We start from the raw sequence: 54,548 nt of genomic DNA, 5'->3' as shown, positions 1-54,548 counted from the left end.
GCCTTCGCGGTCGACCAGACACGCATGCTCGGGGGTGTGGCCGCCGCCGGTCATCACTGTCCAGGTGCGCGCGCCGATGGCGACATCCGCGCCATCGTCGAGCCTTGTGTGGCTGACCGGCACTTCCGAGACCATCCGCGCGAAATTGCCCCAGCCCTTCTGACGCATCTGTTCGACGCGGGCATCGTCCCAGCCCGCCATGCGCATCTGGTCGAGCGCTTCTTCGGGCGGTTCGGCTCGGACATCGGATGTCAGCATCCTCGCCATCAGCCATTCGGTGCGGTTCATCCACAGCCCGATACCGAAACGGCGGCACAGCCAGCCGGCGGCGCCGACATGATCGGGGTGGAAATGGGTGACGAACACGCGGGTGATCCGCCGGCCCTGCAGGCCGCTTGCGAACAGCGATTTCCACGCGTCGGTCGATTCGGGCATGTACAGGCCGGTATCGACGATCGCGACGCCATCACCCTGCTCGTCGCAATCGTCGAGCAGCCAGATGTTGATATGGTCGAGCGGCCCGGGGACGGGGAGGCGGGTCCAGCCCAGCCCCGGCGCAATGGCGAAATATTCGCCATAGCCGGGCGCATGATCGCCCAGCGGATAGGTCAGCCCGCGGAATTCCTTCGCCTCCAGACCATGATCGGCGAGCGAGGCATCGTAGGCGGGCGGCCCGGCGCGCGTAGCGAGGGCGTCCGGGGTCAATGCGTCCGGTACCAGTGCGTCCGGCGCCAGGCCCTCCATCAGGCGTGGTCGCCTTCGGGCCGGCTTTCCGTTCCGGCGAGCAGCGCCGATTCGATCTCCGCTTCGCGCGCCGCATCCTCGGCGGCCTTGTTGGCGGCGCTGCGTTCGGCGCGCAGCTCCTCGATCAGCGCCTCGCGGTCACCTCCCAGACGGGTGTCGGTCTGCACCTCTTCGGTGATCCCGGCCTTCTTGGCGGCCTTGGCGACGATCGCATCGAGCTCGCGCTGCGAGCACAGGCCCAGCGTCACCGGGTCCTTGGGCTGGATGTTCGAGATGTTCCAGTGGCTGCGGTCGCGGATCGCGGCGATGGTGTTGCGCGTGGTGCCGATCAGCTTGCCTACCTGTGCGTCCGAAATCTCGGGGTGGTTGCGCAGGATCCAGGCGATGCCATCGGGCTTGTCCTGGCGCTTGGAAACGGGCGTATAGCGCGGACCCTTGGTGCGGCGGACCTGCGCCGGGCCGACCTGGATCTTCAGGCGATACTCGGGATCGGCCTGGCCCTTTTCGATTTCGCTGAGCAGCAGTTCGCCCGCGCGCACCGGATCGCGACCGGTGTACTTCGAACTGGCGAGGTCATCGGCCATCGCCTGGACTTCCAGGATGTGCAGGCCGCAGAAATCGGCAATCTGTTCGAAGCTGAGGCCGGTATTGTCGACCATCCAGGATGCGGTGGCGTGCGGCATCAGCGGCTGGGGGTTGGCAGACATGCGCGTTTCTCCAAAAAATATGGCCACCCCTTGCGGGGTGGCCGTGTAACAGGCAGCGTATATGACAAAGCGCGGCGTGGAGCAAGCTGTACGCGCATGCGCAGGGCTGTTCCTGTCCCGTACCGACATAGGCGCTCGCTTCGTGCGCATAGAAATCGAAGGTTACCTGATCGTGCTGCCCGGCAGGATTGCGGGTTGTGGTCATGGCGCAAGACTAGCCGGTTCGATCGCGCCGTGCATCAGCCAAGCGCATCCCGCGCCGTGCGCTGCTTCACGCCAGCGGGTTCAGCGCCCGCGCGCGGCGGCGCTGTTCTGCGGCCTTTTCGGCCATGCCGCTGGCTTGGTAGATGTCGGCAGCGGCGGCGTGCAGATCGGGCGTGCGCCAGCGCGAGGCGAGCACCTGCTCGATCAGCGTGCGCGCCTGCACCACCTGTCCGTTGCCGAGCAATGCGCGGGCGAGCGCGATCTTGGCCTCGCCATACGGGCGCGCTTCATGGTTGCGCTGCGCCAATGTCAATGCACAGGCCCAGTCCTGCCGCGCGATGCAATGGTCGATCGCATGGCCATAGGTCGCCTGCGGGAACTGCTGCAGCCTTTTGGTCCAGATCGCCCAGGACCGGGCGTAGAGGCGTTTCGCCTCGGCGGTGTCGCCGCGCGCCTCGGCTATACCCGCCAGAGCGTCGATGAATTCGGGGTGGCCGGTGCGACGGACGATGTCGCGGTACAAGGCCTCGGATTTCGCCGTCTTGCCCTGCAGGTTCAGCACCTCGGCGATATGCTCCTCGATCAGCCAGCGGCCCGGAAACAGCGCGTCGGCCTTTCTGAAATGGCTCATCGCCTCGTTGAGCCGCCCGCGATCGAGATCGAGAATGCCGCGCTGCAATTCCATATAGGACCGCGTCTGCGGGGTGGGCGAGCGATACGCACGCTCGGCCTCGACCAGATAGGCATCGGCCTGATCGACATCGCCGGTCCGCGCAGCGAAGATCGCGCGGCGGAAGCTCGCCGAGCCGGGGACCAATGCGTCGGCCTGATCGTAAAGCGCGAGCGCAGCCTGATAGTCGCCGCTGTAAAAGGCGATGTCGCCGCGCATCGCGGCAATCTCGGCGCGATCGCCCGATTCGGGCGGGACGGCATAGCCATCGATCGCAGCGAGCTGGGCCTGCGCCTGTGGCAGCCGGTGCATGCTGAAATCGAGCGAGGCCTGCATCAGATGCGGCCCGCTGCCCTGCACCGCCACTTTGAACGCGGCCTCGAGCGCCTGACGCGCGGCGGCGTAATCGTCATAGGATCCCGACAGCTGCGCCCGCGCCAGCACCTCGCTCGCGTGGATCTCGTGCATCAGCCACTGGTCGGGAGCCGCCTGTGCAGCCGCGCGCGCATGGATGATGGCCCGGTCCGATCGCTCGATGGCATTGCGATAGGTGCGTGGCGGGCCCTCGCCCGAAAAGGGCGATTCCCCCCAGGCGATGGCCTCGGGGGTCGCATCGTCGGCGGTGAAGCGCTCGGTGGCCCACAGCGCACCGATCACCACCGCCGCCAAGATCCACCATTTCAGCGCGGCCAGCACCGGGACGATGCCCGGGCCATTCAAGCGTGCTGTCTGCATCTCAACTGGGTCTGGCGCACAGGCTCAGCCCCAGCCGGGTGAAATCATCGGCCAGCGCATTGGTCAGGATGGTGAGCGTGCCCGACAGTTCGGGCACCCATTTGCCGGTCGCGTCGATCGTCGGGGTGTCGTCGTTATAGCTGTTCTTGTTGGGGTTGCCCGATATCAGCGCGGTCGACACCGCCGGCATGCCCGCGCGGTCAACCCGCGTGTACGCCGATGGCAGGTCGGTGCGGAAGGTAAAGTTGGTGCCCGCGCCGCCCGACGTCGGCGGAGCGCCCAGCGGCGCTGCCAGGAACGGGAAGGTAGTGAGCAGCGGCTGGTCGGCCCGGTTCGGGTTGACCGGAATCGCTGCGAAAGTGGTGGCCGGATGCCGTGCAAGATCGAGGAAGATCACCGCGAGCGTCACATCGACCACCGGATCGAGAAACCGGCGTCCGTTGGGAAAGCCCGCAGGCTGGTTGAGATCCATCTGCAACACGTCTGGTACCACCAGATTGGCCACCGTGCGGCCAGGAACGACAGTCTGGTTGAGGCAGGGGGTGACGTTGAAGCTGGTGGGAACCGGGGTGGGCGTCGGTGTAGGGGTTGGGGTCGGCGTCGGTGCCACGGCAACCGGCGGTACGACAACGGCGTTTTCGACCGGGTCATTGCTGCCGCAACCGGCGAGCAGGGCGGATGCTGCGAGGACTCCGGCGAGCGCGAGCGAGGATGGGATACGTGCCATGGCGATCAGCTCCTGATCCGTGCGGACGACGTCCAGATGTCGAGCGGCTGGCCGCGGTCGATCAGTCCGCGCGGAATCGCGATGACGACGAAGGTCGTGTTGAGATTGGCGAACCGGTTGCGCGTGTTGCTGAACGACAGGTTGCCGGTAGCGCGCGAGTCGCGCAGCCCCTGAGGATCGAAATTGAACGGATCGTCAAACACGCCTGCGCGCACAGTGATGCCGTTGTTGGTCATCAGGTTGCGCTCGACCGGACCGCGCAATGGACCGGCCCCGGGCAGATTGCGCACCTCGATGCCCGGGTTCACACCGTCGCGGCCGAACCGGATTTCGATCGGGATCTCGATGTCGGTGCGCGTGCCGGTGTTCGATACATTGATCGTGTAGAGAACGTCGGGATCGTAAAAGCCCGGCAGATTGGTGGCGGAGGGGCCGCCAAATCCGATTGCCACATAAACGTTGGTCACGTCGTGAAAGGCAAACAGGTCGGAGATATCAGCAGCGACATCAAACCCGACGGTGTTGGTGTCCGATCCGGTGCGCGCAGGCGGATCGAAGTGATCGGCCGCCTCAAGCGCCTGATGGCCTGCAACGGTGATCGCGCCCACCATGAGCGCGCACGGCAGTGCGGTCTGCAAAATCCATCTGATGGTCATACTCGCCCCTGTTTTTGGTGAAAAAACCTAACGGGCGACCCGAATCGAACGTACGACAAACAGCGACGGTTGCCAAATGCTATCTCCAGCCAGGCGCTTTTGACGTCGCGGTCACCTTTATGCCGCCAGCGCGACCGGTGCTGTGATCGGGACCAGCGCGTTCAGGAACTGGCGGGTGCTCGCTTCCCAGGTGAAGCTGCGCCCGGCGCGGGCACAGGTCTGGCGGTCGAGCCGCAGCGCGCCTGCGATCGCCTGGGTGAGGTCCTCATCCATCACCCCCGATGCCGACGCCAGCACATCGAGCGGGCCCGAGACGGGATAAGCGGCGACCGGGGTGCCGCAGGCCATAGCCTCGATCATCACCAGCCCGAAGGTATCGGTGCGGCTGGGGAAGACGAACACATCGGCGCCCGCATAAAAGCCCGCCAGCGCGGCGCCCGTTTGCGCGCCGACGAAGTGCGCGTGCGGATAGGCGCGGGCCAAAGCCTCTCGCGCCGGGCCATCGCCCACCACCACCCTCGATCCGGGGTGCTCGCTGGCGAGGAACGCCTCGATGTTCTTCTCCACCGCAACGCGGCCGACATAGAGCTGGATCGGCCGGGGGAGGTCGGCATAGAGCGCAGGCACGGGCGCGGACGGGGTGAAGCAGGCGAGGTCCACGCCGCGACCCCAGTGCACCAGCTGGTGCAGCCCCTGCGCGCGCAACTGTGCGCGCACCGTCTCGGTCGACACCAGGATTGCGGTGGCCGGCGCGTGGAACCAGCGGATGAACGGCCAGAAGACGCTGGCGGGAAGCCCCGTGCGCCGCGCGAGATAATCGGGAAACTGGGTGTGATAGGCGGTGGTAAAGGGATAGCCATGGTTCAGGCAGAAACGCCGCGCGGCGATGCCCAGCGGCCCTTCGGTGGCGATGTGCACCGCATCGGGGGCAAAATCGGTGAGCCGCGTGCCCACGCCGTGCCGCGTCGCCAGCGCCAGCCGGATTTCCGGGTAGGAGGGGCATGGGATTGAGGCATATTGATCGGGCGAGATGACCAGCACGTCATGGCCCAGCGCGCGCAACCGGTCGGTGACCGAGGTCAGCGTGCGCACCACGCCATTGACCTGCGGCGACCAGGCATCGGTGACGATCGCGATCTTCACGCCAGCGCTTCTGGCGAGGCTGCCCATGCTCACGCGGCCTGGGGCTGCAAGGCGCCGCGCGCCTGCTGGTCGGTCTCGGCGGCCTGGCGCTCGGCCATGATGTCGGCCCAGTGCAGCACCTCCATCCGCCCGTCGAAATGCTCGACCAAGGCGGTACAGCCCTCCACCCAGTCGCCGTCGTTATAGTATTCGACCCCGCCGATGGTGCGGATGTCGGCAGTGTGGATATGCCCGCACACCACCCCGTCCACGCCGCGCTCGGATGCGGCGCGCGCGACCAGTTCCTCGAAGCGCGAGATGAACTCGACCGCATTCTTGACCTTGTGCTTGGCCATCTTGGACAGCGACCAATACGACAGGCCCAGCCGCTGGCGGACCCAGTTGACCCACAGGTTCATCCCCATCAGCGCGTGGTAGAGCGTGTCGCCGACGAACGCGAGCCAGCGGTGCGCGAGCATGATGGTGTCGAACTCGTCGCCGTGCAGCACCATCAGCCGCCTGCCATCGGCGGTCTCGTGGAACGCGGCGCGGCGGATCTCGACCCCGCCGAAGTTCAGCCCGGAAAACTGTCGGAACATCTCGTCATGGTTTCCGGGGATGTAGACGATCCGCGTGCCGCGCTTGGCGCGCTTCAGGATGCGCCAGACGATATCGTTGTGCGCCGGCGGCCAGTAGAACTTCTTCTTCAGCCGCCAGCCATCGATGATGTCGCCCACCAGATACATGGTGTCGCTGTCGACATGGTCGAGGAAATCGATCAGCAGGCTGGCGTTGCAGCCCTTGGTGCCCAGGTGCACGTCCGAAATCCAGATGGTCCGATAGCGGCGGCGCGCCTCGAGCGGTGGTTCGGGGGTGTAGGGCTGGCCATCGGGGAAGCCTGCGACATTGTCGAAACCCCCTCCGACCCCGCTGCTGCCGTGACCATCGATCAACGCGCTGATCTGATTGCTGAAGTCGTCCAGTGCCATGCCGGTTGATGCTCCCGTGCGGAAAAGTTTTTCCCTCGGGACCACGCCAATGGGCGTTTAATGTGACATCTGGAATCGCATAGCGATGACGGCTTTGTGACAAGAAGGGCAAATGTTCCGGTCCGGCACAGCCTATGTCGGCGGATGCGATCACCATTTCTTTACGCGTCTGAATTATCCCCGGCGAGCAAATAGCAGGCAGGGGAGTTGTCCATGCGGCCATTGACCATCATGTTCGGGCTGATCGTCGGCGCAGGCGGATTGGCGGGGGGCCTGTCCGGTGTCAACGGAGGGACCGAGGACTTTTCGGTCACCGTCAACGATAGCCCGCAGCTGGTCTATTCCGCCTTCAACACCGCAACCGGCTATGGCTCGGCGCTGCGGGATTCCGAACTGATGTCGCTCGACAAGGATGTCGTCATCACCCGCGAGGATGGCAAGGCGATCACCTGGCATGTCCCTTCCAGTGCCGATTCCGACGGCTCGACGATCACGCTGAGCTTCGTGCCGGGGGATGATCCGGGCAAGACGGTGATCCGCGCAACGGTCGATGTCGCTCCGGTGAAGGACGTCCGCAACACCCGGCTGGTCGTGTCGGAAGACAGGGTCGCCGGGATCCTCGAAGAGGCGGTGCGCGATGTGGCGACAGACCTCGACCGCGACATGAGCTATCGCGAGTCCGGGCGAACCTTCAACGGCGTGCTCGATCTGGTGGCGATCGCCACCAACCCCGGCATGACGCAATCGCTCAACCGCGCGATGCTGGACGCGTTCGGTGGCAATGGCGGACCGTCGAAACCGAAAGGCTATGGCGAACGCGACTATGGCAAGCCCGATGAATATGGCGAGCCGACCGATAACTTCGGCGCGCCGATGATCGATCCGGGCGATACCACCGCCGGTTATTGAGCGGTAAGGGGCCCCGGCGGACGCGGTCAGCTGATCTCGAGCACGATCTTGCCGACCAGGTCACCCGATTCCATCTGCGCATGCGCCTTGGCGGCGTCGCGCAGCGGATAGCGGCTGTGGATGATCGGGCTGAGCTCGCCGGTGGCGACGAGCGGCCACACCTCGCGTGAAATCTCGTCGGCGAGCAGCGCCTTGAAGCTGTTCGAGCGCGGGCGCAGAGTCGATCCGGTCAGCGTCAGGCGGCGGCGCATGATCTCCAGCACCGAAATCTCGGCCTTCATGCCGCCCTGCACCGCGATGGTGACGTTGCGGCCATCATCGGCCAGGCACGCCATGTTGCGCGGCAAATAGCTGCCGCCGACCATGTCGAGCACGATCTCGACGCCCTTGCCGCCGGTGAGCGTCTTCACCTCCTCGACGAAATCATGCGTCGTGTAGTTGATCGCATGCGCCGCGCCGATCTTCAGCGCTGCGGCGCATTTTTCGTCGCTGCCGCAGGTGACGATGACCTTGAGATCGAAAAGCTTGCCCAGCATGATCGCCATCGATCCGATGCCGCTGGTGCCGCCATGCACCAACACGGTCTCGCCATCGCGGGCATAGCCGCGCTGGAACAGGTTGTGCCACACGGTAAACAGTGTTTCGGGGAGCGCCGCAGCCTCTGCCATCGAGATGCCCGACGGAACGGTCAGGCAATGGTCGGCGCGCGCGACGCAATATTCGGCATAGCCGCCGCCTGCGACCAGGGCGCAGACCGGCTGGCCGATCATCGCATCGTCCGTATCGGGTCCGACCGCGACCACGGTGCCTGCGATTTCCAGCCCGGGAACATGCGGAGCGCCCGGCGGGGGCGGATAGAAGCCCTGGCGCTGGATGACATCGGGGCGGTTGACGCCGGCGGCTTCCACGCGGACCAGCACCTCGCCCTGCGCGGGGACTGGAACCGGCATCTCGCCCGCCACCAGCACCTCCGGGCCGCCGGGCTCGGCATAGTCGATGGCCTGCATGACCGTTGGTATCACTGTGGCTGTTGCCAAAGCCGACATGCCTTGCCCCCTGTTTGCGTGCGCCGTCAGCGGATTAGCGCTCGGTCATATTGACAGTTAGCCTGTCCGGGTCAACACTAAGCTCCGATGGAACCCGATGAGAGCCTCTCCCGGCTGCGCGCCGATGCTGCCCAGAAACTGGGCAGCGAGGATGTCGATGCCTATTCGCTGGACGAGCTCGACGCCCGGATCGCGCTTTGCCGCGCCGAAATCGCGCGCTGCGAGGCGCGCAAGGCCTTTGCCACGCGCCACCGCGCCAGTGCCGAGGCGCTGTTCCGCAAGAGCTAGCTGCAGCACCCCGCTTTGAGCGGACGCTGCCGGCATACCCGAAAACGGCCCCTTCCCATGTGGCATGGTCCTTGCTGGTATTATTCTTGAGCTTGGGCTTGCGCCCGGCTGGATTTGGCGAGACACTCGCCTATATTATCAGGTGGAAGCGCCCCGGAGTGGACTTGGGGCATTGGCAATGAGGCGCTTGACCAAAGAGGCCCGGCTCTTTTTCCGGGCACACTGATTGAAAGACCGGGCCTTCCGCCCGGCGCGGAGTATCGCTGCTATGCCGTCCTTTGCCGAATCCCTCGAAAAAACGCTGCACCAGGCGCTGCACAATGCCGCCGACCGCCGCCATGAATATGCCACGCTGGAGCATCTGCTGCTCGCGCTGATCGACGATGCCGATGCCGCGCAGGTCATGCAGGCCTGCGGCGTGGACCTTGGCGAGCTGGGTGATGCGGTAACGCACTATCTCGACAACGAGCTGGACTCGCTCAAGGTCGCCGAAAAGACCGATCCGGCGCCGACTTCCGGCTTCCAGCGCGTCGTCCAGCGCGCGATCCTCCACGTCCAGTCCTCGGGCAAGGATGTCGTCACCGGCGCCAACGTGCTCGTGGCGCTGTTCTCCGAGCGCGAGAGCTACGCGGTCTATTTCCTGCAGCAGCAGGACATGAGCCGTCTCGATGCGGTGAGCTATATCAGCCACGGCATCGGCAAGGGCGGCCAGGCGGTCGAGCAGCGCAGCCCGCGCGGCAGCGAGGAGCCGCAGGAAGAAAAGCAGGACACCTCGGGCAAGCAGAAGAAGGACAGTGCGCTCGACCAGTTCACCGTCAACCTGAATGCGCGCGCGATGGCGGGCAAGATCGATCCGCTGATCGGTCGTGGTCCCGAGGTCGATCGCACGATCCAGATCCTGTGCCGTCGTTCCAAGAACAACCCGCTCTATGTGGGTGACCCCGGCGTCGGCAAGACCGCGATCGCCGAGGGCCTGGCGCGCAAGATCGTCGAGGGCGATGTCCCCGAAGTGCTCGAAAAGGCTGTGATCTACTCGCTCGACATGGGCGCGCTGCTCGCCGGCACCCGCTATCGCGGAGACTTCGAGGAGCGGCTCAAGCAGGTCGTCTCCGAGCTCGAGAAGATGCCGCACGCGGTGCTGTTCATCGACGAGATCCACACCGTGATTGGCGCTGGCGCGACCAGCGGCGGCGCGATGGATGCATCGAACCTCTTGAAGCCGGCTCTGTCGGGCGGCACGATCCGCTGCATCGGCTCGACCACCTACAAGGAGTTCCGCAACCACTTCGAAAAGGACCGCGCCTTGCTGCGCCGGTTCCAGAAGATCGACGTCAACGAGCCGACCATCGAGGACACGATCAAGATCCTCAAGGGTCTGCGCAGCGCGTTCGAGGATCACCACAAGGTCAAGTACACGCCTGAGGCAATCAAGACCGCGGTCGAGCTTTCGGCGCGCTACATCAACGACCGCAAGCTGCCCGACAAGGCGATCGACGTGATCGACGAAGTCGGCGCGATGCAGATGCTGGTTCCGCCCAACAAGCGGCGCAAGATCATCACCGCGCGCGAGATCGAAAGCGTGATCGCGACGATGGCACGCATCCCGCCCAAGTCGGTGTCGAAGGACGACAAGAAGGTGCTCGAGCATCTCGACCGCGACCTCAAGCGCGTCGTGTTCGGCCAGAACAAGGCGATCGAGGTGCTGTCCAGCGCGATCAAGCTGAGCCGTGCGGGCCTGCGCGATCCGGACAAGCCGATCGGCAACTATCTGTTCTCCGGCCCCACCGGCGTCGGCAAGACCGAGGTTGCCCGGCAGCTCGCCAGCATCATGGGCATCCCGCTGCAGCGTTTCGACATGTCGGAATATATGGAGCGGCACTCGGTCTCGCGGCTGATCGGGGCGCCTCCGGGCTATGTCGGCTATGATCAGGGCGGTCTGCTCACCGATGCGATCGACCAGCAGCCGCATTGCGTGCTGTTGCTCGACGAGATCGAAAAGGCGCACCCCGATCTGTTCAACATCCTGCTGCAGGTGATGGACAACGGCAAGCTGACCGATCACCACGGCAAGACGGTCGACTTCCGCAATGTCGTGCTGATCATGACCACCAATGCCGGAGCTGCCGACATGGCGCGTGAAGGCATCGGCTTTGGCGATGTCAGCAAGGAGGACGCATCGGACGAGGCGGTGAAGAAGATGTTCACCCCCGAATTCCGCAACCGTCTCGATGCGGTCGTTCCGTTTGCCTATCTCGGCACCGAAGTCGTCGCACGCGTCGTGGACAAGTTCATCCTCCAGCTCGAACTGCAGCTGGCCGAACAGAACGTCCATATCCGTCTCGACCAGGCGGCGCGCGACTGGCTGTGCGAGAAGGGCTATGATCGCCTGTACGGCGCGCGTCCGATGGCGCGGCTGATCCAGGAAAAGATCAAGCAGCCGCTGGCCGAGGAACTGCTGTTCGGCAAGCTCGTGCAGGGCGGCGAGGTCAACGTCCATCTCAAGGATGGCGCGATGGCCTTCGAGATCGTCCCCGCTCCGCCCAAGGCACCCAAGGCCCGCAAGCCGCGGACCGCCAAAAAGGCCAGCGACACCAAGGCCGACTGACAATATGGCCCGGCTGACACACCATCAGCCGGGCCTTTTTGTATGAACAGCTTCGAACGCACCTTTACCGCCGAGCCGCAGCACATCGATGAGCTGGGTCATGTCAACAATGCCGTCTGGGTGCAGTGGCTGCAGGAGCTGTCGGTGGCGCACTGGCAGGCCGCGGCCGACCCTGCGCATGTCGATGCGTATTTCTGGGTGATCGTCCGGCACGAGATCGACTATCGCGGCAACATTGCGCTGGGCGAGCAGGCGGTGGGGCGGACCTGGGTCCCCGGCACCCCCAAGGGCGCGCGCTTTGCCCGGCATGCCGTGTTCAGCGATGCGAACGGGCGCGCAATTGTCAGCGCGATTTCAACCTGGGCGATGCTCGACAAGGCGACCGGCAGGCCCGCGCGGGTGACCGCGGATATCGTTGCGGCGTTTCAGGAGTAACCCCGGCATCCTTCCCAGCCGGTCCCCTGCGGAGGCAGGGGTCCATCTCCTGGCAGGTGAGAGATCGGCAGGGCAGGTGATGGGGCCCCGCCTTCGCGGGGGATCCGGGAGGGGGCGGAAACGAAGCGCGCCCTACCGGCCCGCCATTTCCTTCACCCGCGCCAGATACGTCCGCCCGACGCGAAGTTCGCTGCCATCGGCGAGGCACGCGAACCACACGCCGCCGCCATTGTGGCGCAGCGAGGTGATGTAGTCGTGGCGCACGATGTGCGAGCGGTGCAGCCGGACGAAGCGCGAAGGGTCCAGCCGCTCTTCCAGCGTCTTGATCGTCTCGTGCATCAGATAGCTGCGGGTGCCGACGTGCAGCCGCATATAGTCGCGCTCGGCATCGATCCGTTCGATCAGGTCGGCATCGATGCGCTTCAGTTCGGAGCGGTGCGGCACCCAGAATTCGCGCACCCAGTCCTGGCTGGCGGGCGGCGCATCGGGCACGGGGTTGGAGAGCACGAAGTTGCGCCGCTCCATGACGCGCGCGACCGCTCGCTCCAGTCGGTCGGTGGCAACGGGCTTGAGCAGATAGTCGATCGCCGCCAGATCGAACGCCTCGACCGCGAACGCCTGATAGGCGGTGACGAAGATGATCGCGGGCGTCTGGTCCATCTTGCCTAGCGCGCGGGCGACACCCATGCCGTCCAGCCGCGGCATGTTGATGTCGAGGAACACCAGTTCGGGGCGCAATTGCTCGGCCAGCCGCAGCGCCGATTCGCCGTCGCTGGCGGTGCCCACCAGGCTGATCTGGCCCAGCCGCGCGCACAGCAGTTGCAGGCGTTCGACCGCCAGCGGTTCGTCGTCGACGATCATGGTTCTGAGCGGTGCGGTATCGGCCTCAACAGTCATGGCGCACCGCCGGCAGGGTCAAATCCACCACAAAGCCTCCTTCAAACGGGACATGCCATTCGATCCGCGCCGCGCTGCCGTACCGGGCATCCAGCCGGTCGCGGACATTGGCAAGGCCGATGCCGCTGCCCTTGTCCTGATCCGAGGGGATGACATCGCCGTCATCGCTGACGATGATGTTGAGCACATCGTCCACCTCGCGCGCGGTGATGCGGATCGTCACCGGGCGGGTGGCGCGCGCGACGCCGTATTTGATCGCGTTCTCGACCAGCGGCTGCAGGATCAGCCCGGGCACGCAGCAGCTCATCACCGCATCGGGCACGTCGATCTCGATCTTCAGCCGGTCGGGAAAGCGCACCGCCTCGATCGCCAGATACAGCTGCTGCAGCTGCACCTCATCGGCCAGCGGCACATCGTCCAGCGGATCGCCGGTCAGGCTGGTGCGATAGAAGGTCGACAGGTTCATGATCATCGACTCGGCCTCTTCCGGGCGGTTGCGCAGCACGAGGGTAGACAGCGAATTCAACGTGTTGAACAGAAAATGCGGATTGACCTGATAGCGCAAGCTGCGCAGCTCGGCCTGCTGCGCGGCCTGGGCAAAGCGCGCCGCACGGCGCTCGGCCGCGCGCACTTCGCTGGCATAGCTCAGCGCCAGATAGAGCATCGCCCACGACATCAGGAAATAATAGCTCGAGATCGCGAACTCGAGCACGATGGCGAGCGGGTCGATCTCGGCGATCTTCTCGCGCAGTTCGCTGTCCTCGAACACGCTGATCGGATCATAGACGTTGAACGCGAAATAATTGAACGACGAGATCGCCAGCGCCGCGGGGATCGCGCCGATGCACGCGGCGATGATCCGCGGGGTCAGCGGTTTGTCCTCGAACCAGCGCAGGCCCAGATACAGCGCGACGTTGGTGACGATGCCGAACACCGTCACCGCCACCCGGCGGATCACCAGCTCTTCCTGGGCGGGAAAATCCAGCACCGCCGCGCGCAGCGTGACGATGATCATGTAGAACAGCCAGAATCCCAGGATCGAAAGCAGGGCGACCTGCTGGTCCACCCGGGGCCGGGCATGGCGCGTGGCAAGCATTTTCATCGGCGACAGTCTTAACCGCAGATGACTGACATGTCTTTACCGCCGCCGCCTGCTGGTCGAACAGGGGGAGAGGTTGGTCGAAAGCGCAAGGTTGGGGACGGGCGTCACTCGGCCAGCGCGACACCGGGACTGCGCGGATCGGCATAGCCGGTCCAGGCCTTGCCATCGAACTGCGCCGCGTTGAGCTTCGAGCCCAGGTCACTGACCACCACCGGCTGGCCCATCGCGGCAAGGTCCTTGCTCATCGCGCCCAGCCCGGTGTCCTTTTCGACGATCAGCGAGCCGTTGCCGAAATAGATGTTGGGCAGCGCGAGCGCGTCGCCTGCGGGCAGGCCGAAATCGATCACCCCGATCAGCGCCTTTGTCACGTGCATGATGATGCGCTTGCCGCCTGCCGAGCCAACGGCCAGCACCGGGCGATCAGCAGCGTCATAGACGATGTGCGGCGACATCGAAGACAGCGGGCGCTTGCCCGGCTGCACCCGGTTGGCGACCTTCATACCGTTTTTTTCGGGCGCGAAGGTGAAGTCGGTGAGCTCGTTGTTGAGGAAATAGCCGTTGGCGATCAGCTGGCTGCCGAATGGGCCTTCGACGGTCGAGGTCATGCTGACGACATTGCCCGCGCCATCGACCGCGACGAAATGGGTGGTGCCGGCAACCTCGCTCGAGATCGCGGCCGTGCGCGGCTCGGCGCCCGGCGGGGTGCCGGCTTCATAGCGACCCAACGCCTTGGCGGGATCGATCGTTGCTGCGCGGGCAGCGACATAGGCGGGGTCGAGCAGGCCGTTGACCGGAACCGAGACGAAATCGGGATCGCCCAGATACTGTTCGCGATCGGCATAAGCGAGCTGCATCGCCTCGCCGATCAGATGCCAGGTCTTCGGGTCGTCCTTGCCCATGCCTGCGATATCGTGCGGCTGGAGCATGCCCAGGATCTGCTGCACCGTGGTCGCGCCCGAAGAGGGCGGGCCCATGCCGCAGACCTTGTAGCCGCGATAGCGCGAACACACCGCTGGGCGCTCCTTGGCGGTATAGGCGGCAAGGTCGGCCAGCGTCATCTTTGCAGGATTGACCGAAGCCTTGCTCACCGCATCGACCAGTGCCTGGCCGTGCTTGCCGGTATAGAAGGCGTCCGGCCCGCCCTTGGCCACCGCGCGCAGCAGCTCGGCAAGCGCGGGGTTGGTCACCCGCTCGCCCGCTGCCTTGGGTCCGGTGGCGTTCCAGTAGATGTCGCGCGCATCGGGGAAGCGGGCCCAGATCGGCGCAAGCCGCTTGAGGGTGCCGGCGAGCACGTCGCTCACCTCGAAGCCTTGGTCGGCGAGTCGGATCGCGGGCGCAAACAGGTCCGCCCAGGGCAATTTGCCCCATCTGGCGTGGGTCATCGCCATCAGCCGGATGTTGCCGGGAACCCCGACGCTGTGGCCGCCCTGAAAGGCATCGATAAACGGCAAAGGCTTGCCATCCGCGCCCAGCAGCAGCGCCTCGCTGGCCGAAGCCGGTGCCATTTCGCGCCCGTCGATGGTGGCAAGCGTGCCGGTCGCGGCATCGTGATGCAGCAGCAGTCCGCCTCCGCCGATCCCCGAGCTTTGCGGCTCGACCACGGTCAGCGCGAGCATCATCGCCATCGCGGCATCGGCAGCCGACCCGCCCTTGCGCAGGATCTCCTGCCCCGCTGCGGTTGCGCGCGGATCGGCTGAGGAGACCACGCCCTTGCCCTGCGCCGCGGTTGCGGACGAGCGGGCGGGCGCGGGTGCCTGCGCGTGGCCGGCGATGGAGAGCGTGGACAGGGTGAAGGCGGCTGCAACGAGCAGCGTGCGGGGGAATGCGGTCATCGCTGCGTTATAGCGCGGGGACGGGGGGCGGCAAGCTCTGCCTCAGGCAAGCGCGACCGCCGCGCCACCCTCGGGCTTGGCCGCCCAGAGCTTCTCGTGGAAGAAGAACGCCACCGCGTTGACCATCGGCTCGATGATCGCAAGGCCGCCAGCGATCTCGAGCGATCCGGTGAACGCGTAGGCGACAGAAAACCCAATGGTGAGATGCACCGCCAGATAGCTCAGGGTCTTGGCAATATCGTGGGGCATGGTCGAACTCCTGTCATGCGGTAACAGGCTATTGATAATCATTCGCATATTACTGCGCCAATGAAGGTTTTGGGGTGCGGTGATCGAGTGGGGCGATCAGTTGTGCGGTTCAACACGGCAGCGTAGCTCAGGCCGCCGCGTTTGCGGTTCCCCTGCACAGGGGACCGGCTAGTGCAAAATATCAATCGATCCCCACAGCCTCGCCCAGCGTCGCAAAACCATCCCGCTTCAGGAGTCTCTTGAGGCCCCGGTTGATCTGCGCGGCCAGTCCCGGACCTTCGTACACCAGTGCCGAATACAACTGCACCAGCGACGCGCCCGCGCGCACCCGGGCATAGGCGTCTTCTGCCGATGCGATGCCGCCGACGCCGATCAGCGGGATCGCGCCGCCGCTTGCGGTCCGGAAATCGCGCAAGCGCTGCTGTGCCAGATCGCGCAAAGGCGCCCCCGACAGCCCGCCTGCTTCGCCCGCATGCCGCGAGCGCAGCGCGGGGCGCGAAATGGTGGTGTTCGAGACGATCAGCGCATCGAGCCTTTTGTCCATCGCAATGCGGGTGATGTCGTCGATATCGGCCGGCTCCAGATCGGGTGCGAGCTTGAGGAACACCGGGCAGGGATTGGCCTCCCGCGCCTCGATCACCGCATCGAGCAGCGCCGAGAGCGCGCCAGCGTCCTGCAGCGCGCGCAGGCCCGGGGTGTTGGGCGAGGATATGTTGACCGTGAGATAGCGCGCCAGAGGCGCCATGATCCGCGTCATCGTCGCATAATCGGCGATCCGGTCTTCGGAGTCCTTGTTGGCGCCGATGTTGACGCCGATGATCCCGGCGTTCGATCGGCCCGCGACCAGCCGCTCGACCACTGCGCCCGCGCCGTCGTTGTTGAAGCCCATGCGGTTGATCACCGCCTTGTCCTCGACCAGCCGGAACAGCCGAGGGCGCGGGTTGCCCGCCTGGGGCAGGGGGGTCACGGTGCCGATCTCGACAAAGCCGAAGCCGAAGCCGAACAGCGCATGCGGCGCTTCGGCATTCTTGTCGAAGCCGGGGGCCAGACCCACCGGCGCGGGAAAATCGATCCCCGCGACCCGCATCGCCAGCATCGGATCGGCAGCGGGCGGAGCAGAGGCCGGCGCAAGCCGCAGCGCCGCCAGCGTCAGCCGGTGGGCGGTCTCTCCATCGAGCAGGAACAGGGCGGGCCGGGCGAGCGAAAACAGCATGGTCAGCCTATGGCTTTGCGACGGGCCGATGGTCAAGCGCCCTGCTGGCGGTTTACCCTTGGCAGCCAAGTGTATACCGTTTGCCTAAACCATCACAGAATAACGGAAAGTCGTCTTATGGCCCTGCGTACCCTAGCCACCGCCCTGTTGCTTGCCGCCAGCCCGCTGGTGCTGGCCAGCCCGGTCGCGGCCCAGACCGCCCTTGCAGCCAGGGCCAATAGCGCCGAGCTTGCCGCATTCTTCGAGCAGGTCGATGCGGATGGCCTGGCGCAATCGCCGCAGGGCAAGGCCTATCGCGGCATCCGCGATGCCGATTACGGCAAGTGGAACGACCCTTCCGACGCCAAGGCGATCGCCGATTTCGAGCGCGGACAAAAGGCTCTGGCGACGATGAAGGCGCGGTTCGACCCGGCGAAGCTGAGCACCGAGGATGCGCTGAGCTATCGGTTGTTCGAATATCAGGCCGAGCGCGCCGCCAAGGCGCACCCGTTCCGCCGCAACGATTATGTCTTCGACCAGATGAACGGCGCGCAGAGCCAGATGCCCGCGTTCCTCATCAACATCCACCGCGTCGCCAGCAAGAGCGATGCCGAGGCCTATGTCGCTCGCCTGCAGGGCATCGGCCCCAGGCTGGACGGCCTGATCGCCGAGTCGCGCACGCGGGCGGAAGCGGGCGTGATGCCGCCCAAATGGGTCTATCCTTTCGTCATCGATGACGCACGCAACGTGATCAAGGGCGCTCCCTTCGATGGCGGCGCGCCCTCGACGCTGCTCGCCGACCTCAGCAAGAAGGTCGATGCGCTCGACATCCCCGCGGCCGACAAGGCCGCGCTGATTGCCGCGGGCAGCGATGCGCTGCTGACGAGCGTCAAGCCGGCCTATCAGCGGCTGATCGCCGAGATGGAGCGGCAACAGGCCATCGCCCCTGCCGAGGATGGCGTATGGCGCTTCAAGGACGGCGCGGCCTATTATGCGCAGCTGCTTGCCAGCTACACCACCACCGATCTCACCCCCGATCAGGTACACCAGATCGGGCTCGACAATGTCGCGCGTATCCACGGGCAGATGCGCGAGATCATGAAGACGGTGGGCTTCACCGGCACGCTGCAGGAATTCTTCGCCTTCGTCCGCACCGACGACCGCTTCTATTTCAAGACGCGCGAGGACTATCTTGCGGCGGTCGACACCAAGCTGAAGGCGATGACCGCCAAGCTCCCCGAATATTTCAACACGCTGCCCAAGGCGCCGCTGACGGTGAAGGCGGTCGAGGCGTTTCGCGAGAAGTCCGCAGGCAAGGCGTTTTATCAGAGCCCCGCGCCCGATGGGTCGCGCCCCGGCACTTATTATGTGAACCTCTACAACCTCAAGGACATGGCCTCGACCGAGCTTGAGGCGCTGGCCTATCATGAGGGGCTTCCCGGCCACCATCTCCAGCGCGCGGTGCAGACCGAACTCGGCGATCTGCCGCCGTTCCGCCGCTTTGGCGGGGTTACCGCCTATACCGAAGGCTGGGGCCTGTATTCGGAAGAGCTGGGCAAGGACATGGGCTTTTACCAAGACCCCTATTCGGACTTCGGCCGGCTGGGCATGGAACTGTGGCGCGCCTGCCGTCTGGTGGTCGATACCGGCATCCATCACAAGCGCTGGAGCCGCGAGCAGGCGATCGGGTACCTGACCGAAAACACCCCCAATCCCGATGGCGATATCTCCAAGGCGATCGAGCGCTATGTCGTTTATCCGGGCCAGGCCAACGCCTATATGATCGGCAAGCTCAAGATCATGGAACTGCGCGAACGCGCGCAAAAGGCGCTGGGGCCGAAGTTCCAGTACGGCCGTTTCCACGACGCGATTCTCAAGAGCGGACCGGTGCCGCTGACGGTGCTGGAGGAGCGAATCGACGGCTGGATCGCCAGCGGTGGCTGATTCGCGCCATTCCTGAACGGTTCGGGACTAGCGGGCAGATTTTGCACGATTTTTCATCGTGTCGAATCCATCCAATCATCCCCCCCGATCATCCCCTATAGCCCGTTTGCGACCCGAAGGGCTCAAGGCAGCGATGCCGAGAGTTCTTTTCCTAACGGCGATCCTGCCCTTGTGGCGGGATCGCCTTTTTTTTGTGCTCCATTCGGTCTATAGGCCTTGCCGGGTCGACGAGAAAATAACCCCGGCACGGGGACAAGCGGTCAATCCGCTGCTGCGTTGCACGGGGAAATGGGGCCGCGCATGCCGAACCTGCAATATGCTCTTCCGGACGAATCGCTCCGCGAGTTTGTCTCGGTCTATTATCTGTTCGATAGCCCTGAACCTTATGTCATGGACGGCGAGCGCGCGGCCATTGCGCAGCTTCGGCTGGGCACCTGCGGGCGCGTGACCATGCATTTTCCCGATGGATCGAAGACGCAGATCAGCGGTGCCGCGCTGATGGGGCCGACCACCGCGGCGGTGAAGTTCGAGATCGAGGGCCCGTTCCACATGTTCGGCCTGGGCATCACCGCAGCCGGATGGGGCGCGCTGACCCAGCAGAGCGCGGCGCAGTATCTCGACCGAATCGTGCCCGCGGTCATGGTGTTCCCCAATATCGAGCAGCGGCTCGAAGAGGTGCGCGCGCTCGATTCGCTGCCCGCGATGTGCGCTGCGGCCGATGCGATCCTGAAGCCGATCATGCAGGAGGCCAATCCGGAGATGGTCGCCTTCACGCGGATGGTCGACCAGTGGCTCGCCTCGAGCGTCTCGCCGATGGTGACCGAATTGCACGCGCAGACCGATCTGTCCGAACGCCAGCTCACCCGCCGGGTGAAGCAGCTCTACGGCATGCCGCCCAAATATCTCTCGCGCAAATATCGCGCGCTGCGCGCCGCGCGGGCGCTGATCGACGCCCAGCCGGACGAGGCCGACTTCCTGCGCGATGCATTCTACGACCAGTCGCACATGATTCGCGAGCTCAAGCTGTTTGCAGGGACCACGCCGACCAGGCTGCGCACCGGTGAGGGCGAGCTTGCCCGGCTGATCGATCAGCGCGGCCGGCTCAAGGGCAGCATCAACCCGCTGGTGGCCGATACCTGATCGAGCCCGCGGGCTCAGTCGCGCAGTTTCATCTCCAGCCGGTTGACGCCGTCTTCGCTGCGATAGTCGGTGATGTCCGCCCAGGCGCGGATCAGCGCCAGCCCGGCGCCGCCGCCCCGCTCGGCATTGGGCATCTCGGCCTCGCTGTCGCTGTCACTTTCCATGCGCGGATCGAACGGCTGCCCCGAGTCGCACAGGCAGATCGTCACCGCGTCGCTGCTCCCCCGCAGCGTCAGCGTGCCCGAAAACCCCGGGCGGACCTCACCATGGTCGTAAAGATTGGTAACTGCCTCTTCCGCCAGGATCGCAAGCTTGGCGCGCTGCTGCGGCGGCAGCATGTTGGCTGTGCAGAACAATTGGACCAGCGCCACCGCACGATGTATCGATTCGGGACCATTTTCGTCCAGGTCGCACGAATGCGGATTGAAATTGCGCCGGATCATGGCTGAGGTTATGCCATGATGGCGGGCAAGAGGGGATGCATATTATGAAATGCGGACTGCTTGTTACATTTTCACTGCTGGCGATGGTCGCACAACCGGCCTGGGCGGATATCGGCCGGGTCAAGAAGACCACCGGAACAGCCTCGATCGAGCGCAAGGGCGCGCGGGTGACACCCGCGGTCGGCACCAGCCTGCTGCCCGGCGATGTGCTGGTCACCGGCAATGGCGGCCAGATCGCGGTGACCTTTGCCGACAACACCCGTTTTTCGGTCGGACCCAACAGCCGCATCGCGGTCGACAAGTTCGATTTCGACCGGACTACCCGATCGGGCGCGTTCGAGACCCGGGTCGAGAAGGGATCGCTCGGCGTCGTCTCGGGCCAGATCGCCAAGTCGCGGCGCGACGCGATGAAGGTGCGCACGCCGACATCCTTGCTCGGGGTCCGCGGCACCCGCTTCATCGTGAACGTGCCTGAATGATGCGGCGCGCTGCTTTCCGAGCGGCGCTTGCCGCATCTGCCCTTTCGGCCTGTGCGGGTCCTTCGCTGCTGCTGCTCGACAACGAGGACGGGTCGTCCGAAGGCGCGCTGGCGGTGATCGACGAGGGGTGCGGCAACCCCGACGGGTCGACCATCGCCGGGTCGTTCACCCGCACCAAGCTCACCGGCTGCGCGCCGCGGCCCAAGGGTGTCGGGGCCGATGGTCTCAAGCCCGACGAGCGCGCGCTGATCAACGATCTTCCGCCGCCGCCTGCGCGCTTCATCATGTATTTCGTGCCCGACACCACCGATCTGGCACCGGGGTCCGAAGGCATGATCGAGGCGCTCGACCGCCACTTCAAGGCACGCCCCGGCGCCGAGATCGAGATCATCGGCTATACCGACACCGTGGGCAAGGCGGACTACAACCTCGTGCTCTCGCAAAAGCGTGCCGAGGAGATCAAGGGCAGGCTGGTGCAGATGGGCTTCCCCACCGGGGTGATCACCACCACCGGGCGCGGCGAGACCGAACTGCGCTTTCCCACCCCCGACGAGACCGAGAATGGCGGCAACCGCCGCGTGGAGATCATCGTCCGCTGAAGGTCTGCGCTTGCCACGCGGCACAGGGGCATTACGACCGTGCCCACACGCTTGTCATGCAAGAGGCTTCATGCTCACCGATATCCAGATTTCCCGCGCCGCCCGGCTCCAGCCGATCTCCGCCATCGCCGCAAAACTGGGCCTGCAGCCTGACGCGATCGAACCTTATGGTCATCACAAGGCCAAGATCGACCTTGCTGCGGCAGGGCTGCGCGACACGCGGGGCCGCCTGATCCTCGTCACCGCGATCAACCCCACGCCGGCGGGCGAGGGCAAGACCACCACGTCGGTCGGCCTTGCCGATGCCCTGTGCCGGATCGGCCACAAGACCGTGCTCGCGCTGCGCGAGCCCTCGCTCGGCCCGTGCTTCGGCACCAAGGGCGGCGCGACTGGGGGCGGCTATGCTCAGGTTGGGCCGATGGAAGACATCAACCTCCATTTCACCGGCGATTTCCATGCGATCACCTCGGCGCACAATCTGCTCGCGGCGATGATCGACAACCACATCCACTGGGGCAACGCGCTCGATATCGATGTGCGCCGCGTCGTGTGGCGGCGGGTGCTCGACATCAACGACCGCGCGCTGCGCCAGATCGTGCAATCGGTGGGCGGGGTCGGCAACGGTTTCCCGCGCGAGAGCGGGTTCGACATCACCGTCGCGTCCGAGGTGATGGCGATCCTGTGCCTGGCGCGCGATCTGGATGACCTGGAAGAGCGGCTGGGGCGGATCGTCATCGGCTATACCCGCGCCAAGACCCCGGTGACCGCGAGCGACCTCAAGGCCGCCGGCGCGATGACGGTGCTGCTTGCGCAGGCGATCAAGCCCAATCTGGTGCAGACGCTGGAGGGCAACCCCGCGCTGCTCCATGGCGGCCCGTTCGCCAACATCGCGCATGGCTGCAATTCGGTGATCGCGACGCGCGCCGCGCTGGCGTTGGGCGATTTCGTGGTGACCGAGGCGGGATTCGGCGCGGATCTGGGCGCGGAGAAATTCTTCGACATCAAGTGTCGCCAGGCGGGGCTGAAACCGGCTGCGGCGGTGATCGTCGCCACCGTGCGCGCGCTCAAGATGAATGGCGGCGTCGCCAAGGCGGACCTTGGCAGCGAGGATGTCGAGGCGGTGCGGCGTGGCAGCGTCAATCTCGTGCGGCATATCGAGAATGTCCGCAGCTTCGGCGTGCCGGTGGTGGTCGCGATCAACCACTTCACCAGCGATACCGACGCCGAGATCGAGGTGCTGCGCGAGGCTGCGGCATCGCAGGGGGCAGACGCGCATGTCTGCCGCCACTGGGCCGATGGCGGGGTGGGGGCTGAGGATCTGGCGCATGCGGTGGCGGCGCTGGCAGGGTCCGATGCCGCGCAGTTTGCGCCGCTCTATCCCGACGACCTGCCGCTGATCGACAAGATCAACACCGTCGCCACACGCATCTACCGCGCCGGCTCTGTCGCGGCGTCGCCTGCGATCCTGGCACAGCTTGGGCGCTGGGAAGAGGCGGGGTACGGCCATCTGCCGGTGTGCATGGCCAAGACCCAGTACAGCTTCTCCGCCGACCCGACGCTGCTCGGCGCGCCCAGCGGGCACGTGCTGCCGGTACGCGAGGTGAAGCTGAGTGCAGGTGCGGGGTTCGTCGTGGCGATCTGCGGCGAGATCATGACCATGCCGGGCCTGCCGCGCGTTCCTGCGGCAGAGAGCATCCGGTTCGATGCGCGCGGCGAGATCGAAGGGCTGTTTTGAGCCTTCTCCCCTCCCGCGAGCGGGAGGGGAGAGATTTGCTATCAGCCGTTTACGTCGGCCTGGGTCACAGGGACGATGCGGATTTCCACGCGGCGGTTCTGCGCGCGGCCGTCTTCGGTGGTGTTGGAGGCAACCGGCTGCGATTCGCCGAAGCCGCGCGTCGCGAGGCGGGCGGACTGGACGCCGCGGGTCGACAGATAGCTCGACACCGACTGCGCACGGCGTTCCGACAGCGTCTGGTTGTACGCATCGCTGCCGGTCGAATCGGTGTGGCCGTACACGTCGATATAGGTGCTTTCATACTGCACCAGCGTGGCGGCGACATCGTTCAGCGTATTGCGGAATTCGGGCTTCACGGCCGAGCTGTCGACATCGAACGTCACCTGGCTGGGCATGTTGAGCAGCAGGCTGTCGCCATCACGGACCACGTCCACGCCGGTGCCGGCGGTCTTCTGGCGAAGCTCGCGCTCCTGCTGGTCGAGATAATAGCCGATGCCGGCGCCTGCCACGGCGCCGATGCCCGCGCCGACGATCTTTTCGGTACGGTCGCGGCGTCCGCCGACGATGTCGCCCAGCAGATAGCCGCCCAGCGCGCCGCCGAGGCCGCCGATCGCCGACTTGCTGATCCGCTGCTGGCCGGTTTCGGGGTCGGTCACACAGGCTGCCAGCGCAAGGCTGGACAGGCCGGCAAAGGCTGCGATGCGGATGGTCTTGCTGTTCATGCTGAAAGGCTCCCAGGACTTTTGAAGAATTCTGTCGTACGTACGTCTCGTAACGTCTCAGCGCCTTATTCGATCCAGCGGCTGAATGGTTCCCGAACCGAAATATAACATTGCGTAACTTTTTGTGCGCAAGCGGGCAGCGCTCGATCCGCGCCATCCAGCGAAACCGCGTGACACTGCGCGTTGCCGCGATATAGGGTGTCTCCTTGCAAACAGCATAAGGCCCGATGGACCCTCTCCTTCCCTTTCCGTGGCTCGACGCCATCATCATTCTGGCGTTGATCTTTCTGAATGGCGTGTTCGCCATGTCCGAACTTGCCATCGTATCGGCCCGCACCGCGCGGCTGGAGGCGATGGCCAAGGAAGGCAGCAGCGCTGCGCGCACCGCGATCCGGCTGGGGGCGGACCCGGGCAAGTTCCTCTCCACCGTCCAGATCGGCATCACCCTGATCGGCATTGTCGCAGGCGCATATTCGGGCGCAAGCCTCGGCGGACCGGTGGGTGATCGGCTAGCGATGATCGGGGTACCTGCCGACATCTCCGATACCGCCGGTTTTGCGCTGGTCATCGGCGTCACCACCTACCTTTCGCTGGTGATCGGCGAGCTGGTGCCCAAGCAGTTCGCGTTGCGCAAGGCCGAGGAGCTGGCGGTGATCATGGCGATCCCGATGGACCTGATGGCGCGCGGCGCTGCTCCGGTGGTCTGGCTGCTCGACAGCTCGAGCGCGCTGATCTTCCGGTTGCTCGGGCTCAACCGCGAATCGGAGAATATCGTCACCGCCGAAGAGCTGCAGATGATCTTTGCCGAAGCCACCAAGTCGGGCGTGATCGAGGAAAGCGAACGCGCGATCATTTCGGGCGTCGTGCGGCTGGCCGGACGCCCGGTGCGCGAGGTGATGACACCGCGCACCGAGGTCGACTGGTTGCCGGTCGAGGCTGGGCTCGAGGATCTGCGCCGGATCATGGCCGAATCGCCGCACAGCCGCCTGCCGGTGGCGGACGGCTCGGTCGATGCGATCATCGGCATCGTCACGGTGCGCGATCTGCTCTCGGCGATCATCGAAGGCGCGCCGCTCGATCTGGCGGCCCTGGTGCGCACCGCGCCGATCGTTCCCGATCAGGTCGATGCGATGGATGCGCTCAAGGTGCTGCAGAAGGGCGAGGTGCCGATGGCGCTCGTCCATGACGAATACGGCCATTTCGAAGGGCTGGTGACGCCCGCGGACCTTTTGCAGGCGCTGGTCGGCGATTTCGCGTCGGACCAGGGCGAAGGCGATTCGCCGATGGTGGTCGAGCGCGCCGATGGCAGCCTGCTGATCTCAGGCGCGCTGCCTGCCGATGCCATGGCCGAGCGGCTGGGGATCGACCTGTCGGGTGACCGCGATTATGCGACCGCGGCAGGCCATGTGCTCCACTGCCTGCGCCACCTGCCCAAGGAGGGCGAGGTGTTCAACGACCAGGGATGGCGTTTCGAGATCGTCGACATGGACCACCGCAAGGTCGACAAGCTGCTGGTCAGCCGCATCGAGGCCGACGCGGACTGAGCCTCGCGGGATAGCGGGTATGTTACTGCGGAGGGCCGCCGCCACCGGCTCCGGGCGCACCGACTGCGCCGATATTGCCGAACAGATCCTGGAAGAAGGTGCGGTTGCGACCCAACGTCGGGGTCTTCTTGCCTTCGGGGTCGATGTTGGCGACCTGTTCAAGCCCGGTATAATCGACCGCCTCGACATTGCCTGCCGCATCGAAACGCACCCGCATCACCTGCTGCGCGGTGGCACGCGGGTTGGCGAAGGCGAGCTGACGGGTGTCGCGCGCGAAATAATACCACTCGTTGCTGGCGAACTGGCCGGTGAAGGTCGGGCGACCCAGCGTCCGTTCCACCGACTGGCGGTTGTCCACGCCCGGCAGAATCTGGCCTGCCAGCGCCTGGTCGTAGATGAAACCCTGATGGCCACGCAGCTGGCCGCAGCCGGACAGCAGCGGCAGAGCGGCAAGCCCGATCAGCAGAGCTGCCCGTTTGGTGCGGCTAAGCGGCGCGCGGAGTGTAGGAGCTTTGCTGATCATCATCTTTCCTTGGCGTGCGTCCGCCTGACTGTCGAGATGCAGGGCGATGGACATGGGCCTTGCAGCCTCACCCATCTCTTGCAACTTGCCGTTGACGCCTCAATATGCACTTAGCCCCTGCATCACAAGTGGCCAATGAATTGTGGCTTAACGCTGCCTGCTCCATCTGGAAAAGCTGAACCATGTCCGTCCTCTCCCGTATCTTTGCCCGCAAGGACCCCCGCGAACAGGCGCGTCCGGCCTATGACCGCGTCGTGGCGCTGGGCCGCGACCCCTATTGGTATCTCGATGGCGGAGTGGCAGACAGCGTCGATGGCCGGTTCGAGGCGGTGATGACGGTGCTGGGCGCGGTGCTGCTGCGGCTGGAACGCGACGATGCCGACACCACGGTACGGCATTTTTCGGTGCATCTGGCCGAACTGTTCGTCGATGACATGGATGGCCAGCTGCGCCAGAACGGCGTCGGTGACCTGATCGTCGGCAAGCATATCGGCAAGATGATGAGCGCGCTGGGCGGCAGGCTGGGAGCCTATCGCGGCGCGCTGGAAGCGGGCGACGTGGCGCTGCTCGCCGATGCGCTGCGCCGCAACCTTTACGGCGACGCCATCGTCAGCGATGCCGCGGTGGCCGCTGCCGGGCAGCACCTGATGGCGCTGTACGCCCGGCTCAAGGCCCTGCCCGTGAGCGCAATCCTGCAGGGCGATTTCTGATGCAGCCGCCGGTGGAATTCTCGCGGCCTGTCGATCTGCGCGCACTGCCGCGCCAGCAGGTCGATCTGGTGGCCAACAAGACCGAACGCGCCGCGCTCGCGCGCCGGTTCTTTATCGTCTCGATCGATGCCTTGAAGGCGACAGCGACGGTCGAGGAAACCGACCGGGGGGTAGAGGTTCGAGGCACGATCACCGCCATCCTGGTACAGAGCTGCGCGATCTCGGCGGAGGATTTTCCGGTGCGGATCGCATCGGACTATCGCCTGCGGTTCGTACCCGAAGACGAGTACGAGGCGGCGATGCAGGCCGCGGGCGACGAAGTCGAACTGGCCGCGGACGATCTCGACACCATCGCCTATTCGGGCAGCACGCTCGATCTGGGCGAGGCGATCGCACAGACTCTGGCGCTGGAGATCGATCCGTTTGCCGAGGGTCCCGGGGCGGATGCGGCGCGCGCCGAATACGGCCTTTCCACCCCCGAAGACAGCGGGCCATTCGCCGCGCTCAAGTCGCTGCAGACCAAGAAGAGCTGATCGCGGGGATCGGGGGCGGACCCCTCAGGGCACCCCGGCATTGCCCAGCATCCGGTCAATGGTGCGCACGGCTGCGGCATATTCGGGCGAATCGACCGCAGTGTAATCGCGCTCGAACGCCGCCTGATCGAGCCCTTCCGGCCTTGTCAGCAGTTCGGGCGGCAGAATCTGGTCCTGCGTGATCGCGACCAGCCGGGTTTGCACCGTGCGCGCCAGCTGCGGCTTGACCGCCGCCATGGCAAATCGTTCGCCTGAGCGGTCCGCGGCCAGATCGACGAACGAAAAGCCGCTGCCGCCTTCGCTGCTGTCCGCCAGTTCCTTCCACGTCCCCATCGATCGCGCGACCTGGCTGCCCAGCGTGGCCGAGATCGCGACCGACAGCGCCCAGTGCTTGGCCAGATCCTCGCGCCCCGCCAGCGTCACCGGGTCTGCGCTGGCGCCGCAATCCGCCACCAGCGCGCGGGCCGACCCTGCCAGCTTCTCGCGATATTCGGGCACCGCGCGCATCGCGATCGCGGTCAGCAGCACGCGGTTGTGATCTTCAGCGCTGATGCCGGCGGGAGGCTTCTGCGCAGCTGCCAGCCGCACCAGCTTGGGCAGATCCGCCCCGGCGGTGCCGGCGATCGCGCAATAGGCGGCGGCGAGCCTTTCGGGGTCGGGGGTGGTGCCGCCCGCCTGGGCGAGCCCCGCCAGCGCCGCCCCGCGCCCGGGATTGACCAGCACCACCCGCGCCTGGTCCGGCGCTATGGTGAAGCGCCTGAGCGCCTGTTCCAGCGCCACCGGCTTTGCCGCATCGCCTTGCGCCTGGCGCCATAGCCGCGCCAGCGCCCAGTGGCTCAGCCATTGCGGCACGGGTACGCGGCCGATGGTCACCGCCAGCTCGGGCAGCGCGGCAGCCTTGGCGGCATCGTTCGGGCGCACCAGCGCGACTGCATTGACCCACAGGCCCGCACCAAGCTCGCGGCTCATGTCGACGACCATCTCGCCGCCGCGCGATTGCCTTGGCAGGGCGGCAGGCTGCAACCGCGCACGGATGCGCAGCGGGGCCAGCGCCTCGCTGGCAAGCCCTGCCAGCCCGTCGAGCTCGCGCTGCGTCACGGTGATCTGCACCAGCGCGCCGCGCCGGGTATCGCTGCCCGTGATCTGCTGCAGGGCATTGCGCGCTGCAGCCGCGCTTGCGGTATCGGGGGTGGCAGCTTCGGGAACCAGCGGCGTCAGGCTGAGCAGCGCCAGCGCGGCAGTGACCAGCACCGCCAGCAGCGCGGCGAGAAGCCACCGCCCGCGCCTGCGGGGGCCGCGCGCGGGCTTGGCGGAATCGGCAGGGCTGGGCTCGGGCGGGGTCATGGGTCGGGCCTGCGCAAAGGGGCGTCCGGCATGACGCATCACGAAAAGGGGGCCAGCGGCGTGGTGAGCATGCACGAAAAAGCGCCGGAAATCGAACGATCCCGGCGCTTTTGCGAAGTTTTGGCGATGAGCGCTGGCGCTTATGCGGCGGGCAGAGCTGCCTGTGCCTGCTTGACCAGGGTCTTGAAGACCTCGGCTTCGTGCATGGCGAGATCGGCCAGAACCTTGCGGTCCAGTTCGACGCCTGCCAGCTTCAGACCGTGCATGAACTGGCCATAGGTGAGGCCTTCCATGCGGGTCGCAGCGTTGATGCGCACGATCCACAGAGCGCGGAAATTGCGCTTCTTGGCCTTGCGGTCGCGATACGCGTACTGGCCTGCCTTTTCGACGGCCTGACGGGCGATGCGGATGGTATTCTTGCGACGGCCATAATAGCCCTTCGCCTGTACGAGAATGCGCTTGTGCTTGGCGCGGGTGGTAACACCCCGTTTGACGCGTGCCATGTGCTATATCCTTTGATTATCAAGAACTTGAGAAACGGTAAGGCGGGATCAACCCAGGCCGTACGGCGCCCATTTCTTGATGGTCTTGGCATCGGCATCCGAGATGACCGAGGTGCCGCGATTCTGGCGGATATACTTCGCATTGTGGCTCATCAGACGGTGACGCTTGCCAGCGACGCCATGCTTGATCTTGCCGGTGGCGGTGAGCTTGAAGCGCTTCTTCACACCGCTCTTGGTCTTCAGCTTGGGCATTTTGGTCTCCTTCGTTGGAAGTCCGTATACAAGCGAACATGGCAGCCCATAACCAGCCAGCCCGCTTTGTCGGAAGCGTGCGCGCCTAGCGGGATTCGGTGACGAATGCAAGGCGGCAGTTGGGAGGCATGTGCGGAGGCGGCAGGTGCCACCTCCGCAGCAAGGCTCACACCCGGTGCATCGCGCAGACCTTGTTGCCGGCAGGGTCGCGCAGATAGGCAAGGTACAGCTTCATGCCTGCGCCTTCGCGCACGCCCGGCGGATCCTCGATCGCGGTGCCGCCATGCGCCAGGCCTGCGGCATGCCAGGCATCGGCCTGCTCGGCCGAGGTCGCGGCAAAGCCGATGGTGCTGCCGTTGCCGCAGCTGGCCGGTTGGCCGTCGATCGGCTTGGTCAGCAGGAACAGTCCGCCATTGTGCATGTAGATGACGCGGCCCTTGGGGTCGACCATTCCGGGTTTGCCGCCCAGCGCGGTTATCGTTGCGTCGTAGAACGCCTTGGACGCGTCGATATCGTCCGCGCCCAGCATGACGTGTGAAAACATGAAACTCTCCTGTCGTTAACCGGCCAACTTTTAACCGGATAGTTAAATCACCATGGACAAGCCGTCTGGCCCTCGTCAATATCCGGCAGGCGCAAAGACAGCCATTGGCCGCCAAAGGTCAAGGCAAAAGGGAAGAGGGACGGGCGATGAGGCTGAAGGCTCTGATGGGGGCGGCGCTCGCGCTGCTGGCGGCGGCATGTTCGGGCGGCGGCGAGACCGCGACGACCGGCACCACCGGGATCGATGGCGCGCGGATCATCAAGGCCGATGGCGGTGAATGGCTGAGCTATGGCCGCACCTATGACGAGCAGCGCTACAGCCCGCTCGACCAGATCAACCCCGGCAATATCGGCGAACTGGGCCTGGCCTGGTATGCCGACATGGACACCGCGCGCGGCCAGGAAGCAACGCCACTGGTGATCGACGGCAAGATCTACGTCACCACCGCCTGGTCCAAGGTGAAGGCCTATGACGCCGTCACCGGCAAGCCGCTTTGGGATTTCGACCCCAAGGTGCCCGGCGAGACCGGGGTCAAGGCGTGCTGCGATGTCGTCAACCGGGGTCTTGCCGCCTGGGGCAACATGCTGTTCCTCGGCACCCTCGATGGTCGGCTGATCGCACTCGATCGCGGCACGGGGCGCGAGATCTGGAGCACGGTGACCGTCGATCAGACCAAGTCCTATACCGTTACCGGCGCACCGCGCGTCATCGATGGCATGGTGATCATCGGCAATGGCGGCGCCGAGTTCGGCGTGCGCGGCTTTGTCGCTGCCTATGATGCGGCGACCGGCAAGCAACTGTGGAAATTCTATACCGTCCCCGACCGCCCCGGCGCCAACGAGGCCGAGTACCTCAAGACCGCTGAAGCCACCTGGAAGGGCGAATACTGGAACATCGGCGGCGGCGGCACCGTGTGGGACGCGATGGCCTATGACCCCGAACTCGGCCTGCTCTATGTCGGCGTCGGCAACGGGTCCCCATGGAACCAGGCCTATCGCTCGCCCGGCGGCGGCGACAACCTGTACCTGTCCTCGATCGTCGCGATCCGGGTGAAGACCGGCGAGTATGCGTGGCATTACCAGACCACCCCGGGCGAGACCTGGGACTATACCGCCACCCAGCACATCATGCTCGCCGATCTCGAGATCGACGGCAAGACGCGCAAGGTGCTGATGCAGGCGCCCAAGAACGGCTTCTTCTATGTCATCGACCGCGCAACCGGCGAATTCATCTCGGCCAACAATTTCGTACCCGTGAACTGGGCGACCGGGGTCGACCAGGCCACCGGACGGCCGATCGAGAACCCGGAAGCGCGGGTCGACAAGACCGGCAAGCCCTTTGTCGTCTCGCCCGGCCCGCTGGGTGCGCACAACTGGCATCCGATGGCATTCGACGCCAAGCAGAAACTGGTGTTCATCCCCGCGCAGATCACCGCCTATCCCTATATCCCGGCGGCGGGATGGAAGCCTTCGAAACTGGGCTTCAACGTCGGCATGGATACCGCGAACAACGCGATGCCCGCCGACAACGCGGTGCGCGAGGCGGCGCGCAAGGCGACCAAGGGCGTGCTGATCGCCTGGGACCCGGTCGCGCAGAAGGAGCGCTGGCGCGTCACCCTGGGCGGGCCGTGGAACGGCGGCGTGCTGGCGACCGCAGGCGGGCTGGTGTTCCAGGGCAATGCGATGGGCAATTTCGTCGCGTATGATTCGGCGCAGGGGAGGCAATTGTGGAGCTTCCCGGCGCAGACCGGCGTGGTCGCCGCGCCGATGACCTTTGCTATCGACGGCCAGCAATATGTCGCGGTGCTCGCCGGATGGGGCGGTGCCTGGGCGATCACCGCAGGCGTGCTGAGCGACATGTCGGGACCGGTGCGCAACATCTCGCGGCTGCTGGTGTTCAAGCTGGGCGGCAAGGCCAAGCTGCCCGATATGCCCGCCGCCGATGAGCTGCCGCTCGATCCGCCGGCGCTCACCGCTGCTGCGGACGTGGTGCAGGGCGGTGCGACGCAATATGGCCGCTATTGCACGGTGTGCCATGGCGATGCCGCGATCCAGGCCTCGGGCCGCGGGGGCATCATCCCTGATCTTCGCTATTCCGGCACGCTGGCCAGCGCCGAGAACTGGCAGACGATCGTCCATGGCGGAGCGCTCAAGGACAATGGCATGGTGAGCTTTGCCTCGGTGATGACGAAGCCTCAGATCGACAGCATCCGCCACTATGTCATCGCCCGCGCCAACGAGGACAAGGCGCTGATGGCCAAGGCAGGGGCGCCGAAAAAGGTGGCGATGAGATAGCAGGGGGGACAGGCCCGTTGCGCTCCAGGTCAGCCGCCCGCACCTGTGCGGGCGGGGCTGGTGGAGCCGAGGGGAATCGAACCCCTGACCTCGTCATTGCGAACGACGCGCTCTCCCAACTGAGCTACGGCCCCTGATCGTCCGGCGGAAAAATCCGGTGCAGGCGATATACTGGCTCGCCCGCCACGGATCCAGCCGGAAAATGCGGCGCGCGCGTGCCGGTCAGTCGCCGCTGGAGGGCAGGATCGTCGGCAGTACCGGCGGATTGGAGGCTGCCGCAGGCGCGGTGCCCGATGCGTTGGTGGGCTGGACCATGCCGCTGGCCTGTGCGGCCTGTGCGGCCTGCGCAGCGCGCATCTCGGGGCTGCCGTACAGCGCGATCCACTTCTGCAGGTCGGTCTGATAGCCTTCATAGGATGCGTAGAAGCGGTCGAAAACGCCCTCCAGCGTCGGCAGCGCGCGCGCTCCGAAAGCGACCAGATCCTTGGACGGGATCGCTGCGGCTTCCTGGCCCAGCACCAGGGCGGCTTCGCAGAAGTCGTTCTTGGTCGGCGGGAAGGCGAAGAAATTGTAAACTTGGGTGTTTTCGGTATCGCGGATGCGGGCATAGCCTGCGCCATGGCGCTTGCGGTACGTTTCCTCGACGATTCTGTTCACCCGGTCGAGCTCGCGCTTGTGGGTCTTCAGGAACAGGTTGTAATCGTCGGCGATGCGGAAATGCTGGGGGTTCTGGCAGTTGAGCGCAGCGACGTTGAACGCGGCGCGGAAATACCACAATTTCTCGTTGTCATCGATATCGCGCATTGGCGTATCGCGCAGGCCGTCGGCGCGCAGCGCCGGCACGGTCATCGCCAGCATCGCGTTCGAGGGCGGGCTGGGCATGCGCGGCGGGGCGACAACCACCGGCGGCGGCGGCGGGGCAACCGCGACCGGCGCGGGCTTGGCGCCGCCACAGGCCGAAATCACGGTGGTCATGCCGGCCGCGATGGCCAAGGCTGCTGCACGGTTGAGGCCCATACGTGCCATTTGCTGTTTCTCCTGGTGGCGCGCGCAGGGACATGTGTCCCGCCGCGTTCTCTTAAGCATGATTCTATGCCCGCCAAGCGACGATCTCAACACCAAAACGGTGAACCGTGAAATGGCCGGCAGCAAAGGGCGAGCCGCAGCTGCGACGAGGCGAGTCCCTCGAGCGACCGGCCGAGCCGGGCGCCGACCGCGCAGCATGACAATGGCAGACAAAAAAACCCGGCGGATTGCTCCGCCGGGTTGTCAGTGTTCCAGGGCTTTCCGGGCAATCAGTCGCGACTGCCCATGATGCTCAGCAGCGCCTGGAACATGTTGATGAAGTTGAGATAGAGGCTCAGCGCGCCCATGATGACCACCTTGCCCATCATGTCGGTTCCGGCGACATAGGCATAAGTGCTCTTGAGACGCTGGGTGTCATAGGCGGTGAGGCCTGCGAAGATCAGCACCGCAGCATAGCTGATGACCAGACCCATCACCGACGACTTGAGGAAGATGTTGAGCAGGCTGGCGACGATCAGGCCGACCAGACCCATGATCAGGAAGCTGCCCCAACCGGTGAGGTCCTTCTTGGTGGTGTAGCCGAACAGGCTTAGCCCCGCGAACGCCGCTGCGGTCGAGAAGAACGCCAGCGCGACGCTTTCACCGGTATAAACCAGGAACACCGTCGACATGCTCAGGCCCATCAGCAGCGCAAAGCCCCAGAACATCGCCTGAAGGGCGGCGGTCGAGAACTTGTTCATGCCGAAGCTCATCGCGAAGACAATCGCGAGCGGCGAGAAGATGATCAGGTACTTCATCAGGCCGGGGCCGAACATGATCTGCGCGGCCATGCCCGACTGGGCAAACAGCAGCGCGACAACGCCGGTCAGCAGGATGCCGCTGGTCATGTAGTTGTAAATGGACAGCATATAGGAACGCAGGCCAGCATCCGTTGCGGCGCTGGCTCCCACACCCTGTTGCGCATCGAACGAACCGGCACGAAGTCGATCCGTCGTACGAGGATCAAAACGGTCAGCCATCGAAAAATTCTCCTTTGCCCGGCATAGTTGCCGGATGGACACAATATCACCCTTCACCACGGGAATTTCAAGCGAAACCGGTGTTCTGTTCGTCGTGCTTTGCTACGGAACTGCTTAACCATGCGCCTGTTCCTTGCTCTTGTCCCGCCGGTGGAGGTCCGCCGCAGCCTGCTCGCCACCATGCACGCGCTTGCCGGCGCGCGCTGGCAGAGCGATGCACAGCTGCACGTGACGCTGCGTTTCATCGGCGATGTCGATCGCCACGCCACCGACGCGCTGATGCTCGCGCTGCGCCGCGAGCGGTTCGCGCGTATCGAGGCGCGGCTCGACGGTTTCGGGTTCTTTGATCGGCGCGACCGGGTCGACCAGCTCTGGGCAGGCCTTTCGCCGCGCGATCCGCTGGAGAGGTTGCATGCACGGCTGGACCGGCTGTGCGTCGGCATCGGGCTCGAGCCGGAAGGGCGCAAATACGTTCCGCACATCACGCTCGCCCGGTTCGCGCGGACCATGGCGCCCCCGCCCGACCAGCTCGCCGCCTGGCTGGGCGCGCAGCCGCTGTTGCCGGCTGACATGTTCGCCTTCGACCAGCTGGTGCTGATGGAGAGCCATATGGGCCGCGACGGCAGCGTCTATGAGCCGGTGTTCGAGGTGAGGATGACAGGCTAAGATACTCCCCGGAACGGAGGAGGGTTCAAGGAAGCGCAAATCTACCCGATCTCCACGACCGTTCCCGACTTCAACTTCGGCAGCAGCGCGTCCATGTCACTTCGCGCAATCGCCACGCAGCCTTCGGTGCTGCGCTCGGTCGCCGGTTTCGCCTCGTTCCACAGATGGAAGAAGATCGCGCTGCCTTCGCCGGGCACCGGCGGCGTATCGTTGTGGCCCAGCACCAGCACCACGTCGTACAGCATGTCCTCGCGCTGCAGCGTCTCGGCACTGAAGCCGTGGGGCAGGCGCACCGGGCGGTTGTAGGCGGGGTCGGCAGGATCGTCCGACCAGCCATCGCCCGGCGAGGTCCAGCGCCACGGCAGCGCAAGGCCCGGCGGCGGGGTGGCGCGGCCGGGGCGAAACAGCACCGCGCGAATCGGCCAGCGGCCCAGCGGCGTGCAGCCATCGCCCTCGCGCTTGGCATCGGCAGCGCACGCCCCGCTGCGGCCGATGCTGCAGGGAACCTGCCAGTCGTCCAGGGTCACCGTCAGCGCCTGGGCATCGACGCGGATGGTGTCGCTCACAACTGATGCCCGGTCCGGTCGCGCTTGGTGACCAGATAGTGCGCGTTGTGGGGGTTGGCGGGAATCTGCAGCGGCAGCCGCTCGGCGATGGTCACGCCCAGGCTGGCGAGCACCGCCTGCTTTTCGGGGTTATTGGTCATCAGCCGGATCGCGGGGACATGCAGCGCCTTGAGCATCTGCGCGGCCACCGCGAAATCGCGCGCGTCGGTCGGAAAGCCCAGCCGGTTGTTGGCATCGACCGTATCGAAGCCCTGATCCTGCAGCTGATAGGCGCGCAATTTGTTGATCAGCCCGATGCCGCGGCCTTCCTGACGCAGATAGAGCAGGATGCCCCATTGCGCGTGCGCCATTGCGTGCAGCGCGCCGTGCAGCTGCGGGCCGCAATCGCATTTCAGGCTGCCCAGCACGTCGCCGGTCAGGCATTCGGAGTGCAGCCGCACCACCGGTAGGCTGTCGTCGGGGGTGCCGACGATCAGCGCGACATGTTCGTGAAAATCGGCGTCCGAGCGGAAGGCGACGATCTCGGCGGTGTCGCTGGCGCTGACCGGCAGCCGCGCGCGTGCGGCGATGCGCAGCGTGGTGGGGTCGGCGTATGCGGCAACATCGGCTGGGGTAACACGGGGCGCCTCGGCCTCTGCCTCGGTCAGGATATGATAGGCCGGAAGCAGCCCCGCCAGCCGCGCGAGCTGCATCGCGGCCTCTGCGGCCTCAGGAGCTGGCAGCGGCTGCGCGGCGAACGGCCCCTTCATCGGGCGGGACAGATCGAGCGAGGGATCGGCGATCGCCACCGCCAGCGCCGAATCGAGCGCGCCTGGCACCGCGATGCACACCGGCGCATCGGGCCGGGCTGCGTCCTTCTGGTTGGCAAGCTTGAGTGTGATCGCTCGTGCTGCGGAGATCAGCAGCCGCGGCTGGGCAGCTTCGGGCGCCGCGCCGGTTTCAACCGGACGCAGGGCCAACTGCCCGTCGGGCGCATCGACAATGATATCCCAGCCCCGGGCCAGCGCATCGAGCGCCCGGGCCGCAGCGCGCGCGTTCATGAGATGGCAGGCTCCATCAGAACAGGAACTCGCTGATCAGCGGGGCGTGGTCGGAGGGCTGGGGCCAGCCGCGGCAGGGCTCGACCACGCGGTGGCTCTTGACCGTTTCGACGATGTCGGGCGACACCCAGATATGGTCGAGCCTGCGGCCGCGATCGGACACCGACCAGTCGCGCGCGCGATAGCTCCACCACGTGAACAGCCGTTCGGGCGCGGGATAGAATTTGCGGCCGATATCGACCCAGTTGTGCGCATCCTGCATCGCCTTCAGCCGCTCGATCTCGATCGGCGTATGGCTGACGGTGTTGATCAGCTGCTTGTGGCTCCACACGTCATCTTCCAGCGGGGCGATGTTGAAATCGCCCAGGATGATGGTGCGACCTGTCAGGCCGCTCGACCATTGCGTCATCCGCTCGATGAAATCGAGCTTCTGGCCGAATTTGGGGCTGACGTTGCGGTCGGGAATCTCGCCGCCGGCCGGAACATAGACGTTCTCCAGCCGCACGGTGCCGCCCAGCGGGCCGGTTATGTTGACGCCGATGTGCCGCGCCTCGCCATTGGCCTGCCAGTCGAGCCGGTTGTCGTCGCTCAGCCGCACCTTGGCGATGATGGCCACGCCGTGATGCATCGGCTGGCCGTTCAGCTTCTGGAAGTTGTAGCCAAGCTGGCGGAAGGGTCCCTCGGGAAAGTCGTTGTTGATGACCTTAGTCTCCTGCAGGCACAGGATGTCGGGCTGTTCCTCAGCCAGAAAACGCTGCACCGAGTCCAGCCGGAAACGGACCGAGTTGATGTTCCATGATGCGATCTTGAGGGGGGTTGCCATGGCAAGGCTCTAGCCAGCGATGTGCGCAAACCCAAGCCCTAAACACTCCGGTCGGCGGAAAAGAGCGCAAAAAACCCTCGTCCCGGGGGCATTGGAACGAGGGTTCTTTTTTGCGTTCGTCACGCTTGGTTGAAGCCGGTGGTTCGTCAAGGTAACAGGGGGAAACCTTGGCGCCGTCTTCGAAAACCGTTCTAGTCAGCCAAGCCTGTCTGCCATGTGAACAGATTTGCGAGGCTTTCGCAGTTCGTCGAACGGTAAAGGCGGTTCGTCTGCGCTGGCGATGTGCTGATAAATTCTTCGTCGTCACCCCCGCGCAAGCGGGGGTCCCGCCTTTCTTCGCGCCGTTCGGATTCAAGCGGGGTTCCCGCCTCCACGGGAATGACGATGACCTATTATAAGGAGATCAAGCCTAGCGGCGCGGGCCCTTTGCGCGCGGATCGGTCCAGGCGAACGCGCTGTCGGCAACCGCGACATTGTACTGCTGGCCAGACAGGCGGATGGTGGTGCGCTTGTTCTGCGAATCGAGCGCGACCCAGCCGACCAGCGACAATCCGCCCGGCGCCGCACCGCTGCGCGTGAAGATCAGCGTGATCACCCCATATTCGGGGCGCTTGGGATCGCGCACCTCGACACTGACGACATCGGGGTCGTTGGTCTGCAGAAGCTTGCCGTATTTGGTGAGATCGCGATTAGGATCGAGCAGCGCGCCCAGCGGCGAGTTGCGGATCGGCCAGCGCTGAACCTGCTTGACCTGATAGTCGATCATCGTGAGCGCGCGGCCATCGCTGACGATCAGCAGCTGCGCGTCCTTCTGATATTCGAAGCGGATCCTGCCCGGCTGCTTGAGCGTCAGCGTGCCGCTGAGCGTCTGGCCGGTGCGATCGGTCTGGGTGAAGCCGGCGCGCAGCGACTGCATCGCCTTGAGGTGCCGGGACACCTGCGCCAGATCCCCGCCGGGGTTTGCCTGCTGGCCTGCCTGGCCGATGGCAGCCTGGGGCAGGGCAAGCGGCGCTGCGACCATGGAGGTCGCGAGCAGCGCGGCGGCGATGGGACGGAACCGGAACTTCAGCATCTGGGGCGGGCTTTCATCTAGGAAGGAACCCCAAGCCCCTGGGCGCAGCCGATTGAACCGGCGCTGAATTGCCGGTTCATCGGGCGTGCGCACCCAAGATTACTTGATCTTGGCTTCCTTGAACTCGACGTGCTTGCGCGCGACGGGATCGTACTTGCGGAAGCTCATCTTCTCGGTGGTGTTGCGCGGGTTCTTCTTGGTGACATAGAAGAAGCCGGTGCCTTCGGTGCTGACCAGGCGGATTTTCACAGTGGCTGGCTTGGCCATGACCTGTTCCTTTGGGTTTGGATGATGTTGCGATGGTGCACGGCCTGCGCCGGACACCGGAAATTTAAGCGAATCAGAAACACAAAGAGCGGCACAAATGGCCGCCCTGAATATGCGAGCGCCGCCCTTGCCGCAACGCCCCCGGCTTGTCAAGCACGGTGCCCCGCACAGGCCGCCTGCCGCCGCACGATCAGCCTTGCCCAAAAATTAACCCAGCTGTGACACTGTGCAGCATCACAGGCGGACAGCAGGAGCGGTTATGCAGGACCCGGCAGCATCGGACAGCACGGAAGACCGGCTGAAGCTGGCGCGCCAGCAGCTGCGCATGCAGGCGGGCCATGTCCGCGCGATTGCCTGGCGGGTTTCGCGCGCCGAGCTTGCCGTCCAGATCGACCGGATGCGCCGCATCGCCGACAGCAACGCCATGCCGTGTGTCAGCGATCTGGCGCACGGGCTGGAGCATCTGCTCGCCAATGGCTGGAGCCGGACGATGGCACGGCACTATTTCGATGCGATGGACGAGGCGATCGCCAGCGACTGCGGCAACGCCGACATGCGCGCAGCGGTGCTGGCCTCGATCGCGGTGCGCGGGGCACGCTGATTTGCGCTATCGTCCGCGCTGATGGAAGCCTTTGTCACGACATTGCTGCTCACTGCCATCGTCCAGACAGGCGATCGCAGCCAGCTGCTGTGCGCAGGCCTCGCGATGCAATTCGACCGGCGCGCGCCGTTGATCGCGGCAGTGGCGGCGGCGAGCGTCGCGGGGGCCGCGATCGCAGCGATCGGCGGCCAGGTGGTGGGCGACTGGATCAGCCGCGATGCGCTTTCGCTGTTCTATGCGCTGTCGCTGCTGTTTGCCGGGCTGGGCATGCTCGGCTGGCGCAGGCCGGTCGATCTGTTGCAGGGCTGGCGCATCGGACCGTTCTTCACGACGCTGTTCGGGGTGATGATCCTGCAGTTCGGCGACAAGGGGCAGTTCATCGTCGCAGCGACAGCGGCGCGCAGCCATGATGCGCTGTGGCCGCTGCTGGGCGGGGCGGCGGGAACCGTCATCGGGCTGCTCCCGGGGGTCGTGTGGCAGGACGAGCTTGCCCGCTGGCCGCTGCGTCCGGTGCGGATCGGCGCGGGGCTGTGCATCGCGGCACTCGGCATCCTGCTGGCGCTGAGCGCCTTCGGGCTGGTGTAGCCGTCCCCGCAGCACGCGCTGCGAGCCTTGCGATCACAGTAACGCAAGAAATTGTCATGCCAATTGCGGCATCACAACCTATGTTAACATCAGCCAATTCACAGCAACAGGAGACACGTCATGGGAAATAAAAAGGGCGACAATGCAGGCAAGGCGCTGGCGGATGCCATGAACGGTCTGCTGGCGGACAGCTTTGCGCTGTATCTCAAGACCAAGAACTTCCACTGGCACGTCGCCGGGCCGCATTTCCGCGACTATCACCTGCTGCTCGATGACCACGCCACGCAGATCCTCGCAATCACCGATGCGATCGCCGAGCGGGTGCGCAAGAACGGCCACCGCACGCTGACCTCTATCGGCGACATCGCCAAGCGCCAGACGATTGCCGACAACGACAAATCGGGCGTGGCGGCCGAGGCGATGCTCAAGGAGCTGCGTGACGACAATCTGGCGTTTGTCGCCAAGCTGCGCGAGGTCAAGGAATTGGCGGGTGATGCCGGCGACAATGCCACCGATGGCATCGTCGACGATTGGACCGACCAGGCGCAGGAACGTGCCTGGTTCCTGACCGAGACGCTGGGCAAGTAAACTCTCGCTGATGCACGGCTGCAACACGCCGTGCCGGATCTCAGGAGCCACCCACCCCCCTGAATATGGGGGTGGGGGCGCCTGAAGGTTAACGTTTGCAGGCCTTTATCGCGCCGACGCGCAAGAAAATGTGTCCAGACGGCAACACTGTCACACAATCTTAATGCCCCGCGCCGCGCCGCGTTGCGTTTAATTCAGCGCAAGCTAATTTCCTGAACAACGCAAAGTTTTTCAGGGGATGATAATGACCAACAGGAATGCACGTTTGCAAAAGGCGATCAGTAGCGGCGTAGCCGCGACGGCGCTGGCAGTTGCGCTGGCCGCCGCGCCTGCCGCCGCCATCGAAGCCAACGCCAGCGCCGCTTCGGATGTGCGCAACGCGCTTGTCTCGGACGGCCTCGCCCCGCATTTCGATCTGACCAGCAGCATCACCACGGGCGGCCTTGACCTCCAGACGGTGCGTCTGGATATCGACGCCGCCCAGCTCGATCCGCAAATTCTGATCGCCAACCCCAACACCCCCATCACGGCGCGCGATCCGGTCAACATCACGGGCATCGCGCAGATGGTTGTCGACAACGGCAATGGCGGCGTCGGCCTTTGCACCGGTTCGCTGATCAACCCGCGCACCATCCTGTTCGCCGCGCACTGCGTCAACAGCCGCGCTGCCACGGCCTATGGCGCCAATTCGGGCGGCGTCGGCATCGCTTTCGGTTTCGAAACCAACACCCGCGCCAACGCGCCGGGCGAGGTCGACGAGCTGGTTCGCTGGCTGCTGGGCACCAATGGTCAGGGCCGGTTCCAGACCAACACCGCGCAGGCCTTGTACAACGTCAATGCGGTTGCCTATCACCCCCGCTCGGTCGAGCCGGGCAACGGCTTTCGCTATGCCGACGTTGCAGTCGCATCGCTCGACACCCCGGCGGTCGGCATTCCGACCTGGTCGCTGCTGCTGTCGCAGCTGCCCCAGCCTAGCGCGATCACCGCAGCAAGCGGCACCGGCTACCATGTCAATCTTGCCGGCTATGGCGGCAATGGCACCGGTACCTCGGGTACACTTCCGATCGATTTCCGTCGCCGTACGGCGGAAAACTGGCTGGGCGCGCTCACCTCGCTCGATGACTTCACGTCCTTCCTGTTCGGTGCGGCGCCTGCCGGTCTGCCGCAGAACCTGTACTGGATCGATTTCGATGATCCGCGGCGTGGCACGTCGGCGGCCAGCCCGTTCGACTTCAACGCCTTCCGCGACAATGCCCTTCCCCGTGAAGGCAACACCGCAGGCGGCGACTCGGGTGGCCCGCTGATCCTCGATCGCACCTTTGCGCGCGAAGTCATCATCGGCGTGCTGTCGGGCGGCTATACCCGCTTCTTCAACGGCCAGCCTGCCAACAGCTTCGGAACCGCGTCCTTCTATCAGCCGCTGTATCTGTATTGGGACTGGATTGCCGAGAACAATCCCTATCGCTACGTCACCGCTGCAGCCGGAAACCGCAACTGGACCGATCCCACCCACTGGATCACGTCGCAGGACCCCAACTACTTCATCATCGGCCCCAACGGCCAGCTCATCAACGGTACGCCGACCTCGGCTGGCGGAACCACGGTGGATATCAGCGGCAAGTTCGGTCAGGCATGCTTCCAGTCCGGTGGCTCGAGCGAATGCGTCGACTTCAGCAACGGTCGCACCACGGTCGAGCAGAAGCCGATCGGCACCGATGGTATCGGCGACAATGCCGGCACCGCGAACTTGACCAGCGGTATCGGTGAAGCGGTGATCGAAGGCGCCGCCGCGTCCGCGCAGATCAGCGCGCAGATCAGCCCGTCGGATCCGGTCAGCTCGGCAAGCATCCCGCTGCCGCCGGCCACCATCGCCAACGGCCTGCCGGGCGCGACCAATTTCGTGCCCAACAACAGCGCCGGCAATCGCGCCACCGGTGTGCTGCCGCGTTACTTCGACGTCACCCTGGCGGCTGCCGGCACAACCACGCTCGACACGGCGGTCACCATCGACCGCTTCCGCCTGAACGGCGTGTCGGCCGCGCTGAACATCACCTCGACCGGCTCGCTTACCAGCCTGATCGACGTGACGCAGACCATCGGCTCGATGCAGATCAACGGCAGGCTGACCTCGGTCGGGGATTACTTCCTGATGGCAGGCGGACTGAGCGGCACCGGAACCCTCCGGGCACCGTTCTTCACCAGCGTCGCCGGAACGATCTCGCCGGGCGCAACCGGCAACGCCGGAACGATCGGCACGCTGACGATCGACGGCAACGCCATCCTGTCCTCGGCCACGCAGTATCTGGTCGATGTCGGCGCCGGCGTGTCGGATCGTCTGGCGATCACCGGATCGGCAAGCCTCGGGGGCCGCGTGATCGTCTCGCCGGTCGCCGGGTACACCATCAAGAACGGTGATACCTATCGCATCGTCACCACCGGCGGCACCATCAGTGCAGGGTTCAACTCAGCCGCGCCGATCAGCGCGATCCTGACCCCGGTGCTGACCACCAGCGCCAACGCCGTCGACATGCGGATCACTGCGGGTCAGTATCGCAACGTGATCGATCCGTTCTCGCTGGTGCAGCGCTCCTATGCGGGCATTCTCGACAGCAACCGCAGCGCAGAGCGCAACTTCGCGGACGTCTATCTGCGCACCGATCTGATGTCGGCTTCGCAGATCCAGTCGACCTTCGAAGCGCTGGCGCCGTTCACCGAATCGGCTCGTCTGAGCCTGGGTGAAGCCGTGCTGTCGAGCACCTCGCGCTTCCACCGCACCCGCTTGCAGTCCTCGCTTTCGGGCGATGCCGGTGGCACGATCGCGATGATCGGCCAGCCGCTGAACCTTGCCGCCACCGCGACCAGCGGTGTGGCACTGCCCGGCGCTCTGGCAGCCGCTTCGGCCGGCCAGGACAGCCAGGAAACCGTGATGGATTCGACCTCGCTCAACAGCGATTTCGCGATCTATCTCGGCGGTGGCTATCTCAACGGCAAGTCCTCGCCGATGCCCACCGCGCTGACGCCCAACCGCGACGACAAGTTCGACGGCTTCTTCGTGGTCGCCGGCCTTGAATATCTGCCGCGCGATGGCGTGGTGCTGGGTATCTCGGGCGGCTATTCGGATGTCGACAGCAGCGTCGTCCGCGGCCAGGCCGTGGCCGGTGAGCTGATCGAAGGCAGCGTCTACGGCGCCGTGACCACCAAGAGCGGTCTGGTGTTCGATGGCCGGGTGAGCGCAGGCACGTTCAAGGTCGATACCGCCCGCACCGTCGTGGTGGGTGCCGGCCTGTTCAACCTGGCCTCGAGCGACGACAGCCTGGCGATCACCGCAGAACTCGGCATGTCGGCTCCGATCGTCACCGAAGCGATGGTGATCACCCCGCGGGTTGCTGCCCAGTATCAGTATATCGGCTTTGACGATGTGCGTGAAACCGGTGGCGGTCCGGCTCTGGATATCGATCGCAACAAGTTCGACAGCCTCCAGATCCGCACCGGCATTTCGGCCAGCGCCAAGAAGACCGCGGTCTTCCGGCCCTATATCTATGCCGATTTCGTCTATGACGCGATGGACGGCGATGCGTTCTTCGGTGCCAACTTCGCAGGCAGCACCACCGGCCGCTTCCCGTTCGCCTATCGCTCGGATGACAACAGCTGGGGCGAAGCAGGCGTCGGCCTGACCATCGCGCAGCCGACCTTCGAGTTCACCGCGTCGATCGACACCACGGTGGGCCGTCAGGACTTCCAGGCACAGCAGTACTCGCTCTCGGCGCTGGTTCGCTTCTAAGCACCAGCCCGGGCGCAAGCCTCAAGAAAAAGCCCGTCAGCCGAAAGGCTGGCGGGCTTTTCCGTTGGAGAGGTGGAAACTCCAGATGCATGGAACGAAGCCAGCCTTGGAGTGGCAAATCTCCAGTGTTTTACGTCCGGTATGACCGCTTTCGGTGCATTTTGGTTGCACTTGGGGCGGCCGAATTTGGGTGGTTTGCTGCCGCTGTTGCTTTCCGACCGGGCGTGATAAAGACCGGCTATGACAATCGTTTATGACCTTTGGTTCACCCGCGAATACGACGATCGCGAGGATACGGAACTTCATATCGGGATTTACGCCAGTCGTTTTGAAGCAGAGGCCGCCATCGAAGCTCTGAAGGACAAACCCGGGTTTCGAGACTATCCAGAAGGGTTCGAGGCGCACGAAGTCGTTCTTGGCCAAACGGGTTGGCAATACGGCTTCGTGACTACCATCGGCGCTCCACCAAAAGATGCTGCGGGCGAGGCGTTCGACTTACCGGCGTTCGATTGAGTAACGACCGCAACGGGGTCGCTTGCAGACGGGCAGCTTTTTTCCAGCCCAGCTCGAAAGCGGTCCTCCACCGCTCTGTCCTGACCTGTTTCAGGAATGGGCGGAGGCGGATAGTCTGGGGTAAGAAACAGGGCCGTATGCTGCTTCGACACCGTCCAGCCACCCTACTGAAAACTCGCTCGCAACCCATCGATAACGAACTGCGCGGCCAGTGCCGCGAGCAGCACGCCGAGCAGGCGGGTGATCACAGCCTCCGCCTTGGCGCCGAGCAGCTTCATCAGGGGGCCTGCGGTGAGCAGCGCGATCAGGGTCAGCAGCAGCACCGCGAGCAGTGCGGCGAGGATCGTCAGCGCGCGGTCGAGGCCGCTGTTCTGCGACACCAGCAGCATGACCGAAGCGATCGAGCCGGGGCCGGCGATCATCGGCATCGCCATCGGGAAGATCGACACATCCTCGATCTCCGGGGTTTCGATCACCTTCTGCGCGCGCTGTTCGCGGCGTTCGGTGCGCTTTTCGAACACCATGTCGAGCGCGATCAGGAACAGCATGATGCCGCCTGCAATCCGGAAGCTGTTGAGTTCGATGTGCAGCGAGGACAGCAAAGCCTCGCCGAACAGCGCGAACACCAGCAGGATGCCGCCCGCCACGATCACCGCGCGGATGGCCATGCTGCGGCGCTGCTGCGCATTGGCGTCGGTGGTCATGCTGGCATAAATCGGCGCGCAACCCGGGGGATCGATCACCACGAACAGGGTGATGAAGGCGGAAACGAAAAGCTCGATCATGCCGCACCTGCCGGAACATCGTCGCGCACCACGGTATCGAAGCCGGTGCCGTTCCACAGGTCGATGGTGACGGTGCGGCTGCCATCTGCGCGCACATCCCAGCGCCAGACCATCGTGCCGTCAGCCGACGCGCGCGCGCCGCTGGCGGTGGGCGCGGCGATCGCGTCACCCTTGGCCAGCGGTCCCATCTGAACGCCTTGGAGCAGCTTCCTGGGTTCACCGGTGCACACGGCGGTGCGCGAGGAGATCATCTCGTCGCCCGCGCGCGGAGCAGCCAGCATGGCACCATGGTCGAGCACCCATTTCCAGTCGGCCTTCTTGGCGCGCGGCTTTTCCAGGTTCTGCCAGACGGTTGTGTAGTAACCCACCGCGCCGCCGGGGAATTGCGATGCGCCGGTCGAGGCTCCGGTGCGGCCATCGCACGCCATGAACAGCTTTTGCGGCTGCCATTTGACCGCTTGCGCCGGATCGGCGCGGCCCTTGAGCCAGCTCTGCGCGAGCACCGGTTGGTCGACGAACATCACGGCATCGGCAGATGCGGTTTCCCGAAAAGCGGTCCACTGGCCCTTGTCCTGCGCCAGACGCGCAAAGGCGATCTCGGCAACCAGCACCGCGCTCGAATTGGCATAGGATTGCCCCTCGGGCCGTGGCGGCGGCCCGCGCCGGTCGCCGCGGGGTGGACCCTGCTGGGCGGATGCGGCGATCGGGGTCAGCACCATGGCGACGGCCAGCGACAGCAGCGCCTGCCGAGAAAGGGTTTGCACAGCGCTCATCACAAGCCCTCCGGCGCGGCGATACCCGCGCGGCGCGATGCCGCGACCAGCGTGTTGCGCAGCAGGCAGGCGATGGTCATCGGGCCGACCCCGCCGGGGACCGGCGTGATCGCGCCTGCCACGGCGGCGCAGTCGTCATAGGCGCAATCGCCCACCAGCCGGGTCTTGCCCTGCTCGGCCCCCGGCACGCGGTTGATGCCGACATCGATCACCGTCGCACCCGGCTTGATCCAGTCGCCGCGCACCATCTCGGGGCGGCCCACCGCGGCAACGACGATATCGGCCAGCCGCACGATCGCGGGCAGATCCCGCGTCCGGCTGTGCGCGATGGTGACGGTGCAGCTCTGCTGAAGCAGCAACTGCGCCATCGGCTTGCCGACGATGTTCGATCGGCCGATCACCACCGCGTGCAGGCCCGAAAGATCGCCGAGCACATCCTGCAGCAGAATCAGCGATCCCAGCGGCGTGCACGGGACCAGCGCGTCTTCACCCACGGCGAGCTTGCCCGCGTTGACGACATGAAAGCCGTCGACATCCTTGGCCGGATCGATGCTCGCAAGCACCGCCTTGTCGTCGATATGCGCAGGCAATGGCAGCTGGACGAGAATGCCATCGACCGCATCGTCGCCGTTGAGCGTTGCGACCAGATCGAGCAGCGCCTGCTGGGTGGTGTCGGCGGACAGACGATGCTCGAAGCTCAGCATCCCGGCCTCGACCGTCGCCTTGTGCTTGGAGCGGACATAGACCTGGCTTGCCGGGTCGTCGCCGACCAGCACCACGGCAAGACCGGGCGCGCGGCCCGTGGCTCGCACGAAATCTGGGACAAGCGCGGCGAGGCGCGCGCGCAAGCCGGCCGCGAAGGCCTTGCCGTCGATGATGCTGGCGATGTTACGGGCTGTCATGCCCGCCGCTCTAACGTCAAATGCGCGTCATTGCCACAGCAGAGCGCGGATTTGCGCAGCTCAGGCGAACTGGACCCACAGCCGCGGGATGATCGAGCGCTGGACGATCATGATCACCAGCAGCACCACCATCGGCGCCAGATCGATCATGCCGAGATCGGGCATGATCTTGCGCACCGGGCGGAACAGCGGTTCGGTGATCCGATTGAGCGATTCGACCATCTGGCGGACCAGATCGTTCTGCATGCTGACAACGTTGAATGCGACCAGCCAGGACAGCACGATCTGGATGATGATGAACCAGGTCACCACCGTTAGCACTATGTCCAGGATTTCGAGCAGGATCTGCATAGGTCTCTCATTATGGCGTTGCCCGATATCTAGGGCGAACTTGGGTGTATTACAAGACTAAAACGGCTCGGGCCTTTCGGCTCGAGTCCATCAGGCCCGGATCAGCGTACCTGCCCCGCGCGAGGTGAAGATTTCCAGCAGCATGGCATGCGGAACCCGTCCATCGAGGACAACCGCGGCATCCACGCCCTGTTCGACCGCATGGACGCAGGTTTCCAGCTTGGGGATCATGCCGCCGCTGATCGTGCCGTCGGCGCGCAATGCAGCAATGTCGGCAGGAGTCAGGTCGGAGAGCAGCTGCTTGGCCTTGTCGAGCACGCCTGCGACATCGGTGAGCAGGAACAATCGCGATGCGCCCAACGCCGCTGCGACCGCGCCTGCCATGGTGTCGGCGTTGATGTTGTAGGTCTGTCCGTCGGCGCCCACGCCGATCGGCGAGACAACGGGGATCATGCCTGCGTCCGATATCGTCTTGAGCACCGAACAGTCGATGGCTTCCGGCTCGCCGACAAAGCCGAGGTCGATCGCGCGCTCGATGTTGCTGTCGGGGTCGCGCACGGTGCGTTCGACCTTGCTCGCGCGGACGAAGCCTGCGTCCTTGCCGCTGATGCCGATCGCCTTGCCGCCCGCGGCCGCGATCCAGGTGACCAGCTCCTTGTTGATCGCGCCCAGCACCATTTCGGCGATGTTGGCGGTCTCCTGGTCGGTGACGCGCAGCCCGTCGACGAACTGCGACTGCACGCCGACGCGCTTGAGCATCGCGCCGATCTGTGGTCCGCCGCCATGCACGACGACGGGGTTGATGCCCACCGCCTTGAGCAGGACGATATCCTCGGCAAAGTCGCGCGCCAGCTCGGGGTCGCCCATCGCATGGCCGCCATATTTGACGACGAAGCTCTTGCCCGCATAACGCTGCATGAACGGCAGCGCCTCGGTGAGGGTCTCTGCCTTGGCGAGCAGCGCGGGGTCGTGGATGTGGCCAGAATCTTGATGGTCGGTCATGCGTCGAGCCTTTTGCCCAGACGGACGAAGAACACAATCAGGAACGGCACCAGCGCAATCGACAGCGCGACCTTGGCCGCCATCTGGCCGATCAGCAGCTGGCCGATCGGGAATACGCCGTAAAAGGCGATGGTGACGAAGATCAGCGTGTCGACGATCTGCGAGAGGGCGGACGCGATCACCCCGCGCACCGCCAGCCAGCGGCCCGGCATGTTCTGCAGCCGCGAGAAGATATAGACGTTGAGGAACTGCGAGACGCCATAAGCGCACACGCCCGCCGCCCAGATGCGTCCCGTCGCGCCGAGGATCAGCTGGATGGCATCGGCATTCTCGGGCGCCATGTCGGGCGAGGCGGGGAGCGCATAGACGATCCACGACAGCGCCATGGCGAACAGCAGCGGCACGAAGCCGAACTTGACCAGGCTGTTTGCGGTGTCGCGGCCGTGCAGTTCGGCGATCGCGCTCGAGACCACGACCAGCAGCAGAAACGCGAAAATGCCCGCCTCGACTGCCAGCGGGCCGATCGAGACCTGCTTGTTGCCGAGCACGCCCGCCAGGCACACCATGCCGCCATAGAAGACGGAAAACACGTAAAGCGAGCGCGGAATGCCGGAGTTTGCGGCGGCTGGAGCAGATGTCATGGGCAGGAGCCGTAATGGCTTTTGCAGGCGCAGGGAAGGGGGGACGCACTTGCGCGCCGCTGCATGTTCCCGCACACTGGCGCCATGTCAGACTTCAGCGACGCCCTGAGCGAAAAGCACATCGCCTTCATCACCCGCCAGCCGGTGTTCTTCGTGGCCACCGCGGCGGACAACGCGCGGATCAACCTCAGCCCCAAGGGCTATGATGCATTCCGCGTGCTCTCCCCAACGCGCGCCGCCTATCTCGATCTGGGCGGATCGGGCAACGAGACGCACGCGCATCTGGTCGCCGATGGCCGTATCACCATCATGTTCTGCGCGTTCGAAAACCCCGCGCTGATCCTGCGCATCTACGGGCGCGGCCGCCCCGTGCTGCCGCAGGATGCCGACTGGGATGCGCTGGCTGCGCACTTCACCATCCTTCCGGGCACCCGGCAGATCTTCGACATCACGGTCGACAGCGTGCAGACCAGCTGCGGCTGGGGCGTGCCGGTGATGGAGTTCGATCGCGAACGCGAGACGCTGAAAAAAGCGCACCGCCAGAGCAAGCCCGATGCCTGGCTGGCCAAGACCGCCAAGCGTACCCGGTCGATCGATGGCCTGCCCACCACCCCGACGACCCGGTTCTTCACCGATGTCGAGGGCTGAACCCGCGTGAGCCTCAAGGCCATTGCTGAATATGCCGACCGGATCGAGGCCGAGATGGCCCGGCTGACGCTGGGCGCAGAGGGCATCGAGGCCCACATCTTCGACGGCGGCATGGCAGGACTTGGCCTGGGGTTCATGACCCCTGCGCGGCTGATGGTGCTGCCTGAAGATGCCGCGCGCGCCCGCGCGGTGCTGGAGCAGCTGGGCGAGGCCTGACCCGCGGCGCCGCAACGGGCGCCGTCTTTTTGTGCAAATGCAGCATGCTCTGTGCCTAAAAATTGCGCACCCTTTCGCAGTTGCACAAATTTTGAACTGAACCCCCCGGCGCGCAGTTAGCGATTCATTAGGATTCCCCGGATTCCCGGACTTGGCACGTCGCTTGCGTAGCATTCGGGCGATGACGAGGCTAGGCTTCGCAACAAAATTACAAAAGGGGGCGTAATGAAATTCATCATAGCCATCATCAAGCCGTTCCGGCTGGACGAGGTCCGCGAAGCGCTGACCAGCCTCGGTATTGCCGGCATGACGGTGACCGAGGTGAAGGGCTTTGGCCGCCAGAAGGGCCAGACCGAAATCTATCGCGGCGCCGAATACACCACCAACATGGTGCCCAAGCTCAAGATCGAGATCGCGGCGAGCGACGATATCGCGCCTCAGGTGGTCGAAACCATCCAGGCGGCGGCAAACACGGATTCCATCGGTGACGGCAAGATCTTCGTTCTCGACCTCGCGGCGGCCACGCGCATCCGCACCGGCGAGACCGGCGACACGGCACTGTAAGGGGAAGGGGGAATGATGAAACCTTTGCACAAGATTGGCGCTGTTGTCGGGACGACCGCGCTTTCGTTTTTCGTATCGGCGCAGGCCTGGGCGCAGGAGGTGGCCGAACAGGTCGCTGAAGCCGCGCCCGCCGTCGCCGAAGCCGTTGCGGAAGGCCCGATCAAGGCGCCGACCGTCGAGCAGATGGCCGGCATGGTCGACAAGGGCGACACCACCTGGATGCTGATCTCGTCGGTGCTGGTGCTGATGATGTCGATCCCGGGCCTCGCACTGTTTTATGGTGGCCTAGTTCGCACCAAGAACATGCTGTCGGTGCTGATGCAGGTGCTGACCATCGTTTCGGTGGCCGCATTGGTCTGGGTCAGCTGGGGCTATACCATGGCCTTCACCAGCGGCTCGCCCTTCGTCGGCGGTTTCGACAAGATGTTCCTCGCAGGGGTCGATGGCACCACCTTCGCCGCAACCTTCTCGAACAACGTCTACATCCCCGAACTAGCGTTCGTGATCTTCCAGATGACCTTTGCCTGCATCACACCGGCGCTGATCGTCGGCGCGTTTGCAGAGCGCATCAAGTTCACCCCGCTGATCATTTTCACCGTTTTGTGGCTGACCCTGTGCTATTTCCCGGTCGCGCACATGGTGTGGTACTGGGCGGGCCCGGACTTTCTGCCTGATGCACCCACCGACACCGGCTTCCTGTGGGGCATGGGCGCGCTCGACTTCGCTGGCGGCACCGTGGTTCACATCAACGCCGGCATCGCAGGCCTTGTCGGCTGCCTCGTGATCGGCAAGCGCCTTGGCTACAAGACCGAAAACATGCCGCCGCACTCGCTGGTGATGACCATGATCGGCGCTTCGCTGCTGTGGGTGGGCTGGTTCGGCTTCAATGCCGGCTCCAACCTGGAAGCCAACGGCGTCACCGCGGTTGCCTTCATCAACACCTTCGTCGCCACCGCCGCTGCCACCGTTGCCTGGGCCGTGATCGAACAGATCGTCCACAAGAAGCCCTCGCTGCTGGGTGCTGCCACAGGCGCCGTCGCCGGTCTGGTCGCGATCACCCCGGCTTCGGGCCTGGCCGCTCCCATGACCTCGATCCTGCTCGGTTTTGCAGCCTCGATCGTCTGCTTCTTCTTCGTCACCACGGTGAAGAACAAGATGGGCTATGACGACTCGCTCGACGTGTTCGGCGTCCACTGCATCGGTGGCATTGTCGGCGCCATCGGCACCGGCATCGTCGCCGACCCGGCGCTCGGCGGACAGGGCTTCTTCGACTACACCGTGTTCCCGGCAGCGGTCGGCGAATACGACATGGCCGCCCAGGTCATCACCCAGATCAAGGCGGTGGGCATCACCATCCTGTGGTCCGGCGTGGTCTCGGCCATCCTGTTCTACGCCCTCAAGTTCACCATCGGTCTGCGCCCCACAGAAGAGGTCGAGCAGGCTGGTCTCGACATCGCCGAGCATGGCGAACGGGCTTACAATTACTGAGTTTTCAAGTTTGGTCTGTGGCGCGAACCGCTAGCCGCGCCACAGACCTCCAGAGGTTCCTCCTGCGAACTGACAACTCAAGGCCGGGGTGGCAACATCCCGGCCATTTTTTGTGTCCGCGCCGCGCGGGTCGTCGCAGCGCTGCAACCTTCGATCTGCGTTGCATATCAAAACTGTATTGACAAAGCTGTCAGTAAGGTGAGACTTTCAAGCAGACCGCCAAAACAGCGGCGCCGCCGGGCTCATCGCATCCCGGTCATATTGCGACACGCAAGGAGAGAGCCATGGCCACCGTTTTCAAAGACCCCGGCGCCGAGCTGACCTACGACATGAGCGATGCCTCATGGTATGTCGAAGACCGCTGGCAGGAACCGTTTGCACAGCTGCGCGCGCACGATCCGATCCACTGGACCCAGGGCGGATCGTTCGGCGATTTCTGGAACGTCACCAGCCACAAGGCGATCCAGCACGTCGAGGCGCTGCCCGAGATCTTCTCGTCATCCTATGAGTTCGGCGGCATCACGCTCGCCGACCGGATCGATGACGGCACCGAGCTGATCATGCCTATGTTCATCGCGATGGACCGGCCCAAGCACACCGGCCAGCGCCGCACCGTCGCGCCCGCGTTCACGCCGTCGGAAATGAAGCGGATGTCCGACGATATCCGCATGCGCACCGCCGAGCTGCTCGATACCCTGCCCTGGGACAAGCCGTTCGACTGGGTCGACACCGTGTCGATCGAGCTCACCACGCAGATGCTCGCGATCCTGTTCGATTTCCCCTGGGCCGACCGCCGCAAGCTCACCGAATGGTCCGACTGGGCAGGTGACATCGAGCTGGTGCACTCCGAAGAGCTGCGCGCCGAACGCCTGAAGCACCTCTACGAGATGGGCGCCTATTTCAAGAATCTGTGGGACGCCAAGATCAACGCCGAACCGACCCCCGATCTGATCTCGATGATGATCCATTCGGACGCGATGGCGGAGATGGACGAGCTCGAGTTCATGGGCAACCTCATCCTGCTGATCGTCGGCGGCAACGACACCACCCGCAACTCGATGTCGGGCCTCGCTTATGGCCTGCACCAGTTCCCCGAGCAGCGCGAGAAGCTCGAGCAGAACCCGAGCCTGATCCCCAATGCGGTGCAGGAAATCATCCGCTGGCAGACCCCGCTAGCGCATATGCGCCGCACCGCGCTCGCCGATTACGACCTGTTCGGCAAGACCATCAAGAAAGGCGACAAGCTTGCCTTGTGGTACATCTCGGGCAACCGCGACGAGACCGTGTTCGACGACGCCGACAGCATCATCGTCGATCGCGAGAACGCGCGGCGGCATCTGGCGTTCGGCTATGGCATCCACCGCTGCGTCGGTGCGCGGCTGGCCGAGCTGCAGATTGCGATCCTGCTCGAGGAAATGGCCAAGCGCCGGATGCGGGTGAATGTGCTCGCCGAACCCGAGCGGGTGCGCGCCTGCTTCGTCCACGGCTATCGCTCGATGCAGGTGCAACTGAGCAAATATTGAAGCCGAATCGGCTGATCCGGCGTAACTGTGATCGTGCTCCGGTCGAACAGACCGGGCACGGACACGGGATGACAGGATATGGACAGACGCACCTTCTTTGAACGCGGGTTGCTCGGCGCGGCAGGGATAGGCCTGTTCGGGCTGGGATCGTTCACGCTCGGCGGCGCCAGCGCGAAGCCCAAGGGCAAGTTCGAGATCACCAGGACTGACGCCGAATGGAAGCGCCAGCTGACCGCGGACCAGTATTACGTCCTGCGCACCGAAGGCACCGAGCGGCCGTTCTCGAGCCCGCTCGACAAGGAAAAGCGCGCCGGCACCTTCATCTGCGCCGGATGCCAGCTGCCGTTGTTTTCATCCAGAACCAAGTTCGACAGCGGCACCGGCTGGCCCAGCTTCTATGCGCCTTTGCCCAAGGCCGTGGGGACCAGCACCGACCGCCTGCTGGGCTATCCGCGCACCGAGGTCCACTGCAGGCGCTGCGGCGGGCATCTGGGGCATGTCTTCGAGGACGGCCCCAAGCCCACGGGGCTGCGCTACTGCATGAACGGCGATGCCATGCTGTTCCGGGTGGGCAAGGCGTAAAAAATCCTCCCCGAGCTTGTCTCGGGGAGGGGGACCGTTCGCGAAGCGAATGGTGGAGGGGAAGCGAGTGTGCGCTCCCCGCCCGAAATGTACGATCCCGCTGCCCCT

Annotated in this window: 58 protein-coding genes and 1 tRNA gene (1 of these 59 running past the window's edge); 25 read left to right on the top strand and 34 right to left on the bottom strand. The window is 65.0% G+C overall.

The genetic code is table 11. From position 1 onward, the window contains the following. The 7 genes from IP68_RS16195 to IP68_RS16165 form a co-directional block, all read right to left on the bottom strand. On the bottom strand, window positions 1-744 hold the 5' portion of the coding sequence (locus tag IP68_RS16195) for an MBL fold metallo-hydrolase (RefSeq protein ID WP_082382433.1). The gene continues 420 nt to the left of window position 1, outside the view; 744 of the gene's 1,164 nt are visible here — the first part of the coding sequence; the start codon lies at window positions 742-744; its stop codon lies beyond the left edge, outside the window. Next, window positions 744-1,451: a DUF1013 domain-containing protein gene (locus tag IP68_RS16190; RefSeq protein WP_054136048.1), complete on the bottom strand. Its 708-nt coding sequence runs from the start codon at window positions 1,449-1,451 to the stop codon at window positions 744-746. The genes IP68_RS16195 and IP68_RS16190 overlap by 1 nt, the downstream gene beginning before the upstream one ends. 271 nt (window positions 1,452-1,722) lie before the next feature. Beyond that, window positions 1,723-3,045 carry a hypothetical protein gene (locus IP68_RS16185; protein WP_231684090.1) on the bottom strand — a complete coding sequence of 441 codons (1,323 nt, stop codon included), beginning with the start codon at window positions 3,043-3,045 and terminating at the stop codon, window positions 1,723-1,725. Between the two features lie 16 nt (window positions 3,046-3,061). Then, window positions 3,062-3,787, bottom strand: a complete 726-nt coding sequence (locus tag IP68_RS16180) for a DUF4331 family protein (protein ID WP_231684088.1) — start codon at window positions 3,785-3,787, stop codon at window positions 3,062-3,064. Window positions 3,788-3,792: 5 nt separating this feature from the next. Then, window positions 3,793-4,443 (bottom strand): hypothetical protein, encoded by a 651-nt coding sequence (locus tag IP68_RS16175; protein WP_054136046.1) that lies wholly within the window; start codon window positions 4,441-4,443, stop codon window positions 3,793-3,795. A gap of 117 nt (window positions 4,444-4,560) precedes the next feature. Beyond that, the gene (locus tag IP68_RS16170; protein WP_054136058.1) at window positions 4,561-5,586 is read right to left on the bottom strand and encodes a glycosyltransferase family 1 protein; all 1,026 of its coding nucleotides are present in this window, start codon (window positions 5,584-5,586) and stop codon (window positions 4,561-4,563) included. Window positions 5,587-5,615: 29 nt separating this feature from the next. Then, the gene (locus IP68_RS16165; protein ID WP_082382432.1) at window positions 5,616-6,554 is read right to left on the bottom strand and encodes a UDP-2,3-diacylglucosamine diphosphatase; all 939 of its coding nucleotides are present in this window, start codon (window positions 6,552-6,554) and stop codon (window positions 5,616-5,618) included. Between the two features lie 213 nt (window positions 6,555-6,767). Here IP68_RS16165 and IP68_RS16160 point away from each other — a divergent pair, with 213 nt between their 5' ends. Continuing rightward, complete coding sequence (locus IP68_RS16160; protein ID WP_117351945.1) at window positions 6,768-7,463, top strand: hypothetical protein; 696 nt, start codon at window positions 6,768-6,770, stop codon at window positions 7,461-7,463. Window positions 7,464-7,489: 26 nt separating this feature from the next. Here the strand turns inward: IP68_RS16160 and IP68_RS16155 are convergent, their stop codons facing one another. Then, entirely contained in the window at window positions 7,490-8,470 is a 981-nt protein-coding gene (locus IP68_RS16155) for an NAD(P)H-quinone oxidoreductase (protein ID WP_197275832.1), read from the bottom strand. A 126-nt stretch (window positions 8,471-8,596) separates the two neighbouring features. On the opposite strand from IP68_RS16155, the gene IP68_RS16150 reads away from it, so the two are divergent. The 3 genes from IP68_RS16150 to IP68_RS16140 all read left to right on the top strand — a co-directional run bounded on the left by IP68_RS16150 (window position 8,597) and on the right by IP68_RS16140 (window position 11,837). Further along, window positions 8,597-8,797: a DUF1192 domain-containing protein gene (locus IP68_RS16150; protein ID WP_054136043.1), complete on the top strand. Its 201-nt coding sequence runs from the start codon at window positions 8,597-8,599 to the stop codon at window positions 8,795-8,797. Window positions 8,798-9,065: 268 nt separating this feature from the next. After that, window positions 9,066-11,402: an ATP-dependent Clp protease ATP-binding subunit ClpA gene (gene clpA, locus IP68_RS16145; RefSeq protein ID WP_054136042.1), complete on the top strand. Its 2,337-nt coding sequence runs from the start codon at window positions 9,066-9,068 to the stop codon at window positions 11,400-11,402. Between the two features lie 42 nt (window positions 11,403-11,444). After that, on the top strand, window positions 11,445-11,837 hold the full coding sequence (locus IP68_RS16140) for a thioesterase family protein (protein WP_054136041.1): 393 nt from the start codon (window positions 11,445-11,447) through the stop codon (window positions 11,835-11,837). A gap of 132 nt (window positions 11,838-11,969) precedes the next feature. On the opposite strand, the gene IP68_RS16135 is transcribed toward IP68_RS16140, so the two are convergent. The 5 genes from IP68_RS16135 to IP68_RS16115 form a co-directional block, all read right to left on the bottom strand. Then, window positions 11,970-12,734, bottom strand: a complete 765-nt coding sequence (locus IP68_RS16135; RefSeq protein WP_054136040.1) for a LytTR family DNA-binding domain-containing protein — start codon at window positions 12,732-12,734, stop codon at window positions 11,970-11,972. Then, window positions 12,724-13,830: a sensor histidine kinase gene (locus tag IP68_RS16130; protein WP_054136056.1), complete on the bottom strand. Its 1,107-nt coding sequence runs from the start codon at window positions 13,828-13,830 to the stop codon at window positions 12,724-12,726. Before IP68_RS16130 ends, IP68_RS16135 begins: the two co-directional genes overlap by 11 nt. A gap of 110 nt (window positions 13,831-13,940) precedes the next feature. Next, window positions 13,941-15,668, bottom strand: coding sequence for a gamma-glutamyltransferase (ggt, locus tag IP68_RS16125; RefSeq protein WP_054136039.1), 1,728 nt, complete (start codon window positions 15,666-15,668; stop codon window positions 13,941-13,943). A 42-nt stretch (window positions 15,669-15,710) separates the two neighbouring features. Continuing rightward, window positions 15,711-15,917, bottom strand: a complete 207-nt coding sequence (locus IP68_RS16120) for a DUF2061 domain-containing protein (RefSeq protein ID WP_054136038.1) — start codon at window positions 15,915-15,917, stop codon at window positions 15,711-15,713. Window positions 15,918-16,098: 181 nt separating this feature from the next. Then, complete coding sequence (locus IP68_RS16115; protein ID WP_054136037.1) at window positions 16,099-17,130, bottom strand: quinone-dependent dihydroorotate dehydrogenase; 1,032 nt, start codon at window positions 17,128-17,130, stop codon at window positions 16,099-16,101. Window positions 17,131-17,247: 117 nt separating this feature from the next. Here IP68_RS16115 and IP68_RS16110 point away from each other — a divergent pair, with 117 nt between their 5' ends. Both IP68_RS16110 and IP68_RS16105 read left to right on the top strand, forming a co-directional pair. Next, on the top strand, window positions 17,248-19,053 hold the full coding sequence (locus IP68_RS16110; protein ID WP_054136036.1) for a DUF885 family protein: 1,806 nt from the start codon (window positions 17,248-17,250) through the stop codon (window positions 19,051-19,053). Window positions 19,054-19,353: 300 nt separating this feature from the next. Further along, on the top strand, window positions 19,354-20,193 hold the full coding sequence (locus IP68_RS16105) for a helix-turn-helix domain-containing protein (RefSeq protein WP_162892487.1): 840 nt from the start codon (window positions 19,354-19,356) through the stop codon (window positions 20,191-20,193). A gap of 14 nt (window positions 20,194-20,207) precedes the next feature. On the opposite strand, the gene IP68_RS16100 is transcribed toward IP68_RS16105, so the two are convergent. Beyond that, window positions 20,208-20,636, bottom strand: coding sequence for an ATP-binding protein (locus tag IP68_RS16100; RefSeq protein WP_054136034.1), 429 nt, complete (start codon window positions 20,634-20,636; stop codon window positions 20,208-20,210). 44 nt (window positions 20,637-20,680) lie between these two features. Between IP68_RS16100 and IP68_RS16095 the strand changes: the two genes are divergently transcribed. The 3 genes from IP68_RS16095 (at window position 20,681) to IP68_RS16085 (ending at window position 23,449) form a co-directional block, all read left to right on the top strand. After that, complete coding sequence (locus IP68_RS16095; RefSeq protein ID WP_054136033.1) at window positions 20,681-21,115, top strand: FecR domain-containing protein; 435 nt, start codon at window positions 20,681-20,683, stop codon at window positions 21,113-21,115. Then, a complete protein-coding gene (locus IP68_RS16090; RefSeq protein WP_197275830.1) occupies window positions 21,115-21,714 on the top strand; it encodes an OmpA family protein in 600 nt (199 codons plus the stop codon). Before IP68_RS16095 ends, IP68_RS16090 begins: the two co-directional genes overlap by 1 nt. A gap of 70 nt (window positions 21,715-21,784) precedes the next feature. Continuing rightward, window positions 21,785-23,449 carry a formate--tetrahydrofolate ligase gene (locus IP68_RS16085; protein WP_054136031.1) on the top strand — a complete coding sequence of 555 codons (1,665 nt, stop codon included), beginning with the start codon at window positions 21,785-21,787 and terminating at the stop codon, window positions 23,447-23,449. 41 nt (window positions 23,450-23,490) lie between these two features. Here the strand turns inward: IP68_RS16085 and IP68_RS16080 are convergent, their stop codons facing one another. Next, a complete protein-coding gene (locus IP68_RS16080) occupies window positions 23,491-24,171 on the bottom strand; it encodes an OmpA family protein (RefSeq protein ID WP_054136030.1) in 681 nt (226 codons plus the stop codon). 227 nt (window positions 24,172-24,398) lie between these two features. Between IP68_RS16080 and IP68_RS16075 the strand changes: the two genes are divergently transcribed. Continuing rightward, window positions 24,399-25,715, top strand: coding sequence for a hemolysin family protein (locus IP68_RS16075; RefSeq protein WP_054136029.1), 1,317 nt, complete (start codon window positions 24,399-24,401; stop codon window positions 25,713-25,715). A 22-nt stretch (window positions 25,716-25,737) separates the two neighbouring features. Here IP68_RS16075 and IP68_RS16070 read toward each other — a convergent pair whose 3' ends face one another. Further along, window positions 25,738-26,241 (bottom strand): outer membrane protein assembly factor BamE, encoded by a 504-nt coding sequence (locus IP68_RS16070; RefSeq protein ID WP_082382436.1) that lies wholly within the window; start codon window positions 26,239-26,241, stop codon window positions 25,738-25,740. A 179-nt stretch (window positions 26,242-26,420) separates the two neighbouring features. Here IP68_RS16070 and IP68_RS16065 point away from each other — a divergent pair, with 179 nt between their 5' ends. Together IP68_RS16065 and IP68_RS16060 are read left to right on the top strand one after the other, a co-directional pair. Next, the gene (locus IP68_RS16065) at window positions 26,421-26,948 is read left to right on the top strand and encodes a ubiquinol-cytochrome C chaperone family protein (RefSeq protein ID WP_054136028.1); all 528 of its coding nucleotides are present in this window, start codon (window positions 26,421-26,423) and stop codon (window positions 26,946-26,948) included. Then, on the top strand, window positions 26,948-27,481 hold the full coding sequence (locus tag IP68_RS16060) for a DUF177 domain-containing protein (protein ID WP_054136027.1): 534 nt from the start codon (window positions 26,948-26,950) through the stop codon (window positions 27,479-27,481). The genes IP68_RS16065 and IP68_RS16060 overlap by 1 nt, the downstream gene beginning before the upstream one ends. A 24-nt stretch (window positions 27,482-27,505) precedes the next feature. On the opposite strand, the gene IP68_RS16055 is transcribed toward IP68_RS16060, so the two are convergent. The 4 genes from IP68_RS16055 to IP68_RS16040 form a co-directional block, all read right to left on the bottom strand. Then, the gene (locus IP68_RS16055; RefSeq protein ID WP_054136026.1) at window positions 27,506-28,825 is read right to left on the bottom strand and encodes a hypothetical protein; all 1,320 of its coding nucleotides are present in this window, start codon (window positions 28,823-28,825) and stop codon (window positions 27,506-27,508) included. 140 nt (window positions 28,826-28,965) lie between these two features. Further along, window positions 28,966-29,328, bottom strand: a complete 363-nt coding sequence (gene rplT, locus IP68_RS16050; protein ID WP_054136025.1) for a 50S ribosomal protein L20 — start codon at window positions 29,326-29,328, stop codon at window positions 28,966-28,968. Window positions 29,329-29,376: 48 nt separating this feature from the next. Then, window positions 29,377-29,580 (bottom strand): 50S ribosomal protein L35, encoded by a 204-nt coding sequence (gene rpmI, locus IP68_RS16045; protein WP_054136024.1) that lies wholly within the window; start codon window positions 29,578-29,580, stop codon window positions 29,377-29,379. A gap of 166 nt (window positions 29,581-29,746) precedes the next feature. Beyond that, on the bottom strand, window positions 29,747-30,124 hold the full coding sequence (locus tag IP68_RS16040; protein ID WP_054136023.1) for a VOC family protein: 378 nt from the start codon (window positions 30,122-30,124) through the stop codon (window positions 29,747-29,749). A 146-nt stretch (window positions 30,125-30,270) separates the two neighbouring features. Between IP68_RS16040 and IP68_RS16035 the strand changes: the two genes are divergently transcribed. Continuing rightward, on the top strand, window positions 30,271-32,418 hold the full coding sequence (locus IP68_RS16035) for a PQQ-dependent dehydrogenase, methanol/ethanol family (RefSeq protein WP_054136022.1): 2,148 nt from the start codon (window positions 30,271-30,273) through the stop codon (window positions 32,416-32,418). Between the two features lie 58 nt (window positions 32,419-32,476). Here IP68_RS16035 and IP68_RS16030 read toward each other — a convergent pair. The 3 genes from IP68_RS16030 to IP68_RS16020 form a co-directional block, all read right to left on the bottom strand. Continuing rightward, a tRNA-Ala gene (locus IP68_RS16030) sits at window positions 32,477-32,552 on the bottom strand. Between the two features lie 88 nt (window positions 32,553-32,640). After that, window positions 32,641-33,444: a hypothetical protein gene (locus tag IP68_RS16025; protein ID WP_156318202.1), complete on the bottom strand. Its 804-nt coding sequence runs from the start codon at window positions 33,442-33,444 to the stop codon at window positions 32,641-32,643. Between the two features lie 269 nt (window positions 33,445-33,713). Further along, window positions 33,714-34,463, bottom strand: coding sequence for a Bax inhibitor-1/YccA family protein (locus tag IP68_RS16020; RefSeq protein WP_054136020.1), 750 nt, complete (start codon window positions 34,461-34,463; stop codon window positions 33,714-33,716). Window positions 34,464-34,583: 120 nt separating this feature from the next. Between IP68_RS16020 and thpR the strand changes: the two genes are divergently transcribed. Next, window positions 34,584-35,129 (top strand): RNA 2',3'-cyclic phosphodiesterase, encoded by a 546-nt coding sequence (gene thpR / locus IP68_RS16015; RefSeq protein ID WP_054136019.1) that lies wholly within the window; start codon window positions 34,584-34,586, stop codon window positions 35,127-35,129. A gap of 41 nt (window positions 35,130-35,170) precedes the next feature. Here thpR and IP68_RS16010 read toward each other — a convergent pair whose 3' ends face one another. From IP68_RS16010 to rpmG, 5 genes are all read right to left on the bottom strand, one after another. After that, the gene (locus tag IP68_RS16010) at window positions 35,171-35,695 is read right to left on the bottom strand and encodes a L,D-transpeptidase (protein ID WP_231684087.1); all 525 of its coding nucleotides are present in this window, start codon (window positions 35,693-35,695) and stop codon (window positions 35,171-35,173) included. Further along, window positions 35,692-36,735, bottom strand: coding sequence for a GTP cyclohydrolase II (ribA, locus tag IP68_RS16005; protein ID WP_054136018.1), 1,044 nt, complete (start codon window positions 36,733-36,735; stop codon window positions 35,692-35,694). Before ribA ends, IP68_RS16010 begins: the two co-directional genes overlap by 4 nt. Window positions 36,736-36,751: 16 nt before the next feature. Next, entirely contained in the window at window positions 36,752-37,558 is an 807-nt protein-coding gene (locus IP68_RS16000; RefSeq protein ID WP_054136017.1) for an exodeoxyribonuclease III, read from the bottom strand. A 409-nt stretch (window positions 37,559-37,967) separates the two neighbouring features. Further along, window positions 37,968-38,630: an outer membrane lipoprotein carrier protein LolA gene (locus IP68_RS15995; protein ID WP_082382430.1), complete on the bottom strand. Its 663-nt coding sequence runs from the start codon at window positions 38,628-38,630 to the stop codon at window positions 37,968-37,970. Window positions 38,631-38,729: 99 nt separating this feature from the next. Continuing rightward, window positions 38,730-38,897 carry a 50S ribosomal protein L33 gene (gene rpmG / locus IP68_RS15990; protein WP_017669518.1) on the bottom strand — a complete coding sequence of 56 codons (168 nt, stop codon included), beginning with the start codon at window positions 38,895-38,897 and terminating at the stop codon, window positions 38,730-38,732. Between the two features lie 259 nt (window positions 38,898-39,156). On the opposite strand from rpmG, the gene IP68_RS15985 reads away from it, so the two are divergent. From IP68_RS15985 to IP68_RS15965, 5 genes are all read left to right on the top strand, one after another. Continuing rightward, a complete protein-coding gene (locus tag IP68_RS15985) occupies window positions 39,157-39,498 on the top strand; it encodes a hypothetical protein (RefSeq protein WP_054136016.1) in 342 nt (113 codons plus the stop codon). A gap of 21 nt (window positions 39,499-39,519) precedes the next feature. Then, on the top strand, window positions 39,520-40,083 hold the full coding sequence (locus tag IP68_RS15980; RefSeq protein WP_054136015.1) for a TMEM165/GDT1 family protein: 564 nt from the start codon (window positions 39,520-39,522) through the stop codon (window positions 40,081-40,083). Between the two features lie 120 nt (window positions 40,084-40,203). Then, complete coding sequence (locus IP68_RS15975) at window positions 40,204-40,671, top strand: Dps family protein (protein ID WP_054136014.1); 468 nt, start codon at window positions 40,204-40,206, stop codon at window positions 40,669-40,671. A 244-nt stretch (window positions 40,672-40,915) separates the two neighbouring features. Beyond that, on the top strand, window positions 40,916-44,452 hold the full coding sequence (locus IP68_RS15970; protein ID WP_054136013.1) for an autotransporter domain-containing protein: 3,537 nt from the start codon (window positions 40,916-40,918) through the stop codon (window positions 44,450-44,452). 240 nt (window positions 44,453-44,692) lie between these two features. After that, window positions 44,693-44,965, top strand: coding sequence for a hypothetical protein (locus IP68_RS15965; RefSeq protein ID WP_054136012.1), 273 nt, complete (start codon window positions 44,693-44,695; stop codon window positions 44,963-44,965). 164 nt (window positions 44,966-45,129) lie between these two features. Here IP68_RS15965 and IP68_RS15960 read toward each other — a convergent pair whose 3' ends face one another. From IP68_RS15960 to IP68_RS15935, 6 genes are all read right to left on the bottom strand, one after another. Beyond that, window positions 45,130-45,750 carry a MarC family protein gene (locus IP68_RS15960; RefSeq protein WP_054136011.1) on the bottom strand — a complete coding sequence of 207 codons (621 nt, stop codon included), beginning with the start codon at window positions 45,748-45,750 and terminating at the stop codon, window positions 45,130-45,132. After that, a complete protein-coding gene (locus tag IP68_RS15955; protein WP_054136010.1) occupies window positions 45,747-46,523 on the bottom strand; it encodes a hypothetical protein in 777 nt (258 codons plus the stop codon). Before IP68_RS15955 ends, IP68_RS15960 begins: the two co-directional genes overlap by 4 nt. Next, on the bottom strand, window positions 46,523-47,425 hold the full coding sequence (folD, locus tag IP68_RS15950; protein WP_054136009.1) for a bifunctional methylenetetrahydrofolate dehydrogenase/methenyltetrahydrofolate cyclohydrolase FolD: 903 nt from the start codon (window positions 47,423-47,425) through the stop codon (window positions 46,523-46,525). The genes IP68_RS15955 and folD overlap by 1 nt, the downstream gene beginning before the upstream one ends. Before the next feature lie 60 nt (window positions 47,426-47,485). Continuing rightward, window positions 47,486-47,776, bottom strand: coding sequence for a YggT family protein (locus IP68_RS15945; RefSeq protein WP_054136008.1), 291 nt, complete (start codon window positions 47,774-47,776; stop codon window positions 47,486-47,488). A gap of 90 nt (window positions 47,777-47,866) precedes the next feature. Next, window positions 47,867-48,778 (bottom strand): acetylglutamate kinase, encoded by a 912-nt coding sequence (argB, locus tag IP68_RS15940; RefSeq protein ID WP_054136007.1) that lies wholly within the window; start codon window positions 48,776-48,778, stop codon window positions 47,867-47,869. Continuing rightward, window positions 48,775-49,419: a queuosine precursor transporter gene (locus tag IP68_RS15935; RefSeq protein ID WP_054136006.1), complete on the bottom strand. Its 645-nt coding sequence runs from the start codon at window positions 49,417-49,419 to the stop codon at window positions 48,775-48,777. Before IP68_RS15935 ends, argB begins: the two co-directional genes overlap by 4 nt. Before the next feature lie 84 nt (window positions 49,420-49,503). Here IP68_RS15935 and IP68_RS15930 point away from each other — a divergent pair, with 84 nt between their 5' ends. From IP68_RS15930 to msrB, 6 genes are all read left to right on the top strand, one after another. Then, complete coding sequence (locus tag IP68_RS15930) at window positions 49,504-50,067, top strand: pyridoxamine 5'-phosphate oxidase family protein (protein ID WP_054136005.1); 564 nt, start codon at window positions 49,504-49,506, stop codon at window positions 50,065-50,067. A gap of 6 nt (window positions 50,068-50,073) precedes the next feature. Further along, on the top strand, window positions 50,074-50,283 hold the full coding sequence (locus tag IP68_RS15925; RefSeq protein ID WP_054136004.1) for a DUF2007 domain-containing protein: 210 nt from the start codon (window positions 50,074-50,076) through the stop codon (window positions 50,281-50,283). A gap of 225 nt (window positions 50,284-50,508) precedes the next feature. Beyond that, on the top strand, window positions 50,509-50,847 hold the full coding sequence (locus IP68_RS15920; protein WP_054136003.1) for a P-II family nitrogen regulator: 339 nt from the start codon (window positions 50,509-50,511) through the stop codon (window positions 50,845-50,847). Between the two features lie 15 nt (window positions 50,848-50,862). After that, the gene (locus IP68_RS15915) at window positions 50,863-52,335 is read left to right on the top strand and encodes an ammonium transporter (RefSeq protein ID WP_082382435.1); all 1,473 of its coding nucleotides are present in this window, start codon (window positions 50,863-50,865) and stop codon (window positions 52,333-52,335) included. A 284-nt stretch (window positions 52,336-52,619) separates the two neighbouring features. Then, the gene (locus tag IP68_RS15910) at window positions 52,620-53,858 is read left to right on the top strand and encodes a cytochrome P450 (protein ID WP_054136002.1); all 1,239 of its coding nucleotides are present in this window, start codon (window positions 52,620-52,622) and stop codon (window positions 53,856-53,858) included. A gap of 78 nt (window positions 53,859-53,936) precedes the next feature. Next, window positions 53,937-54,440 (top strand): peptide-methionine (R)-S-oxide reductase MsrB, encoded by a 504-nt coding sequence (msrB, locus tag IP68_RS15905; protein WP_054136001.1) that lies wholly within the window; start codon window positions 53,937-53,939, stop codon window positions 54,438-54,440. Window positions 54,441-54,548 lie beyond the last annotated feature (108 nt).

The sequence above is a fragment of the Blastomonas sp. AAP25 genome, assembly GCF_001295965.1.
Classification (GTDB): domain Bacteria; phylum Pseudomonadota; class Alphaproteobacteria; order Sphingomonadales; family Sphingomonadaceae; genus Blastomonas; species Blastomonas fulva.
This window is presented reverse-complemented; position numbering and strand designations above follow the sequence as displayed.

What these genes read in the sequence shown, in the direction of transcription:
- IP68_RS16190 (WP_054136048.1), bottom strand. Translation starts at nt 1,451, where the DNA reads ATGTCTGCCAACCCCCAGCCGCTGATGCCGCACGCCACCGCATCCTGG.
- IP68_RS16180 (WP_231684088.1), bottom strand. Translation starts at nt 3,787, where the DNA reads ATGGCACGTATCCCATCCTCGCTCGCGCTCGCCGGAGTCCTCGCAGCA.
- IP68_RS16175 (WP_054136046.1), bottom strand. Translation starts at nt 4,443, where the DNA reads ATGACCATCAGATGGATTTTGCAGACCGCACTGCCGTGCGCGCTCATG.
- IP68_RS16165 (WP_082382432.1), bottom strand. Translation starts at nt 6,554, where the DNA reads ATGGCACTGGACGACTTCAGCAATCAGATCAGCGCGTTGATCGATGGT.
- IP68_RS16160 (WP_117351945.1), top strand. Translation starts at nt 6,768, where the DNA reads ATGCGGCCATTGACCATCATGTTCGGGCTGATCGTCGGCGCAGGCGGA.
- IP68_RS16155 (WP_197275832.1), bottom strand. Translation starts at nt 8,470, where the DNA reads ATGCAGGCCATCGACTATGCCGAGCCCGGCGGCCCGGAGGTGCTGGTG.
- IP68_RS16150 (WP_054136043.1), top strand. Translation starts at nt 8,597, where the DNA reads ATGGAACCCGATGAGAGCCTCTCCCGGCTGCGCGCCGATGCTGCCCAG.
- clpA (WP_054136042.1), top strand. Translation starts at nt 9,066, where the DNA reads ATGCCGTCCTTTGCCGAATCCCTCGAAAAAACGCTGCACCAGGCGCTG.
- IP68_RS16140 (WP_054136041.1), top strand. Translation starts at nt 11,445, where the DNA reads ATGAACAGCTTCGAACGCACCTTTACCGCCGAGCCGCAGCACATCGAT.
- IP68_RS16135 (WP_054136040.1), bottom strand. Translation starts at nt 12,734, where the DNA reads ATGACTGTTGAGGCCGATACCGCACCGCTCAGAACCATGATCGTCGAC.
- IP68_RS16130 (WP_054136056.1), bottom strand. Translation starts at nt 13,830, where the DNA reads ATGCTTGCCACGCGCCATGCCCGGCCCCGGGTGGACCAGCAGGTCGCC.
- ggt (WP_054136039.1), bottom strand. Translation starts at nt 15,668, where the DNA reads ATGACCGCATTCCCCCGCACGCTGCTCGTTGCAGCCGCCTTCACCCTG.
- IP68_RS16120 (WP_054136038.1), bottom strand. Translation starts at nt 15,917, where the DNA reads ATGCCCCACGATATTGCCAAGACCCTGAGCTATCTGGCGGTGCATCTC.
- IP68_RS16115 (WP_054136037.1), bottom strand. Translation starts at nt 17,130, where the DNA reads ATGCTGTTTTCGCTCGCCCGGCCCGCCCTGTTCCTGCTCGATGGAGAG.
- IP68_RS16110 (WP_054136036.1), top strand. Translation starts at nt 17,248, where the DNA reads ATGGCCCTGCGTACCCTAGCCACCGCCCTGTTGCTTGCCGCCAGCCCG.
- IP68_RS16105 (WP_162892487.1), top strand. Translation starts at nt 19,354, where the DNA reads ATGCCGAACCTGCAATATGCTCTTCCGGACGAATCGCTCCGCGAGTTT.
- IP68_RS16100 (WP_054136034.1), bottom strand. Translation starts at nt 20,636, where the DNA reads ATGATCCGGCGCAATTTCAATCCGCATTCGTGCGACCTGGACGAAAAT.
- IP68_RS16095 (WP_054136033.1), top strand. Translation starts at nt 20,681, where the DNA reads ATGAAATGCGGACTGCTTGTTACATTTTCACTGCTGGCGATGGTCGCA.
- IP68_RS16090 (WP_197275830.1), top strand. Translation starts at nt 21,115, where the DNA reads ATGCGGCGCGCTGCTTTCCGAGCGGCGCTTGCCGCATCTGCCCTTTCG.
- IP68_RS16085 (WP_054136031.1), top strand. Translation starts at nt 21,785, where the DNA reads ATGCTCACCGATATCCAGATTTCCCGCGCCGCCCGGCTCCAGCCGATC.
- IP68_RS16080 (WP_054136030.1), bottom strand. Translation starts at nt 24,171, where the DNA reads ATGAACAGCAAGACCATCCGCATCGCAGCCTTTGCCGGCCTGTCCAGC.
- IP68_RS16075 (WP_054136029.1), top strand. Translation starts at nt 24,399, where the DNA reads ATGGACCCTCTCCTTCCCTTTCCGTGGCTCGACGCCATCATCATTCTG.
- IP68_RS16070 (WP_082382436.1), bottom strand. Translation starts at nt 26,241, where the DNA reads ATGATGATCAGCAAAGCTCCTACACTCCGCGCGCCGCTTAGCCGCACC.
- IP68_RS16065 (WP_054136028.1), top strand. Translation starts at nt 26,421, where the DNA reads ATGTCCGTCCTCTCCCGTATCTTTGCCCGCAAGGACCCCCGCGAACAG.
- IP68_RS16060 (WP_054136027.1), top strand. Translation starts at nt 26,948, where the DNA reads ATGCAGCCGCCGGTGGAATTCTCGCGGCCTGTCGATCTGCGCGCACTG.
- IP68_RS16055 (WP_054136026.1), bottom strand. Translation starts at nt 28,825, where the DNA reads ATGACCCCGCCCGAGCCCAGCCCTGCCGATTCCGCCAAGCCCGCGCGC.
- rplT (WP_054136025.1), bottom strand. Translation starts at nt 29,328, where the DNA reads ATGGCACGCGTCAAACGGGGTGTTACCACCCGCGCCAAGCACAAGCGC.
- rpmI (WP_054136024.1), bottom strand. Translation starts at nt 29,580, where the DNA reads ATGCCCAAGCTGAAGACCAAGAGCGGTGTGAAGAAGCGCTTCAAGCTC.
- IP68_RS16040 (WP_054136023.1), bottom strand. Translation starts at nt 30,124, where the DNA reads ATGTTTTCACACGTCATGCTGGGCGCGGACGATATCGACGCGTCCAAG.
- IP68_RS16035 (WP_054136022.1), top strand. Translation starts at nt 30,271, where the DNA reads ATGAGGCTGAAGGCTCTGATGGGGGCGGCGCTCGCGCTGCTGGCGGCG.
- IP68_RS16025 (WP_156318202.1), bottom strand. Translation starts at nt 33,444, where the DNA reads ATGGCACGTATGGGCCTCAACCGTGCAGCAGCCTTGGCCATCGCGGCC.
- IP68_RS16020 (WP_054136020.1), bottom strand. Translation starts at nt 34,463, where the DNA reads ATGGCTGACCGTTTTGATCCTCGTACGACGGATCGACTTCGTGCCGGT.
- thpR (WP_054136019.1), top strand. Translation starts at nt 34,584, where the DNA reads ATGCGCCTGTTCCTTGCTCTTGTCCCGCCGGTGGAGGTCCGCCGCAGC.
- ribA (WP_054136018.1), bottom strand. Translation starts at nt 36,735, where the DNA reads ATGAACGCGCGCGCTGCGGCCCGGGCGCTCGATGCGCTGGCCCGGGGC.
- IP68_RS16000 (WP_054136017.1), bottom strand. Translation starts at nt 37,558, where the DNA reads ATGGCAACCCCCCTCAAGATCGCATCATGGAACATCAACTCGGTCCGT.
- IP68_RS15995 (WP_082382430.1), bottom strand. Translation starts at nt 38,630, where the DNA reads ATGCTGAAGTTCCGGTTCCGTCCCATCGCCGCCGCGCTGCTCGCGACC.
- rpmG (WP_017669518.1), bottom strand. Translation starts at nt 38,897, where the DNA reads ATGGCCAAGCCAGCCACTGTGAAAATCCGCCTGGTCAGCACCGAAGGC.
- IP68_RS15985 (WP_054136016.1), top strand. Translation starts at nt 39,157, where the DNA reads ATGCAGGACCCGGCAGCATCGGACAGCACGGAAGACCGGCTGAAGCTG.
- IP68_RS15980 (WP_054136015.1), top strand. Translation starts at nt 39,520, where the DNA reads ATGGAAGCCTTTGTCACGACATTGCTGCTCACTGCCATCGTCCAGACA.
- IP68_RS15975 (WP_054136014.1), top strand. Translation starts at nt 40,204, where the DNA reads ATGGGAAATAAAAAGGGCGACAATGCAGGCAAGGCGCTGGCGGATGCC.
- IP68_RS15970 (WP_054136013.1), top strand. Translation starts at nt 40,916, where the DNA reads ATGACCAACAGGAATGCACGTTTGCAAAAGGCGATCAGTAGCGGCGTA.
- IP68_RS15965 (WP_054136012.1), top strand. Translation starts at nt 44,693, where the DNA reads ATGACAATCGTTTATGACCTTTGGTTCACCCGCGAATACGACGATCGC.
- IP68_RS15960 (WP_054136011.1), bottom strand. Translation starts at nt 45,750, where the DNA reads ATGATCGAGCTTTTCGTTTCCGCCTTCATCACCCTGTTCGTGGTGATC.
- IP68_RS15955 (WP_054136010.1), bottom strand. Translation starts at nt 46,523, where the DNA reads ATGAGCGCTGTGCAAACCCTTTCTCGGCAGGCGCTGCTGTCGCTGGCC.
- folD (WP_054136009.1), bottom strand. Translation starts at nt 47,425, where the DNA reads ATGACAGCCCGTAACATCGCCAGCATCATCGACGGCAAGGCCTTCGCG.
- IP68_RS15945 (WP_054136008.1), bottom strand. Translation starts at nt 47,776, where the DNA reads ATGCAGATCCTGCTCGAAATCCTGGACATAGTGCTAACGGTGGTGACC.
- argB (WP_054136007.1), bottom strand. Translation starts at nt 48,778, where the DNA reads ATGACCGACCATCAAGATTCTGGCCACATCCACGACCCCGCGCTGCTC.
- IP68_RS15935 (WP_054136006.1), bottom strand. Translation starts at nt 49,419, where the DNA reads ATGACATCTGCTCCAGCCGCCGCAAACTCCGGCATTCCGCGCTCGCTT.
- IP68_RS15930 (WP_054136005.1), top strand. Translation starts at nt 49,504, where the DNA reads ATGTCAGACTTCAGCGACGCCCTGAGCGAAAAGCACATCGCCTTCATC.
- IP68_RS15920 (WP_054136003.1), top strand. Translation starts at nt 50,509, where the DNA reads ATGAAATTCATCATAGCCATCATCAAGCCGTTCCGGCTGGACGAGGTC.
- IP68_RS15915 (WP_082382435.1), top strand. Translation starts at nt 50,863, where the DNA reads ATGAAACCTTTGCACAAGATTGGCGCTGTTGTCGGGACGACCGCGCTT.
- IP68_RS15910 (WP_054136002.1), top strand. Translation starts at nt 52,620, where the DNA reads ATGGCCACCGTTTTCAAAGACCCCGGCGCCGAGCTGACCTACGACATG.
- msrB (WP_054136001.1), top strand. Translation starts at nt 53,937, where the DNA reads ATGGACAGACGCACCTTCTTTGAACGCGGGTTGCTCGGCGCGGCAGGG.